This is a genomic window from Sphingomonas sp. Sph1(2015) (assembly GCF_001970915.1).
GTDB lineage: Bacteria > Pseudomonadota > Alphaproteobacteria > Sphingomonadales > Sphingomonadaceae > Sphingomonas > Sphingomonas parapaucimobilis.
Genome location: NZ_MQUI01000014.1, coordinates 1 through 57,671, shown reverse-complemented (window position 1 = coordinate 57,671; position 57,671 = coordinate 1). Strand labels below are relative to the sequence as shown.

The following is a 57,671-nucleotide window of genomic DNA, read 5'->3' as shown; positions in this document are numbered from 1 at the left end:
TCGTTACAAGGACCGCCTGACCGATATCGTCATTGGCGCCAGCCTGAATGAAGCGACCAGCGGCATCGGTGCCTTCACGCTGTTCGACAACAAGACGTTTCGGATCATCGATCGCGATCCTTCGGTGCCGATCTATTCGCCGAACCAGGGTATTCGGATCAGCACCCGCCGCTTCTATTTCGATGCGACGCGAGAGATCGTGCCCGGTGTCGAACTGGTCGCGCGGGGTATGCACGACCAGACCCTGCTGACGACGCGGGCGGCGAATGTCGGCTATAGTCGCACCGGCGTGCTCGCCGCCGATCTTCAGGGGTCGCAGCAGTCGGGCTCTGCCAACGCCATTGATGCCTTCCTGCGGGTCAAGACCCATATCGGTGACGCGGTAAAGGCGAGCTTTAACGCCGGCTACAATTATGGCGACGGGGGAACGGCGCAGCGGAGCGGGCTGGTCTATACCCGGATCCCCACCCTGCCGCTGGGGGCGAACACCAGCGTTGCCGTCGTTCCCTGGTCCCCGTTCGGTGCGGTGCAGATCCGTAACAGCGGCAAGCAGGAAGGTGTCTATGGCCAGGCACTCCTTGAATTCTGGAAGTTCAAGATCCTGGGCGGCGTCCGCAAGAACTGGTTCGAGACCACATCGCAGACCTTCTTCGCGGGGCCTTCACCCGTCAACGTCCAGCGGAAGAACGGCGTATCGCCCAGCGCTGGCCTCATCTTCGACGCCACGAACAATCTGTCGCTCTTCGCCAATTATTCGCGCGGCGAGCAGGCGACCTTCACGGTGGCGAAGAATGGCAGCATCCTGCCGAACATCATCACGACCAACAAGGAAGCAGGCGTCAAGCTCGACCTGTTCCACAAGCGTGCAACGATCAACGCATCCTATTTCGACATACAGCAGGACAATATCATTCTCCGCAACCCGGCGGACCCGACCGATCTTTCGTCCGGGCCGGGCCAGCGCGGGCGGGGAATCGACCTGAACATCGCCGGTCAGTTGCTGCCGGGCTGGTCGGTGCTGGCATCGCTGACGCGGACCAAATATGCCCTGCTGACGGTCAATGCGCTTCAGACGGTCGTGGCGCAGCAGCCGCGCGATACCTACAGCCTGTTCTCCTCCTATCGCTCGAAGATCACGGATGGCCTCAGCGGGGGGCTTTCGGCCGGCCTGTATGGACGCTCAAGCTCCTACGCCAATCTGCTGGGCCAATATGTCGTGCCGCCGTCGCGGCAGGTGGATGTCAACGGCTTCCTGAGCGTCCGGGGTTTCGACATCAATATCGGCATCCGCAACATCTTCGATCGGCGCAATTACGGGTCGGCATCCACCTTCACCTATATCCCCGTCGCCGAGCCGCGCAACGTGCGCCTCACCATTTCCAAGCGCCTGTTCTGATCGGGGTTCCCCACCAATGATGCCACCCCCTGCCCATGTCGAGGAGACCCGCCGCGAAGCGGGTCTCCAGCCCGCCCAGCCGGCCGGCGAGCGCTGGGCGCATGCCTGGCGACTGAGCACGCGGTACTTCGTGTCGCAGGACTGGAAATGGGCATGGTTCCTGGTCGCATGCTATTGCGTGATCGAGGTCGGCACGACGTCCGCCTTTCTGTTGTCCAACAAATGGCAGCGGGAATTCTATGATGCGATCGAGCAGCGGCAGGGCGCGCAATTCCTTTCGCTGGTCGTGATGTTCATGATGATCGCAGGGCTGGCGATCGGGACGCAGTTTCTGCACAATATCGTCGGCTGGACCCTGTCGATCCGGTGGCGGCACTGGCTGAACGACTGGTATCTCGGTCGCTGGTTCGCACGGGACCGTTTCTACGAGATCGAGCGGTTGCGCATGATCGACAACCCCGATCAGCGTATCGCGGAGGATGTACGGGCCTTCACCTCGATGGGCCTGGAATATGGCCAGTCGCCGCTCAGCATCGCCATCTCGCTGATCTTCAGCCTGGTGCGTGCGGTCGCCTTCGCCGCGATCCTGCTCGAAACCTCGTCGCCGCTCACGCTACCGCTGTTCGGCTATCGCATCCCGCTGCCGGGTGGGGACCTGATCTGGTTCTCGATCGTCTATGTCATCTTCGGCACCGTCTTCATCACCTGGATCGGCAGGCCGTATATCCGGCGCAAGATGCGCGAGCAGCATTACGAAGCCGATTATCGCGCCGGGCTTATCCATGTCCGTCGCAATGGCGAGCAGATCGCCTTTTCCCACGCCCAGCGCATCGAGCAGGACGGGCTGAAAAGCGCCTTTGGCAACATTCGGCGCAATTTCTACCAGTTGATGCTGGCCAATGCAGGGCTGAGCGCGGGGCAGGATATCTATCAACGGAGCATGCAGGTCGTACCGCTTTTCCTGACGGTGCCGAAATATTTTGCTGGTTCGATCACCTTCGGACAGGTCCAGGGCGCGCGTGATGCCTTCACGCAGTTCGCCTCGAGCCTGTCCTATATCGTCCAGGCCTATCCCACCATCGCGCGGCAGGTCGCCAACATCAATCGCCTCAAGACGCTGGATGACTCGCTCGATTACGAGCGTCCGCGCGGAATCGCCTTCACGCCGGGCGGGACGGCCGATGGCGTGGCGATCCGGGTCAAGGGTCTCGAATTGCGCCGCCCCAATGGCGCGCCCTTGATGGCCGTGGCCAACTGGACGGTGCGTGACGGTGAGCGGTGGGTGATCCAGGGGCCGTCCGGAACCGGCAAGACCACGCTGCTGCGTGCGATTGCGGGCCTGTGGCCGGACGGGGCGGGCGACGTGGCGATGACCCGCCGCGGCAGTGCGATGCTGGTGCCGCAACGGCTGTATCTGCCGCTCGGGACGTTGAAGGCCGCAATATGCTTCCCCGACCAGCCCGAAGAGCATGACGACGCGGCCATCCGCGCCTTATTGGGCCAGGTCGGACTGGAGGCTCATAGGACGGCCCTGCACGAACTGCGCATGTGGCAGGACGAGCTTTCGCCCGGTGAGCAGCAGCGTGTCGCGCTGGCCCGCATCCTGTTGCAGCGCCCGACCTTGCTGATCCTCGACGAGGCGACCAGCGCGCTCGACGCCGATAACGCGGCCTTCCTCTACCAGGCCATACTCGATGCGATGCCGGACACCACCATCGTCAGCGTCGTACACAACGAAAAGCTGGCCGCCTATCACACGCACCGCCTGCGCGTTCACCATGGTCACGCGACGGCAGCGGCCATCACGGAGGCTGAGGCATGAGTGCGCTCCTGACCCAGGACGAGGCGGACCTGCGCGATGCCGCGACGCTGGCCGTCGAACTTGCCGCGCGGCGTGGAGCGACCGCGCGAGCCTCGGCCCATCATGAGGGCATTGCCCGCATCGCGGTGCGACGCGGCGAGGTCGAAACGGCCGAGCGCAGCGGGACGCAGGGGCTGGGACTGACCGTCTTCCACAACGGACGGCGCGGCATGGCCTCGACCGCGAGCTTCGACCGTGCGGCGATCGAACGGGTGGTCGAGGAGGCGATGATGATTGCCAGCCATGTCTTGCCAGACCCTGATGCCGGTCTGCCACTGGCGGACAGCCTGGCCTATTCCAGCCCGTCTCCCCCGCTCTACGCCGACAGCCCGCGCGATCCGGACACGCTTCTGTCCTCGGCGACCTTGGCCGACCGGATCGCTGTCGAGGTGGCCGCCGACGATCTCCGGCTGCGGGTCGGCGAGTCGGTGGCGGTCGCGACCGAGGGGCTGTGGGCGCTGGCGACCAGCGACGGTTTCTGTCGCAGCATCCGGCGCTCCAATGACGGGCGCTGGTCGGTGATGCTGGCGCAGGACGAGGGCGGCAGCACGTCCGCCTTCTGCCAGTCGCAGGAGCGACGCGTCGATGCCCTGACCCCGCCCGAGCAACTGGTACGCACCGCTGCCGATCGCGCCCGCTCGGCATTGGGCGGACGGACCATCGCCAGCCAGCGTTGCCCGGTGCTGTTCGCGGCGCGCACGGCCATGTCGCTGGTTTCGGACCTGGCTGGCGCTCTGACCGGCATGGCGCAGTTTCGCGGCATGACCTTCCTGCGCGCGCCGCTCGGCCAAAGCGTCGCGGCCGCGCATCTGGAACTGACGGAAGATCCCTTCGAGCCGCTGGGATTGGCCAGCGGCCCCTTTGATAGCGAGGGTATCGCCGGATCGGCCCGCCACATCCTGCGCGGCGGCGTGGTCGAGGGACTGTTCCTGTCGAGCGTCTCGGGGCGCAAGCTGGGCATGGCGTCGACCGGCAATGCCGATGGCTTCTACAATCTGCGCCTGACCAGCACCGCGCCCGGCGGCGACTGGGCCACGATGCTGCGGATGCTGGGCACCGGCCTGGTCGTGACCGAATTCCAGGGCGGCAAGACCGACCCGGCCAGCGGCAACTGGACCCAGGCGGTGAAGGGGCTGTGGATCGAAGGCGGCGGGATCGTCCATGCCGTCACCGACGTGACGCTGGCGGGCCAGATGCCGGCGATGCTGAACGGCATTCGTGCGGTCGGCCACGATGTCGAGCGGCAGGGCGCGCTGCGCACCGGATCCATCCTGGTCGACGACATGCAGGTGGGAGGAAAGGCATGAACGGCGGCGCACTGGCACTGGACCGAGCGCGGACGGCGCTGTTCGGTCCGGCGGGCCTCGACGAGGAGACGATCGGCCGCGCCCTGGGCGAACTGGCAGGCGGCGGCGCGGATCTGGCCGATCTGTATTTCGAGACGACGGCCATGCGTAGCTGGCGGCTGGAGAGCGGCCGGGTCACCCAGGGCGGCTTCTCGATTCGGCAAGGCGTTGGGGCTCGCGCGGCGCATGGTGGGCAAGTGAGCTTCGCGCACTCCGCCGACATGCGCGAAGACGCGTTGCTGGACACGGTACGCGCGGTCCGCACGCTGGCGCGCCACGGCGATGCGGGGCGGTCTGGTCATGGCGTCGTCCTGAGCCGACATTCGGCCAGCCATCATCTTTACCCCGCGATCGAGACGGTCGCGGCCGAGGATGCGGCGGCTTGGATCGCCCTGTTGGTGATGATCGACAACCTCGCCCGGACGCATGACGCCCGTATCATCCAGGTCGACGCCAATGTCCGGGCGACCGACACGACGATCCTGGTCGCGGGGGCGGACGGGCTGCTGGCCGGGGACGTGCGACCGATGACAATCCTGTCGGTCGTCGTGATCGCCGAACAGGATGGTCGTCGCGCGCGTGGCCAGGCGGGGCTGGGGCGGCGGGCCGGGCTGGGCGGGTTCGACGCCGCGTCGGTCGAGCGGATGGTGGCCAGCGCGGCGAACATGGCCCTGAACAATCTCGATGCCATCGCGGCGCCGGTGGGCGAGATGCCGGTGGTGCTGGGGCCGGGCTATCCCGGCGTGCTGTTCCACGAGGCGGTCGGCCATGGGCTGGAGGGCGATCATCACCGCAAGCATCTCTCCGCTTTCGATGGAAAGGTCGGCGAGCGGATCGCCGCGCCCGGCGTGACCGTGGTCGACGATGGCGGTCTTCCCGGGCGGCTGGGGTCGCTTGGCATGGATGACGAGGGCACGCCGCCCGATCGCACCGTGCTGGTCGAGGACGGGGTGCTGACCGGGCTGATGCAGGACCGGCTGAATGCCGGACTGATGAACGCGCGCTCGACGGGCAATGGCCGTCGCCAGTCCTATGCGCATCTCCCGATGCCGCGCATGACCAACACCTTCCTCGCCAATGGCCGCGCCGATCCGGCCGACATCATCGCCTCGATCGACCGTGGTATCTACGCCACCGAGTTCGACGGCGGGCAGGTCGATATCGTCACCGGCCGCTTCAACTTCACCACGATCGAGGCGTGGCTGGTCGAGAAGGGGCGGCTGGTCGCCCCAGTGCGCGGTGCGACCCTGATCGGCGTCGGGCATGAGGCGCTGCGCCATATCTCGATGATCGGCAACGATCTGGACCACGACACCGGCATGGCGACCTGCGGCAAGCAGGGCCAGTCGCTTCATGTCAGCGTCGGCCAGCCCACGCTTCGCATCGACCGCATGATGGTCGGCGGGCAGGCCGCCTGATCCCCCCATTTCAGAAGGACAGTGACTATGCGGCATGCAACCGAGCAGGATTTCGACGAGATCGTCCTGCAGAATGACAAGCCCGTTCTGGTCGATTTCTGGGCACCCTGGTGCGGCCCATGCAAGGCGCTGGCCCCCACGCTGGACGAGCTCGCGGAGGAATATGCCGACGAGATCGAGATCGTGAAGGTCAATATCGACGAAAATCCCAAGCTTGCCGAGCGGTTCGAGGTGCGTGGCATTCCGTTGTTGCTGATCGTCAGGGACGGCGCGGAAGCGGCGCGCGCGTTCGGCACCATGTCGCGCAGCCGTCTCGACGCCTTTGTCGATGCGAATGTGAGTGCGGCATGATGGCGGATGCTATCGCTTTCCACGGCGATCCGGCGGTCAAGGCCCGGGCGACAGCGCGGCTGAGGCAGCATGTCGCGGCGGGCAGTTTCGTCTATTTCCCCGCATGGGAAGACGGAAAGGCCAATGCGATCGGTGCCGTGGTCGAGGCGGATGACACGCCCGCCTATGCCGCCAGGCTCGGCTATCCCACGGCCTTGGCCGAAACGTTGCCGATGCTCATCAACGGCTTTCGTCCGCTTTCCGAGGCCGCCCGCTTCGCCGAAGCCTGGCTGGCGCGCACGCCGGTCGGCGGCGATCTGTCTGCCGTCGTGTCGCGGATGATTCTGGACCTGCTGGCAAAGCCGCGCCTGTGCGACACCACCTGTCGCCATCCGGCGCTGGAGGAGAGCCGCCTGGCGATCATCGCCCTGCATCGTCGGGCGGTCGAGGGGGACGAGCCGGATCGTCAGCAATGGAAGGCGGTGCGCCTTGCTGCGGTGGCGGCGACCGATGCCCTTGGCGACGATGTACTGGACCGCGCGGCGGCCAGCACGGTGGAGTCGGCGGCCTGGCCCGGCACCATGCGGACGGTGCTGCGTGATACGCTGAACGCCCTCGGCGCGTTCGAACTGCGCGTGGCGCTGGCCGAGATCGGCTGGACACCGGAAGAGGAAAGTCGCGTCTTCCAGCTTCGCGAGCAGGCCGAGAAGAATGCGTACAAGGCGGAGTTCCAGGGGCTTGAGCGGGTCTATGCGATCCTCGACGCCGACCATCCCGAACTGAGCGCGCGCTTTCGCAAGCGATGCGAGCGGCTGGAACAGTCGAGCGAAATGTATGTCACGACCGGCTGGAGGCTGATCGAAATGATCGAGACCTCACCCATCCTCACGGCACAGGCGTAGGATGAAGGGGGCGCAGGGCGTGGACGAGCTGCACAGCAAAGTTCTGATCATCGGCTCCGGCCCGGCGGGCTATACGGCGGGCGTCTATGCCGCGCGCGCCGCGCTGGCGCCCAGGCTGATCGAGGGACCGCAGCCCGGCGGACAGCTGACCATCACCACCGAGGTCGAGAATTGGCCGGGCGACGAAAGCGTGCTCGGGCCAGAGCTGATGGCACGGATGCGCGATCAGGTCCGCAAGGCGGGCGTCGATGTCGTCGGCGACCTGATCGTCGAGGTCGACCTCACCCGAACCCCTTTCCTTGCGATCGGTGATGGTGGCACCCGCTACACGGCCGATACGATCGTCGTGGCCACGGGCGCGTCGGCTCGGTGGCTGGGGTTGGAGAGCGAGACCGAGTATCGCGGGCGCGGCGTCTCGGCTTGCGCGACCTGTGACGGCTTCTTCTATCGCGGCCGCGTCTGCGCGGTCGTCGGCGGCGGCAATACGGCGGTCGAGGAAGCGCTGTATCTCACCAACTTCGCCGAGAAGGTCTATCTGGTCCATCGCCGCGACAGCCTGCGTGCCGATCGTACCAACCAGGCGCGGCTGCACGCCAATCCCAAGGTCGAGATGATCTGGAATAGCGAGGTTGTCGAGGTGCTGGGCGACGCCAAGGGGGTGACCGGCATCGCGCTGCACGACACGCGCGACGGCACGGTGTCGGAACTGGCCGTACACGGCCTGTTCGTCGCGATCGGCCACGACCCGGCGACGTCGCTGTTCAAGGGGCAGCTCCATATGGATGACGAGGGCTATATCCTCGTCACCCCGGGCTCGACCGCGACCAGCGTGCCCGGCGTCTTCGCGGCGGGTGACGTGCAGGACAAGCTGTTCCGCCAGGCCGTCACGTCCGCGGGCATGGGCTGCATGGCCGCGCTGGAGGCCGAGCGGTATCTCGCCGGGCACAATATCCCGGCGATCGCGGCCGAGGGCGCGGATTACGGCACGCTGGTTTGAGGGAAAAGCCATGATGAACAACCCGTTGCTCGACACATTCGCCCTGCCGCATTTCGGTGATATCCGCCCCGACCATATCGGCCCCGCGCTGGACCGGGTGCTGGCCGATCACCGAGCGGCGGTTGTGCGGATCGTGGAGGAGCGCCCGGCGAACTTCGCGGAAGCGTGGATGCCGCTGGAGCGCGCGGACACCGCCATTGCGGCGGTCTGGTCGGTGGTGACCCATTTGCAGGCCGTCGCCGACACGCCCGACCTGCGCGGCGCCTATGCGGAAGGGCAGAAGCGGTTGGTCGAGAACCGGCTTCAGGTCATGCAGAACCGCGCTTTGTACGACGTCCTCGTTGCATTGACCGCCACGCCGGACTTCGCCGCGCGGGACGAAGTGGATCGTGCGGCGGTCGAGCATATGATCCGCGACTTCCGGCTGTCGGGCGTCGCGCTCGATCCCAAGGAAAGGACCCGTTTTGCCGCCCTGTCGGTGGAGCTGTCACAGCTGTCGACCGAGTTCGGCAATGCCGTGCTGGATGCGACCGATGCCTGGTTCGAGCATGTCGAGGATGAACGCCTGCTCGCCGGACTGTCGGATGCGGACAAGGCGATGTTTGCCGCGGCGGCCAAGACCAGGGACTTGTCCGGCTGGGTCGTCACGCTTCAGATGCCGCATGTCAACGCGGTCATGACCTTCGCGCGGGACCGGGGTCTGCGCGAACGGGTCTATGCCGCGTCGGCGACCCGCGCATCCGATCAGGGGCCTCATGCCGGGCAGTTCGACAATTCGGCACGGATCGCGGCGATTCTCGCGCGACGGCAAGAGGGCGCCCGGCTCCTCGGCTTTCCCGATCCGGTCGAATGGTCGCTTGCCACCAAGATGGCGCCCAATGCTGGGGAGGTGCTGGCCTTCCTGCGCGATCTGGCGGGTCGCGCCAAGCCGGCGGCCGAACTCGAATTTGCCGCGCTCGCCGGTTATGCCGCGAAGCATCTGGGGATCGACGAACTGCATCCCTGGGACGTGACCTATGTCGCGGAGCGGCTGCGCGAGGCGCAGTTTGCCGTCGACGAACAGGCAGTGCGTGCGCATTTTCCGGTCGAGAATGTGATTGCCGGTTGGAAGAACCTGCTCGATCGCCTGTTCGGTATCAGCCTTGTCGGGCGTCCCGACGTCCCGGTCTATCACCCGGACGCCTGCTATTACGACGTCGTGGATGACCAGGGTAAGGTTTTTGCGGGTGTCTATCTCGACCTGCACGCGCGCGCAGGCAAGCGCGGCGGTGCCTGGATGGCGCAGGCGCGGCCCCGGTTGAACGACGGCGATGTCCAGCGCGTGCCGGTCGCCTATCTGGTCTGTAACTTCGCGCCCAAGATGCCGGGCAGCCCGTCGCTGCTCAGTCACAAGGAAGTGGTGACATTCCTCCACGAGACCGGCCATTGCCTGCATCACCTGTTCACCGAGGTCGATCGCCCCAACATCGCAGGGACGAACGGGTTCGAGTGGGACGCGATCGAGCTGCCCAGCCAGCTGATGGAGGATTTTGCCTGGGACCGGGCCGTCCTGCGCGACATGTCGGGCCATTATGAAACCGGGGAACCGCTGTCGGATTTGCTGTTCGACCGGCTGGTCGCCGCGCGGCATTTCCTGTCGGGCATGTTCATCGTCCGGCAGGTCGAGTTCGCGCTGTTCGACCTTATCCTCCACATGGGAACGCTGGGCCTTGACCCCATCGAGGTGATCGAGGCCGTGCGTGACGAGGTGGCGGTGGTCCACCCGCCCGCCTGGCATCGTTTTCCGCACGCCTTCACCCATATTTTCGCCGGTGGCTATGCGTCGGGCTATTACAGCTATCTGTGGGCCGAGGTGCTGGCCGCCGACGGGTTCCAGCGTTTCATCGAAGCGGGGCTGGTCGACAGGGCCGTGGCCGCACGCTTCTGCTCCAAGGTCCTTTCGCGCGGGGCAAGCCGCCCGGCCGCCGACAGCTTCCGCGCCTTTCGCGGACGCGACGCCGATCCGCAGGTGATGCTGGCGCGCCATGGGCTGACGACCGATGCGCGCTGATCGCGACATGGGCGCCGTTCGACGCTGGCGGTCCGAGGCGATCCACCGCATCGAGGCGGATTTCAACCGCTCGGCCGATACACACCTGATCCGGGTGGAACTGTCGCGCCATCCGGGGATCACGCTGTACCTGAAGGACGAAAGCAGCCATCCGACGGGCAGCCTGAAGCACCGGCTGGCGCGCTCGCTGTTCCTGTACGCGCTGTGCAATGGCTGGATCGGGCCGGATACCTGCGTCATCGAGGCATCGTCGGGATCGACAGCAGTGAGCGAGGCCTATTTCGCCAAGATGCTGGGCCTTCGTTTCATCGCGGTGGTCCCCGCCTCGACCGCCGCGCCCAAGCTGGACGCGATCCGTTTCCACGGCGGAGAAATCCACATGGTCGACGATCCGCGCACCGTCTACGACGTCTCCAACGCTCTCGCGGCGGAGACGGGCGGCCATTATCTCGACCAGTTCACCTATGCCGAGCGGGCGACCGACTGGCGCGGCAACAACAATATCGCCGAGAGCATCTTTGCGCAGATGTCGGCGGAGGAGCATCCCGTTCCCCGCTGGATCGTCTGTGGGGCCGGGACAGGGGGGACATCGGCGACGATCGGGCGATTCATCGGTTATCAGCGCCATGCGACGCGGCTATGCGTCGCCGACCCGGTGCATTCGGTCTTTCACCGGCACTTTGCCGACCGCCAGGCCCTGTCGCTGCCCGAGGGCTGCGCCAGCTGTATCGAGGGGATCGGGCGACCGCGCGTCGAACCCAGCTTCATCCCCTCCGTGATCGACCGGATGATCGCGGTCGAGGATGCCGCCAGCATCGGTGCGATGCGCGCGCTTTCCCGCCGATTGGGGCGCAGGGTGGGCGGTTCGACCGGCACCAACCTGGTCGCCGTGACCCAATTGGTGGAGGAAATGGCGGCGCGCGGAGACGTCGGCTCGATCGTCACCATATTGTGCGATGGCGGCGAGCGTTACGGCTGCACCTATTATGACGACCCATGGCTCGACGCTCGCGGCTTGAACTGGCGGGCGCAGGAAACCGCATTCAGCGCCATATTCGGCGTGTGATAGGACGATACGGGGTGTTTATGGCGACCCTTGGCGCGTGCGCGCTCACGGGCGACGGTCCTTGCCATCGGGCAGTGACAGGCGCAGGATCGTTCCCGTTGACGGTCCGTTTTCGACGCTCAGCTGCGCACCCATCTGCTTGGCCAGACTGCGCACCAGTTTCAGGCCGAGACTGTTCGAGCCCTGAAGGTCGAACCCCGGCGGCAGGCCGGCGCCATCGTCGATCACGCAAAGCGCGATGACGTCATCCTGTCGGGTGAGGGTGACGATCAATTGCCCGACCTCGCGGTCGGCAAAGCCGTGTTCCATCGCATTGGCGACGCCCTCCGCCATGATCAGCGCCAACGGGATCGCCGCATCGGGCGAAAGTCGGAGTCCTGGGACGGCCTCGATCCGGTGGATGATGCCGGGTTTCGTGTCGGCGGCGAACAGGTCCGCCATCAGGTCGCGCAGGAAGATGTCCAGCGGCACCTGCTCGCCCGTCGTCGCATAGAGCTGCCGCTGGATACGCCCGATCAGTTGCAGCTTCGTGGATGCATCGGACAGGACCATGCGCGCGATCGGATCGACGACCTGTCGCTGCTGCAGCGACAGCATCGCGCCGACCATCTGGATGTTGTTGGAGACGCGGTGCTGCAATTCGCTGAAGAGCAACTCGGTGCGTTCGGCCAGTTGTCGCTGTTCCGCCGCCAGCCGAGACGATCGCCGATTGGCGCGCTGCATGGCGTCGACAAGGCCGATGTCGACCGCCACGACCCCGGCATAGAAGCCCAGGGCGACGAGCGTGCGCGGCGCAAGATCGAAGCTGTTGGCCGGCGGTATGAAGAAATACCAGGCGAGCAGGCCGCAGACGATGGCTGACAGCGTTCCCGGGCCACGCCCGAACAGGAAGGACGAGATGATGACGGCCGGGAAGAATGTCAGATAGGGAAACCCCGGCGGAAAGGCCGCGTCCAGTTTCCAGCGTATCCACCACGCAATGGCCGAAAGTAGCAACGCCACGGCATAGGCCAGCGCCCTGCGCTCGCCAAGCAGCGGCAGTTGCTCGAATATCCGGCGCTTCGCGTCCATATGCCCTATCACGTCCTCCTGTGTGAGGTTCTCCTGCGCGATCACGCCATCCGTTGCAAACCCAGGTTAATACGGCATCGGGGTCGTCGCTTTGAACCGCGACCCCGTATCAGCCGTGACGGGCGGGATCTGTCCAATATCAGGCGGCGTATCTGGACGAGTGGCCAAAATCCGTCTGGTATTGCGGCGAGACGGTGGAGGCATGTTGCGCGGCCACATCCACGTTGAAGCGCATGACCGAGGCCATCAGCGTCCCGCACTCCTGCGCGAGCAGGCTGGCGGCGGCCGTCGATTCCTCGACCATCGCGGCATTCTGTTGCGTGACCGAATCGATCTCTCCGATGGCGATGTTGACCTGGCCCAAGCTGTGGGCCTGCTGTTCGGAGGAGCGGGCGATGACGTCGACCACGGTGCTGACGTCCGACACCTTGCCGATGATCCGTTGCAGGGCATTGCCGGTCTCGTCGACCAGCACCACGCCCGACCGGACATGTTCGATCGCCGACAGGATGCGCGCCTTGACGTCGGATGCCGCATCGGCCGAGCGCTGCGCCAGCGCGCGGACTTCGGAGGCGACGACGGCAAAGCCCTTGCCCGCATCGCCAGCCCGCGCCGCCTCGACGCCCGCGTTCAGGGCGAGCAGATTGGTCTGGAAGGCGATGCCGTCGATGACGGTGATGATGTCCACGATCTCGCGGCTGGCCTGGTCGATGCCGTTCATCGCGGTGATCGACTTGGCGACGATCTGCCCGCCCTTTTCGGCTTCGTCGCGAGCCTCGGTCACGGCGCGGTTCGCCTGGCTGGCGCTGGCGGCGCCTTCGCGGACGCCTTGCGTGATTTCGCCGACCGCAGCGGCGGTTTCGCGCAGGCTGGCGGCCTGCTGCTCGCTGCGTGCCGACAGATTGTCCGTGGCCTGGCGGATTTCCTCGATATTCGAGCGGATGGAACCGGCGCTGCCGCGAACGTCGCTGGTCAGGCCGGAAAGGTTCTGGACCGCACGGTTGAAGTCGGTTGCCAGCTGATGGAAGGCGGGGGGCAGATCGGTCAGGCGAACGGTCAGATCGGCCGCCGAAAGGCTTTGCAGGCCGGAACCGATCGCCTCCAGGGCCAGATCGCGCTCGCGGTCGTCGCTCACCTTGGCCTTGGCCGCGTCGCGGAAGACGACGACGGCGCGGGCCATGTCGCCCAGTTCGTCGCCGCGCGCGCTGCCCGGCACGTCGATATCGTTGCGACCGCGCGCCAGCTCGGCCATCAGGCGGGTGAGGGCGGTGATCGGCCGCGCGATGCTACGGCTCAGCACCATCTGAAGGGTGATGACGACGCCGATCAGCATCACGCCGCCCAGCACCAGGGCAATGATGGCGGTGCTGATGGCATTTTCTTGCGAGGCAGCGTTGCTGGCGATCGCCGCTGTTTCCTGGTCGCGAATGGCGCGAAGCGGCAGCACGATGTCACTGGTCAGAACGGCCTTTCCGGCGTCACGAACGGCCTGTTGCGCCTCGTCGCGCCGCCCGTCCTTGACCCAATCGGTCAGACGGTCGCTCCATGTCCGCCGCCACTTGGCCTTTTCGGCATTCGACTTGGCGAGCAACGCAAGCTCGGCCGGGTCGTTCAGCATCGCGTTCAGTTCGCGGCTGGTGGTGTCGTATTCCTTGCGGGCTTCTTCATACGACTTCAGATAGCTTTTGTCTCCGGTGACCAGGAACCCGCGCAGCTGGCTGTTCTCACGCAGGATCGATGTCTCCAGGGTCAGCGCCTTGGCATAGACTTCCTGGGCATGGTTGTTGCCCGCCGTTGCGTTCTTGATTTCCCAGATGTTCACAAAGAACACGATCGTCATCACCGCGGCCGACAGGCTGACGATCAGGAACGATACACCCAGTTTCTTGGGGATGTTCATGTTCGTAAGCATTATGCGTTTCTCTCAACAGGTCGGACGAAGGACGATACGCGTGGATTCATTGCGTTATCGTTATCGGGGGCGGGAAGGACCGGTCGGTCATGCGTCGCATCGAAGGTCGCTGCCACGACGGGGAGAGCATCAAACGCGATCATGGATTCGGCTTTGAAACGTGCCGCGAAATACACTGGCGCAGTCGTCGTCGCGCAATGTCCTATCCCCCCGATCCTGCGTGAAACCTTGGTTTCGTCGGACAACGGGTAGAACCGCAAGGTTAAGGATGGGTGAAGCGTGTAACCATTATCGTGACATATATTCGTCAGGTCGTCAGCCAGTGGATCCACGCACCATAAGGATGGCAATGGGCGAGCACGCGGTCGCGCCCATCAGGCCAGGAGCGCAGGCGAAGCTCGACCTGCTGGCGCGCCTGGTCCCATTCGAAACCGACAGCGGCGAAAGGCCTCGTCATGGTCGCGGACGCACCGGCTTCGTGCAGCGTCGCCTCGATCCGGGCGCGGTCCTCGGCGCTGAGATATTGCAGCACCATCGAATGCAGGACGACCCGGTGGCGACCGTCCGGCGCGGGAAGGGCAAGCTGTGTCGCCAGCCAGGATGCCGCATCGCCGGTATCGAGCCGGGGCGGATGGTGTCGCGCGATCGCCAGCGCCCGGTCCAGGCGCTCGGCTCGTTCGGGCTGGTCGGCGAAGATGAACGACGCCAGCCGTTCGCAGGCCGCCGGATCATTGACGTCGAGCGGGTGGAGATCGACGCCCTGCGCTCCGCGGACGGTTACGGCGGCATCGGGAGGCGGGGGGCCACGCCACTCCGGCGCGATCCGCACCATCGAGTCCGTCGCCCCCGCCCGGACGCCACCCAGATCATAGGCATAGCGGGACAGGTTTAGATTCAGCCCGGCGCTTGCCCCGATTTCGAACAGGTCGAAATCATGGCCATGGTCCTGCGCCAGGACCATCAGGGCGGCGTACAAGGCCGCCGCGCGGCCGATCTCGTTGGTCTGCGGCACCCGCAGCAACCAGTCGACCAGGAATTCGTCATGGGCCGCCAGCGCCAGGGCGACCGCCTCGTCGTAGCGATCATGGTCCCCGGCATAGAGCGCGGCCAATTGCGGCTCGACACCGCGCCTCGCCAGGGCGTGCAGGGCAGCGTTGATCCGCATCGCGATCGCGGAGGAGGCGGCGGTGCTGCCCCAGGAGCGGATCAGTGCGGCGCTGAGCGGTGCCTTGTCGAGCTGCCGATCCACTGCGGCGAGCAGGTCGGCGACAAAGGGCGTACCGATCGCCCGCATCACCAGCGACTGTCGGTACAGTTCGCTGGGCTGGGCGGTCGGTTTTTCCGAACCCGGATACATGGTCTTGGAACGCTCCGGCTGCATCGGTCGCCTATGACGCCGCGAAAGATAAGAAGGCAATACGCGCCGGGACGACGGGAAAGTCGACCCCGGCGCGTATCACCCGGTCAGGCCGGATCAGAAGTTGAAGTTCGCACCGGCGCTGAAGTTGCGACCGACCAGACCGGCATAGTGCCAGCTGCTCAGATAGTTGGGATTGCTGGTATAGGCCGCCGCCGCCAGCGGAGCGCGGGCGTTGGTAAGGTTCTGGATATTGAAGAAGAACCGGAAGTCGTCATTGACCCGCACGCCGATGTTCAGATCGGTATAGATGAACGGGCGGATGAAGCACTGGTTGTTCACGTCGCTGCCCGCGATGATGGGCACCAGCGTGTTCTTGCACGACAGGTCGATCACGCCGTTGGTCGGCTGGATACGATCGGCCGCCACCTGCTTGATCCGTCCGACATAATAGGTCGTGCTGGTCAGTGAGAAATTACCCACTTCGATCGTGTTCTGCCAGTTGCCACGGATACGCGGCGTGCCGCCACCCGACGACAGCTCGTACGGCCCCAGCGTACCCGCATATTTCTGCACCACGCCCGCCGGGGTGACGAGGTCGAGACGCAGGACGCGGGTGACGTCGACGCGGCTGATCAGCTTCACGCCATTGTCGAACTGGAAGTTCGCATTGGCCTGCATGTCGATACCCGAGCTGACCATGTAGTTGGCGTTGACGTAGGGAACGTCGAACACCAGCAGACGGGGCAGGGCGTTCGGGTTGACGGGATCGGGCGCGTCGATGACGTTGCACTTGTAGCCCGGACCCACCTTGGCCAGCGCCGCGCAACCGTCGGTTGCATTGGTCTGCTTGTAATAGGCGTTGATCGCCTCGGCACGCAGCGGCCCGCTGACGATCAGGTTCGACTTGCGGATGTTGTAGTAATCGACCGTGACATTCAGCCAGCGCGTCGGGTTGACGATCGTACCGACGGTGAAGCTGCGCGACACCTCGGGCAGGATGTCCGGGTTGCCCTGCGCCCCGCTGCCGATATTGTACGAGGTCGTATAGGCGGGATTGCCCTGGTGCGCCGCAATGAAGCTGGCGGGCGGGTTGAACGAAGAGAAGCCGGAATAGCTGCTCGCCGGGTTGTATTCGGCGAAGGTCGGCGCACGGAAACCCTGCGAATAGGTGGCGCGCAGCGAGAATTCGCGGACCGGGGTGAACTTGGCACCCACCTTTGGCGAGAAGTGGCTATAACCCTGCGAATAGTGATCGTAACGGCCCGAGACGTTCAGGTCGAACGAGCGTGCGAAGGGGGCGTCGATCTCGAAGAACCCGGCGGTCACGGTCTGACGACCCTGCGCCGACGAGGTGTTCAGGCCGTAATAGGACAGGTCCGCATTCTGGTTGCGGTTCATCAACGTCTCGCGACGGACCTGGAACCCGCCACCGACATTCAGGTCGCCGCCCGGCAGTTCCATCAGCGACTTCAGCAGCGAACCGCCGATCGTCGCTACCGTCGAATAGGACGGGGTGGTCCGCTCCGGCGAGATCTGGTCGCGCACGGCCTGCGTGTTCTGTTGCGGATTGACGAAGTTGTACGCCCCGGTGTTGACCGCATTCAGAAGGCCCTGGATGTTGATGAAGCCGCGCTGCGTGACCGCGAAATTGTCACGGGCATAGACGCCGTTCAGGCGGAACTTGAAACCATCGCCCAGATCGCCTGAAATGCCATAGGTCGCCCGGAATACGTCGACATAGCGGTGGCTGTTGGCGGGGATGTCGCCGAACAGGTAATAGATGCGTGCTGCGCTGTCCGCCGGGTTGGCGCCCGCCACGGCATAGGGGTTGTTAGGGTTCAGGCGACGGTCGGCGGCGGTGGCGCAGTTCACGCCTGCGGCGCAGACATACATCGGCAGGACGATGCCCGGGCTGCTGGATGCGAGCGCCGCCGAGCCACCGAAGGGCTGGGTCTGGCGGATGCCCGACGGCGCGCCGCGGATATCGACTTCGGAATGCGAATAGCTGCCGCTGGCAAAGGCTTCCCAACCCTCGGCGATCCGGACGTTCAGGCGCGCCGTGGTCGAGTAACGCTCCTGGCGCGGCTGGATGATCGAATATTCGGCGGGCAGGTTATGCGCGCAACCGGTGCCCTGTGCCGCGCCCGAGGTCACGGTGAAGGTGCCGAAGGGGCAGGCATTCGGATTGAGCAGGCGATACTGGTTGGTCGGCGGCGAGCCGACCTGGCCCGACAGCGGATTGTTCAGGTCGCTCTGCGACACGCGGGTGACGACCGCCTGCGGGTTCTGCTGGAGCAGCGAATCGTCGTTGCGATTGCGGTCCTGCAGGCCGCTGGGGCGCAGGTCGAGCGTGTTGAACGGGTAGCCGCGCGAGTTGTTGGTGATGAACCCGTCATAGGTGTATTCACCGTTGACGTAGAAGTTGAACCCCTGCTCGCGATAATCACCGAACCCGGCGGTCAGCGTGGCGCGATAATGCGCGCCATCGGCCTTTTCGGTCGTGCCCCCCTGGACCGAGCCCGAAATGCCCTGGACATTCTTTTTGCTGATCAGGTTGACCACGCCGCCGATCGCGTCGGCGCCATAGGTCGACGACGCGCCGTCCTTCAACACTTCGATGCGCTCGATGGTGCTGAATGGGATCGAGTTCAGGTCGACATAGGCGTTGTGGCCGTCGTCGTTCAGCGGGAAGTTCGCCGAGCGCAGGCCGTCGATCAGCACGACGGTCGACGAAACGCCCAGGCCGCGCAGCGACACCGCCGCGCCACCGGCCGAGAAGCCGTTCTTGAAACCGGTCGAGATCGAACCCGCGCTGTCGGCCGAGACCGAACGGATGGCGTCCTGTGCGGTGGTGATGTTGGCACGCAGCATCACGTTCGAGTTCACCACGGTCACGGGCGAGATCGAGCTGGCGTTGGAATCGCGGAACAGCGTGCCGGTGACGACGACGGTCGCGCCTTCCGCCGTGGCGGGCGCAGGCGCGGCCCGCTTGATCTGAACGTCCTGTTCGGTCGTGGCGGGTGCGGCGGCTGCGGTCGCGTTCTGGTCGGCGGCATCGGCGCTTTGGGCCGGTGCTGCCTCCTGCGCAAAGGCCGGGCTTGCGATTGCGGTCAGCAATGCCGCCGTCGAAATCCCAAGGTGCAGTCTGCCAAATGCGGAAGTCTTCGAAGTCACTTAACAATTCCCCCTCTGACGCAGCAGCGACTGACGTCGCCGGTATTCCACTCGCCATGATCTGGCGCTGCGATGGCGGGGCGCCTATCACCCGCGAAGTTACCGGGTCGTTAAAGGTAAGCGCGGCTGCGACGGTTTAGGCCGCGGTGACTTGTCCAGCAGGGTGAGGCTTTTGATCGTCGTTTCGGCGGACGTCCGGGTCAGGGGGCAACTGCCTGTCCCTGCGCCATCAACTGACGCGGTCAGATTAATTTATATCGGTAAATCAAGTTTTAAAGGTTCGGGTGCGACCAAAATGGGCACTCAATATTGAAGAGAGACGATGCTCAAGACCCTGTTCCGGGAAAGGCGACGCACCAGCGCCGTACATGCGTTGAACATTCTGGAATCGTCGCGCGAGCCCGGCTTCGACCGTTTCGTCGAGCGGGCTGCGATATCCTTCAATGCCCCGATCGCGCTCCTGTCCCTGATCCATGGCGATCAGCAATGGTTCAAGGCGGCCCGTGGCCTGGATATCGTGTGCAACCCGCGCCACCGCAGCTTCTGTACCTTCGCGCTCGACAATCCCGGCGTGCTGGAGATCTGCGACCCGTGCAGCGATCCGCGCGTGGCCGAACTGCCAGCCATCAACGCCGCGCCGTTCGTTCGCTATTATATCGGTGTGCCCTTGCGCGTCGCCGGGGATATCGATGTCGGTGCGCTGTGCGTCTTCGACACGCAGCGCCGAGGCCCCGCTTCGTCGGATCAGAAAGCCTATCTCATCGCGCTGGCCCGGCAGGCGGCGGTCGCCCTGGAAAGCCGGGCGGACCTGCTCCAGACGGAGGGCGCCGCGTGATCGATGTGGTCCTGTGCCTGACGCAGCAGCATGACCTGCGCTTCGTCGCGCTGGCGCTGCTGATCTGCGTTACGGGGTCGCTCGCGACCGTCCAGCTGTTCAGCCGCGTCCGGGCCTCACGGGGCTATCGCCGCTCTGGCTGGGTCGTGCTGGGCGCGGTCGGTGCGGGCACGATGGTCTGGGCGACTCATTTTGTCGCGATGATGGCGTTTCGGACGACCGCGCCCGTCATTTTGGATCCGATCCTGACGCTCCTGTCCCTGTTGGCGGTGATCGTGATCGCCGTTCCGGGACTGGCCTTGGCCGCCGGGCGGCGGCGCTGGTCGGGGGCGGTCGGCGGGGCCGTGATCGGCACTGGCATCTCGGTCATGCATTATATCGGCATGGCGGCGTACCGGGTCGACGGCATCGTCACCCGGAACTGGCCCTATGTCGTGGCCTCGATCCTGTTGTCGAGCGGTCTGTCCGCCATGGCCTTCCACGTCCTGGCCGGGCGGGGGCGTTGGCGGAACAAGACGGCGGTGGCATGGCTCAGCCTTGCCGTCGCGGCACTCCACTTCACCGGCATGACGGCGATGAAGATCACCGTCCTGAAACTCGGCCAGGGCCTGTCGGGCATGACCATGGCGACGCTGGCGACCACGACGACGGTCGCCACGCTCATCATCGTCGGATGCGCGGCGATCAGCGCCCTGATCGACGGGCATACCCAGTCGGAAACCTATCGCCGCCTGCGTCACATGGCCCTGCACGACAGCCTGACCGACCTGCCCAACCGGATCAGCTTCATCGAGGATCTCGAGGCCCGTTTCGGCATCCGGGGCGGTTATCAGCGCATGGCGGTGGTCATGATGGACCTGTCGCGCTTCAAGGTGGTCAACGATACCTATGGCCACCAGGCGGGCGACCAGCTGCTGGCGGCGCTGGCAGCGCGCTTCTCGTCCATCCTGCGGCCCGGCGAGCGCATCGCGCGGCTGGGCGGTGACGAGTTCTCGGCCGTCGTCTCGTATGACGATCCGGCCGAGCTTGAGGATTTTCTGGGCCGGCTGACCGCGGCGTCCGAAGCGCCGTTCCTGTTCGACCGGTTTACCGCGTCGATCGGCGCCAATATCGGGGTCGCGCTGGCCATACGGGACGGAACCGATGCCGATGCGCTGCTCGCCAAGGCCGATCTGGCCATGTACCGGGCGAAGTCGGCGCACTCCAAGGAACCGTGCTTCTACGACGCGCATATGGACGATGCCGTGCGCGAGCGGCGCGAGTTGATCGCCGATCTCCGCCATGCGCTGGATGCCGACGCGTTCGAGCTTCATTATCAGGTACAGTCGGCCATCCCGTCGGGCGAGATCTGCGGCTATGAGGCGCTGATCCGCTGGAACCACCCCGTCCGGGGCATGATACCGCCGAACCGGTTCATCCCGCTTGCCGAAAAGAGCGGCGACATCGTGCCGCTGAGCAACTGGGTGCTTCGGCGGGCCTGTTGCGAGGCGGCGGGCTGGGCCGATCCGCAGCCCGTCTCGGTCAACCTGTCGCCGATGCATCTGGCTGAAAAGCAGCTGGTCGAGACGGTGCGCTCGGCCCTTGCGGACAGCGGCCTGCCGCCCGAGCGACTGACGCTGGAGCTGACCGAGAGCGCGATCATTCACGACAAGCATTTCGCGCTCGAGCAGTTGAAGGCCCTGAAGGCGATGGGCATCGCCATCGCGCTGGACGATTTCGGAGTGGGCTATTCCTCGCTGGAGGTGCTGCGCTCCTTTCCCTTCGACCGGATCAAGCTCGATGCGTCCTTCGTCTCCGAGATCGAGCATGACGAGCAGGCGGTGTCGATCCTGCGGTCCGTCGCGGCGCTGGGGGCGACGCTCAACATGCCGGTATTGGCCGAGGGGGTGGAGGAGCCTGCCCAACTGGCCATCGTGACCCGGGAGGGCTGTGCCGCGGTCCAGGGCTATCTGATCGGCAGGCCCTCGCGCACGCTGGCCGATCCCGAGCATGTTCGACGGGTCGCGAGCCTCCGACCCCGGATCGTGGGGGTCGAAGCGGTGGCGTGACCGTCCGGCGCCAGCGAGACAGGGGCAGGCCGTGCCCATGAAGCGGACGGAATATGAACATATGTAGTAAGGTGCGAGGCGATATTGCGGCTCTCTCGCATTCGAACAGCCGCAATGAAAGAATGATGACGTCCATTTCATCCAACAAAAGAAACATAATTGCCGTCTTCTCAGTACTTCCTAATCCGTTGTTGCTTATAGGGTAGGTGGATGTGCTTTCTCGGTCACATTCTACCAGATAGATCAACATGAAATTTCCGTAAATTTACAGCGTTTCGGTGTGTCGATTTTATGACGCCACGCTCTCGGCCCTCGTGAAGGGGCAGGGGCGAAAGTTTTGGCTTGAGGATCGGATGGCCCCGGTCCCCAGCAGAATGAGGACGCGTCATGATCAAGAATTCCATGCCTGCCCGTCGCCGGTTGCATATCGGGACCGCCCTTCAGAACCTGACGCTGCTCGGTTTGGGGCTTGGCATGGCGAGTTTCGCGACGGCGGCGTCGGCCCAGGCCGTACAGGGTAAGGCGACGGACAACAGCTCGGCTGCCGCCACCCCGGCGCCGACAGGCGATATCGTCGTCACCGGGTCGCGCATCCAGCGTCCCGACCTCCAGAGCAGCAGCCCCGTCGCGACGATCAGCGCGGGTGAGCTGAAGGCGACCAATACCGTCACCGCCGAGGCCTATCTGTCGTCCTCGCCGCAGTTCGTACCCGCCGCCAGCGGCACGACGAACAACGGCAATGGTGGCACCGCCACGGTCGATCTGCGCGGCCTGGGTTCGCAGCGGACACTGGTGCTGGTGAACGGCCGTCGCATGGTGCCGTCGGATATCGGCGGCGCGGTGGACATCAACGCGATCCCGACCGTCCTCATCAAGCGCGTCGATGTGCTGACGGGCGGCGCTTCGGCGGTGTACGGCGCCGATGCCATTTCGGGCGTGGTGAACTTCGTGCTCAACGACAAGCTGGAGGGCGTGCGTGCCGATGCCAGTTCGCAGGTCACCGGGCATGGCGACGCCGCCCAATATAACGCAGGCCTGGCGGCGGGCGTGAAGTTCGGCAACGACGATGCCGGGCACATTGTCATTGCGGGTCAGTACACCAAGCGGAACGGCGTCTATCAGTCGGCGCGCGCCTATTCGGCGCAAAGCCTCGACGGCAATCTGAAGCCGACCGGGTCGAGCAACGCCACGCCGACGGTCATCGACATCAAGTCCGGCCGCTACCAGATCAACGACGGCAGCCAGCCGGGCGGCACGGACAATTTCGTGCCCTATTACAGCCCCTATAATTTCAACCCGGCCAATTATCTGCAAGTGCCGCTGGAGCGGTACAATGTGACGGCGCTGGGCAGCTACAAATTCTCCGATGCCGCGGAATTCTATGCACGCGGCAGCTATACGCGCAGCGACGTCACCGCGATCCTGGCGCCGACGGCGACGGGCGGCTTCAACTTCGCAATCTCGCCCAGCAATCCGTTCCTCAACGCGACCAACTCCGCGCTGATCTTTGGCGATCCCACCAATCTGAACGCCGACGGCACCGCCAATGTCGGCATCCGTCGCCGCGTGACGGAGACGGGCGGCCGTATTCAGGAATTCACCAACGACACCTATTTCGGGATCGCGGGTCTGCGCGGCGATTTCGCCGACAGCTTCCATTACGATGTCTTTGCGCAATATGGCCTGGCCAAGCGGCATGAGGCGCTGCTGAACGACCTAGACTATAACCGGACCGCGCAAGCCATCAACGCGACGGTGGGGGCGAACGGCACTCCCGTCTGCGTCGATCCCCGCAATGGCTGCGTCCCCGTCAACCTGTTCACGTCACAACCGATCTCGGCGGCGGCGCTGTCGTTCATCACCGCCAACGGATCGCAGGACAATCGTTATACCCAGTTCGTCACCGGCGGCAGCCTGTCGGGTGACCTGAACTTTCTGCAAAGCCCGCTGGCCGACAAGCCGGCGGCGGTCGCGCTGGGCGCGGAGTATCGCCGCGAGACGGGCAGCCAGTCGGTCGATGCCAATTACGGCTCGGGCAACCTGATCTATTACGGGCAGGGCACGGCCGTCCCCAACGCGTCGTTCAACGTCAAGGAAGTCTACGGCGAGTTGCAGATGCCGCTGGTCACCGACCGGCCCTTCGTCCGCGCGCTGAACTTCGAAGGCGGCGTGCGTTACTCGGCCTATACCAACAACACGGTGGCGGGCCGCAACACGCTGGACGCCGTCACCTACAAGCTGGGCGGCGACTGGAGTCCGGTCGAGGGCGTGCGCTTCCGGGCGATCTTCAACCGGGCGACGCGTGACCCCAACATTGCCGAGCTGAACAGACCGATCACCCAGGCGGGGACCGACGTGCTGTCGACGGATCCGTGCGCGCGCGGCGCTCCGCAGGGCAATGCGGCCTTGGCGGCCAAGTGCATCGCGCAAGGTGCCCCCGCCAACCTCGTCAATTCGGGCATCATCCAGGACGTGACCTCTGGCCAGACCAATATCAACGCGGGCGGTAATCCAGCGCTGCGGCCGGAAACCGCCAATACGCTGACGGTGGGGGCGGTGTTCTCTCCACGATTCGCCCTGGGCCTGAACGTCACGGTCGACTATTATCGGATGAAGGTGAACAACTATATCGCCTCGGACGGTTCGCAGGACATCGTGAACCAGTGCTTCAACAACAATATCTCGGCCTATTGCTCGCTGATCGTCCGCAACAACATCTCCGGCCAGTTGACGGGTTCACCCAATGCGAACGGCCAGTTCCCGGGCGTCACCGAGCAGTTGATCAACGTCGCCACGCTGCAGACCAGCGGCATCGACGTGTCGGCCGATTATCGCTTCAAGCTGCCCGGCGAGACCAGCCTGACACTGGCGATGGCGGGCACCTATGTCGACCGCTACACCTTCAACCTGGGGGCGCAGGCGAGCCCGATCAACTGTGCGGGCAAGTTCGGTAACAGCTGTGCGGCGGTGTCGATCAACCCGATCCCGCGCTGGAAACATCAGGCATCGGCCACCCTCGATCTGGGCGATGTCTCGATCCAGGGCCGCTGGCGCTATATCGGACCGGTGAGCGCGGATCCGGGCACGCCGATCCTGGTCAGCCGTATTCCGTCCTATTCCTTCTTCGACACCAATGTCAGCTTCGACGTGAACAAGCAGTACACGTTCCGCCTAGGCGTCAGCAATCTGTTCAACGTCAATCCGCCCGTCGTGGGTGGCGTGGCCGGTAGCGCCGGGTCTAATTCGGGCAATACCTTCCCCAACGTCTATGATGCGCTGGGCCGGACCTTCTTTGCGGGTATCAGCCTGAAGCTCTGATCTCCTCATGGCGGAACGAAAGGGGTGGATTTCGGCAGGGCGAAATCCACCCCTTTCCATATCAGAATTTGGCGCGCAGGCCGATCCGGTAGGAGCGGCCCAGCGTGTCGTACAGCGCCGGATTGACGTCGAGGCCGGTATTGGTCTGCGGCGAAGGCTCGGGATCGCGGTCCAGCAGATTGTCGACCTTGAAGAACATGCTGACCGCCGACGTGACGTTCAGCGAGCCGCCGATATCGACATAGAAGGCACCCTTCATGAAGTTGCGGTCGATCGTCGGGTTGTTGCCGGTCGAGACCGGGCAGCTGGTCGAGCAGACGACATACTGGTTGCCGAATACGCCGTCGCTGAACCAGCGTTCCTGAACCAGCAGGCTGAATTTATCGGTGTCGTAATTCTGGATCGCCAGCCACTTCCAGCTTGGGGTCGCCCCCGAATTGGCACCTGCGCTGTCGATCGGGATCGTGCCGGGCAGGCCGGGATCGGTCACGAATTTGATGACGTGGGTCGCCAGCGCGCGCAGCGTCAGATTGCCGTTCAGCCCCATCGGGTTGCGCCACTGATAGCTGCCCTCGATATCGAAGCCGCTGGTCTTGATCGAAGCGAGATTGAAGGCCTGGACATTGACGAAGTTCGGCCCGGCCGTGTTCTGAAGGTTGAAGGCGCCGCACGTCTCGGTATTGCCCTGGAAGCAAAGATTGACGATCTGCGCCGCCGACAGGCTGGAGACGACGTCGTTCACCTTGATCGTGTAATAGTCGAAGGACAGGCTGAGCCCCGGTGCCCAGCTCGGCCGCGACAGGACCACGCCCGCCTCGGTGCTGCGTGCCATTTCGGGGCGGAGGTTGGGATTGCCCAGTGAGTTCTGGATGATCAGGACCTGGGTGTTGCGGAACGGATCGGTGAAGTTGGGCACCGTCGTCGTGGTGGGCGCGGCGAACAGCTCGGACAGGTTCGGCGCACGTACGTCGCGTGAGGTTACGGCACGCAGGCGGAAGCCGTCGAGCGGCGTGTCCCAGGTGCCGCCAAGCTTCCACGCATAGACCGCGCCCGAGGTCGAATAATGGGTGGCGCGGCCCGCCGCGCTGAGGTTGGCGCGGCCCAGGCTTTCGGAATTGATGAGCGGCAGGTTCAGTTCGAGGAAGCTCTCATAGACGTCGTACTTGCCCGAGCCGTTCTTGTAGTTGCCCGCATACCAGTTGCTGCCGGTCGCCGAATTCAGAAACGGGTCGGCGGGATAGGCGGCCGAGTTGGGGCTGATCGCCGATACGCCCGCGCCATAAGGATCGGCGTTCACGCGGTATGCCTCGCGGCGATACTCGACGCCGGTCGCGATCGACAGCGGCCCGGCCCACAGGTCGATCAGATTGCCCGAGATGCTGCCCGCCGCCGCGTCCTGGGTCTGGCGGGTATGCTGGAACGGGCCGTTGGCGGGGGTTATATAGGCCAAGGCTGCGGCCGATGGCGTGGCACCGCCGAAGATATTGATCGGCTGGCACCCGCTGGCCCGGGCGGCGGCATTGGCGCAGACGATCTGGCCGTTCAGCGTCGTCGCGTTGATCGCCTCGTTATAGCGGCCGGTCAGGCTGATATTGTCGACATCGATGTCGGTGACGTTGATGCCATGTTCGTAATAGACGTCATAGGTCCAGCTGCCGCCGAACACATCGGCCTTGCCCTTCAGGCCGCCGACGAAACGATATTGGCGGCGATCGGTGCTGACCTTGATGTTCGGCAGGATCGCGTTGCTCAGGCCATAGCTGAACTGGGTGATCCCGTTGGCGGCGCATTGCTGCTGGATGGATTGTGGCAGATAGGGGTTGGAACACTGGATGGTCAGGCCGGTTTTGGCCGCCCCCGGGTTGGGCTGGTTGCTGGTCTTCACCTGCGCGATATTGGCGGTGACATACAGCTCCATGTCGGGCGCGATGTCATAGCCGATACGGGTATAGCCGTTGACCCGCTCCAGCGCCGATTGCAGCGAGGTGCCCGAGCCGACATGGCCGGACTGGTCGCCGCCGACGCAGAAACCCACATAGCATCCGATGACGTTGCCCGCCGCATTCTTGGCGGGAACGCCGTTCGACCCGTATTGGAAGGGGAAGGGATTGCCGTTGGCGTCGAACGCGATGCCCTGGAGCGGTCCGGCGCTGATCAGGCCGTATTTGGTATATTGATAGGCCTGGCCATGGTCGCGGTACAGGAATTGCGGCGTGCTGCCGTTGCGGATGCCTGTATCGACCAGCGTCGAGGCGCGATACCAGTCGCGGCTACCCGCCAGATCCTCGCCGAAATTGCCTGGTCCGACACCCTGGTCCTTGGCATATTCGCCGCTGACGATGATGTGCAGCCGGTCGCCCGCCAGTGCCTTGCCGAAGGCGGCCTGTGCCAGCACCTGGCCATTGTCGCCATAGGTGGTGACGCCGGTCTGGAGATTGCCCTTGAAGCCGGTGAAGCGGGTGTCGGTGATGAAATTGATGACGCCGCCGACCGCGTCCGAACCCCAGGAGGCCGAGGCGCCGCCGGTCACGACATCGACCCGCTTGATCAGCAATTGCGGAAACTGGCTGATATCGGGAACGCCGGTGACGTTCGCGCCCACGACCCGCTGGCCGTCGAGCAGCGTCAGGGTGCGGATGGTGCCGAGGCCACGCAGCGAGAAGGAGCTGAGGCCTTGTTGTCCGCTCGACGTGCTGAAGGTGCCCGTCGTCGCGCCCGTCGATCCCTGCAAGGACGGCAGCTGGGCGACGGTGTTGAAGATGTTGGGCTGGGCGTTGGCCTGAATCTGCTCTTCGCCGATGACCGTGGTTGGCGTGGGGGCGTTATAGCCGTTGGCGGTGATACGCGTGCCGGTGACGACGATATCACGCTCGCTGGCCGCAGCTTCCTGCGGGGCGGCCGCCGGATCGGGGACCGGGGTCTGTTGAACCGGCGCGGCCAGCGCGGGGCTGGCCATCAGTGCCAGAGCCACGGCTGCGGCACTGGTAGCGTTACCGGATTTCCACGAGGCGCGGCTGCGCCGATTGCCGATGCTCATCACTCCATCCCCTCACTCTACCTGCGGAGCATGAGCCGGCGATCGCTGGCCCCTCCGTCTCCCACCCGCTTTACCGCAGGGACGAAGGGGCGGCATCTACGACCATAGTCGGTATCCTGGGTGGCTCAGGGTTGTGCGGCGTAAAGTCCGTGATGGGTCAGGATGAACAGGGTTCGCCCATCGACCCCGCCGAAGGCCAGTTGCAGGGGGCGCTCGGGCACATCGATCCGGCCGAGTTCCGTCCCGCCCGCGTCATAGACGAAAACCTGCCCGTTCGCGACATAGACCCGCCCGTCCGCGCCCGTGACAACGCTCTCGCCGCCGCGATGGGCAAAGAGTTTCAGCTCGGTGACGGCGCCGTCCGCGCCGACCAGCCCGGTATAGGTACGATCCTCCGATCCGTTGGCGATGGCGATACGGGTGCCTGGCTGCGCGGCGATCAGGCCATAGGTGTCGAGCGTGTCCGAAAAGCGCCAGCCGCGATGGTCGGTCGGCCCCTGCTGCCACACGCGAAAGGCGGGCAGGGCGATGCTGCCATCGGGGGACACATAGGACGCGGCCTTGGGCTGGCCGATGCCGCGTGCGAACATCTCGGCCAGGGTGGTGAACTGCCCGGTCGCGGGGTCGTATTGATCGCGGAACTCGCCATTGACCCATAGGCTGCCGGGCAGGACGACCCGCGCGTTCGGCGGTGTCGTGCCGGTCTGCGAAAGGGGCGTCACGGCGGCGGGGGCCTTGGGATCGATGCTATAGACCGTCGCAGCAGGCCCGGCCGAGGACAGCACCAGCAGCTTGCCCGACCCGTCGACCGCCAGGTTCACGGGGTCGAGCGGCGCGTCGGACACGACCGACAGGCCCTCCGCCTCGCTCCAGCCATGGATACGCTGGAAATAGCGGTCGACGAAATAGAGCTTGCCGGTGGCATCGACTGCGCCGCCCCCCAACGAGTAGAAGCCATCGGCCAGCCGCCGGACCGGCGTCAGGCTGGGCGAGGGGGCGGGCAGGGCGGCGGGGGTGACGTCCAGCGTCGCGAACTCTCGCTCGCGAACCTCCGCGCCTCGGGTCATGTCGCGAACGGCGTTCTCATACGGATATTTGCTGGCGCGCAGATAGGTGCCGCAGCCATCCGCCTGACAGGTGGCAAAGCCGCTCTCCGCATTCACATGGACGTTGCGGAAACGGATGTCGTTTTGGCCGTACAGCGCGATTGCCGCGCGCGCAGGCTGGAGCGAACGGGTGACGCGGTAGGCGTGGAGATTGGCGAACAGGACGTCTCGCACATTGCGGACCTCGAAGGCGACGGCATCGCGGCTCTCGCCCGCCTCCTCCTCGGTCTGGGGGGCGAGGAACTCCCAATGCGCGACGCTGTCGAGCACGATCTCGGCGCGGCGGTGATGCTCGGCGGAGATTTGATAGACATGGCCGGGCGTCTCGGTGTTCGACACCAGCATGCCCGCCGAAGCATAGGTATCGGGCGTCCACAACCCGTTGAACGTACCGCCGCCGCCGTCCGTCACCCACAGGCTGGGATAATGGCCGTCCCAGCGTTGCTTCGGATCGGGATCGCCGGTGTGATCGGCGTTATAGGGATCGAAGCGGCTGCCATCGGCGCGGAAGGTGCCGTGTCCGCCCTGAAACTTGACGTCATCGACCAGCGAGCCTTCACCCGCGCGCCAGAGCAAAGCGGTCGCGCGCGGGTTGCGCCCGCCCGCCGCCAGACCGAGGCCGGAGACGATGGCGTCGCCCCCGTTGGCGCTCTCGATCAGTCCCTTCGCGCTGCCGACGCCGCGAAAGGCCGGGCTGTCGTCGGTCAGGACGATCTGGGTCAGGCTGGGGTGCAGGCCGATCAGCACGCTGTCGGGGCGCAGGCGCAAGCTGTCGCTGACCCGGTAGAAACCGGCGGGGAAATAGAGGACACGGTGCGTGTCGATGGCTTTTTGCAACACGGCGGTGTCGTCGGTCGCGTTATCGCCCTTCACGCCGAGGTCCCGAACATTGGTCCATTGCTCGACCGGCGGCAGGGCGCGGATGGCGGGATCCTTGCGAGATACCGATGGGGACAGCGGCACCGCATCCGCCCTGGTCGCAAAACGTCCCGTCTGCCCCAGTGATGGCACCGCCAGGCCATAGGAAAAGTCCCGCATCCGGTAGCGCCGCGCAGGCCCGGTGATCGTCCGTCCGCTGTCGCGGAACCAGGCGAAGACCGGGGTGTCGCTGGCGGTCGCGTCCTGAAAGCCGATCTGGGTATAGGCATTGTCCTCGTTGCTGATGACGATGCCTGCACGTGCGACCCGCTCGAACCGGACCTTTTTGCCCCAGAACCAGTCGCCATAGCCCCGGTCGATCTCGATCCCGACCGGCACATTGCGGATCACCGTGTTGACCAGCGTCAGCCCGGCCTCATGCTCGCGGATGGCCGCGTCGCGCTGTCCGTCGAAGCTGGAGTCGAGCAGCGTATAGGACCAGGCGGGGGAGGGCTTTTCGGTCAATATGCCATAGCGCCCGCCATGGAAGTGCAGGTCCTGCCCCAGATTGCCGACCTGATAGATGCCCGCCAGCGCGTCGCCCAGGCGGAAGTCGATATGGGCCAGATAGCTGTGCTGGGCGGTGTGGAAGCGGACCGCGGTGGCGGCGGGATTGCCTGCGCCTATCTCGAAATCGACATTGGCCATCGCCGAGTAGAAAGTGCCCGAATTGGCATCGGCGATACTCTTGTCGAAGGGGACGCTGGTCGGCGGCGGCACGGGAACCGGAGGGGCTTCCCTGCCCGCCTCGGGGGGCAGCGTGCCGGTGAAGAAGACCATGGTGCCGATGCCCTGCTGGAACCCCGGCGTGGCGGGGGCGAGGACGAAGACGGGGCGCGTCCTGCCCACGCCGAACAGGCGGACGCCCGGCCGCATATACAGGGTGCGGGTCAGTCGATATCGGCCCGACGGCAGGAAGACGATCCCACCGCCGCCCTGGCTGGCTACCCGGTCGATCGCCTGCTGGATCGCCGCGCCATCGTCGCTCCGCCCGTCGCCGCGCGCCTGCACCGTCACCGCGCGCGGATCGGCAGGCGCGCGGGTGAAGACCGAGGCGGGGCGGTCAGCCCAGACGGGCGACGCGGCGGTCCCGGCGAGCAGCGCCAGAACGGCAAGGGAAAGCGGGCGCGTCATGACGGTCATCCTCATCAGGCGGAACGGATCGGGGGCAGGGCCATTGGGATAGGCAAGGCGGCGCGTCGGTACGACTGCGACAAAGGTCGTAATGGCCTTTGTCGCCCCAGGCGCGATAGCGAAGGCCGAACGGGCACGAGCGATAAGGGATGCGGGTGAAGGCGACAGACGGCAGTGACGCAGGCGGACGCGCTTATGGCATCGTGGTGATGGGCGTCAGCGGCACCGGGAAGACTACGCTGTCGGAGCGTCTGGGGGCGCAACTGGGTTGCCCGATGCTGGAGGGCGATGCGTTTCACTCGGCCGAGAATGTCGCCAAGATGCGTAACGGCCATCCGTTGACCGATGCGGATCGCTGGCCGTGGCTCGACCGGCTGGGTCGCGCCATCGGCGAGGCGGCACGGGAGGGCGGGACCGTGATCGCCGCCTGTTCCGCGCTCCGCCGGGTATATCGCGAGCGATTGCGGACGGCGGCGGGCGTGCCGCTGTTCTTCGTGTTCCTCGACACCGATGCGCAGGAAATCGCAAAGCGGATGAGCGGGCGCAAGGATCACTATATGCCGACCAGCCTGCTCGATAGCCAGCTGGCGACGCTGGAACGACCAACGGCGGACGAATGCGCGCTGACGCTGGATGCGCGGCAGCCGCCCGAAACGCTGGTGGCGCAGACGCTCGCCTGGGTGGAGGGCCGCTGACCCGCTCACGGCATCAGCCGCTTGCGCCCCTGCGACAAATGCCAGCGCATTGCCAGCGCCGCACCATCGGGGTCGCGGCCACGGATCGCCTCGACGATGGCGTCATGCTCGTCCATCATCGCGCCGATCACCTCGGGCGGGCGCGAGCGCGAGATGTCGACCCCGGCGCGCAGGATGTGCATCACCTCGTCCTTCAAATGGTCGAAGACCGGGATGAACGCCGAATTGCCGGTCGCCTCGACGATCGCACGGTGGAGCACCCAATCCTCGTCATGCGCGGGCGCATCGGACAGGAGCGCGGCGCGCAACGCGGCGAGCGCCTGCTCGATGACGTCCATCTGCTCGCTCGACCGGCGCAGCGCAGCCAGACGCGCGGTTTCCGCCTCCAGGACGAAGCGAACCTCATAGGTGCCCAACGTCTTGGCCAGCTCGTCCATCGGCATATGGGTGCCGAGCCGTTCGGACGGGCGGCGCTTTACGAAAGAACCCGCCCCCCGCCGCGCCTCGGTGATCCCGTCCGACGCAAGCCGGGCCAGCGCCTCGCGCACAATGGTCCGTGACATGCCGAACGTCTCGGCCAACCGGGCCTCGGAAGGCAGGCGGTCACCGATCGCCAGCCCCTCGTCGTTGATGATGCGGACGATCGCCGTATAGGCCCGGTCCGCCAGCCGCCCTTCGTTCATCACTGCCCCCGCTTCAGACGAAATGGCTCAGGACCATCACCAGGGCCAGGCCGACGACCGAGATCACCGTCTCCAGCATCGACCAGGTCCTGAAGGTGTCGGCGGTGCTGGTGCCGACATAGCTTTTGACCAGCCAGAAGCCCGGGTCATTGACGTGGCTGAAAAATACCGAGCCTGCGCCGATGGCAAGAACAACCAATTCGGGGGATACGCCTGACCCGGCGACCACCCCCGGCATGATGCCGACGGCCGTGATCGTCGCGACCGTCGCCGACCCCGCGGCGAGCCTGATGCCGACCGCGACCAGCCAGCCGAGAAGCAGCGGCGAAATGGCGTACATGGTGACGAGCCGGGCGAGCAGGTCCGACAGCCCCGCGCTCACCAACACCTGCTTCAGCGCGCCGCCCGCCCCGATCGCCAGCAGGATCGCGCCTGCCGCGCCCATCGTCTCATGCCACACCGCGTCCTGGATCTTCGCCTCGCGCAGGCGCCGCCCGAACAGCAGGGGCAGGGCGAACAGGTTGGTGACGAGCAGCGCGATGACCGGATTGCTCGCCGCGACCAGCCACGTTGCGCCTTTCAAGCCTGCGGAAAGCTGGCCCAGTTCCCCCGTCGCGATCAGCAGGACCGGCAGCAGCACGATGAACAGCGCCGCGCCGCGCCGCGTCCCGGCACCGCGATGTCCAGCCGGTGGTCGCCGATGACCGGCGGCGCAAGGCGGACGCCCGGCGTGACGATCCGTGCCAGCACCGGCCCCGCGATGATCGCGGTCGGGATGGCGATGAGGATGCCGTAGAGCATCGTCCGGCCCAGATTGGCCCCCAGCGCCTCGACGGCCAGCAGCGGGCCGGGATGCGGCGGCACCAGCGCATGGACGACGCCCAGCCCCGCGAGGGCGGGCATGATGAGGCGCAGCTTCGTGGCATCGCGCGCTTCGCCGTCCGGCGTGTTCATCGCCTCCGCCGCCGCCACGACGATCGGCAGCAGCAGGACAAGGCCCGTCTCGAAGAATAGTGGCAGGCCGATCAGGATCGCGATGCCCAGCGTCGCCCAGGGGGCCGCCCGCGCGCCGGTCAGCCGCAGCGCGCTCTGCGCCAGTGCCGCCGCCGCGCCGGACAGGTGCAGCATCGCTCCCAGCGACAGGCCGAGTGCTACGACCAGGCCGGTTCCGCCGACGATATCGCCCACGCCCTTCTGCACCGCCTTGGCGATGTCGGCGAGCGGCAGCCCTGCGAGCAGTCCTACCGTGAAGGCACCGCAGAGCAGGCCGATGAAGGGATGCAGCCGCCCCTTCACGATCATCAGGACGGCGAGCAGGATTCCCGCCAGCGCCGAGGCGATCAGGCGGATATCCTCGCCGGTCACGGGCGGGCTCCGCGCGTCATCTGGTTCAAGCTCTGCGGATCGCGCATCGACACCCCTCCATGATCCATGGCGGCGTTTTCGCCTGCCGGACTTCTCCCGCAATCTGTAGGACAGGTTTTTGGGCGTGGGCAATAGGAAAGGGCTTGATCGGAGGCAATCGGGGGGCGCATGATGAAAACCTGTCCAACCGAATTCACATGGAGCGGGTTAAAGAGGACGTGGGATCATGTCGGCGCATACGACCGACAGCCTTTGGCCCAACCGGGCCGCATAGTGGAGGATGACGATGGAAGGGATACGTCCGACCGCCTGCCAATCGCTGAGCGCAAGCGCCGAAGCGCTGCCGCTGGCACGGCTGACACCGACACAGATGAAGGTGCTGCGCGGCGTCCATTCGGGGATGCTGAACAAGCAGATCGCGTTCGACCTGGGCATCACCGAGGCCACGGTGAAGGCGCACATGACCGCGCTGATGCGCAAGCTGAACGTCCGCAATCGGACGCAGGTCGCGATCGCGGCGCAGGCGCTCAGTCTCCACGCCTGATCCATGTTGGCGACGCCGGTCGTCGCGCCGCTACGCTGGGGCCAGCGATAAAAAGGAGAGGGCAATGAAGACGAACTGGCTGCTGAGCGCAGCGGGGGTGATGGCCGCTGCACCCGTGATGGCGGCCCCCGCCGCAGCCCCGCCCTCGACCTCCCTCTATCGCACCGCCCCGGCCGATCCGCGCGCGATCACCATTCGTGGCGTGGGCGATGGCCGGGCCGATGACAGTGCCGCGATTCAGCAAGGGATCGACCAGGCGGCGAAGGGCGGCCATGGCGGCATCGTCTTCCTGCCCTCGGGGCGATACCGGATCAGCCGGACGATCATCGTGCGGTCGGGCGTTCGCCTGTTCGGGGTCGGTCCGACCCGGCCCGAGATCGTGCTGGCCGACGCCACGCCGGGCTTCGGATCGGGCATCGCCGCGATGATGACCTTTGCGGGCGATGACCAGTATCGCTCGGGCAAGCCGCCCGTGCCGGTGCCGACGACCGTGCCCTTCGATCCGACGCTGTACGACGCCACCTCCTCCACCTTCTATTCCGCGCTCGCCAATGTCGATTTCCGTATCGGAGAGGGCAATGCGGGGGCGGTCGGGGTGCGGTTCCGCGTCGCCCAGCATGGCTATATCCGGCATGTGGATTTCCACATCGGGTCGGGCTTTGCCGGTGTCTATCAGGCGGGAAACGCCGCCCAGAACCTGCGCTTTTTCGGTGGCCGATATGGTATCGTTACCGAGAAGACGTCGCCCGCCTGGCAGTTCACGTTGATCGACAGCGACTTCACTGGCCAGCGAGAGGCGGCGATCCGCGAGCATGAGGTCGACCTGACCTTGGTCAACGTCGCGATTCGCGACACGCCGGTCGGGATCGAGATCGACCGGGGCTATTCGGACTCGCTCTGGGGCAAGCAGGTGCGGTTCGAGAATGTCCGCGACGCGGGTGTCCTCATCTCATCGGAAAAGAGCGTGTTCACCCAGATCGGCTTTGACGATGCGATCGGCATCGCCACGCCCGTCTTCGCGCGGTTCCGCGATAGCGGGCGGGTGGTCGCGGGCCAGGGGCCACGCTACCGCGTCGCCGATTTCGGCTATGGTCTGAAGGTCCAGGCGCTGGGACGGATGGGCGACTTCGCGACGGATGTGAAGATGACCCCGCTCGCCCGCATACCGGCTCGACCCAAGCCCGCCATTCCTGCGCTGCCGCCGGTCGCCGCCTGGGCGAATGTCCGCGATCTGGGGGTGAAGGGCGACGATGCCACCGACGACACCGCCGCGCTGCAACGCGCAATCGACACGCACCGCGTCCTCTATCTGCCGATAGGGCGTTACCGGGTGAGCGACACGCTGCGGCTGCGCCCCGACACGGTGCTGATCGCGCTGCATCCCAGTCTGACCCACATCTATCTGGCCGACGACGTGCCCGGCTATCGTGGGGTCGGCTCGGCCAAGGCGTTGATCGAAAGCGCGAAGGGCGGGGCGGGGATCGTCTCGGGCGTCGGACTTTGGACCGGCGGGGTCAATCCGCGCGCCACCGCCTTGCTGTGGAAGGCGGGCGAGGCTTCGCTGGTCGATGACGTCAAGATCCAGGGCGGCGGCGGCACGCTGCTGACGCCGGGCAGCCCGATCGGCTTTGGCGACCCGCGCGCGCGGTTCGACGGGCAGCATCCCAGCATCTGGGTGACGGACGGCGGCGGCGGTACGTTCAACGCGCTCTGGTCGCCCAACACGCTGGCCTCGGCCGGGTTCTATGTCTCGAATACGACCACGCCGGGCCATGTCTATCAGCTATCGGCCGAGCATCATTACCGCGCCGAGATCGTGCTCGATCATGTCGCCAACTGGGAATTCCTCGCCCCGCAGACCGAGCAGGAGGTGCGCGACGGCGTCAATGCCGTCTCGACCGAGTTCCGTCACAGCCGCAACATCCTGTTCGCCAATTATCACGGCTATCGCGTCACCCGCACGGTCAAGCCGATGGATGCGGCGGTCAAGCTGTACGACTCCGGCGACATCCGCTTTCGCAATGTCCATGTGAATGCCGAGAGCGGCTTTGCGAGTTGTGACGCCAAGGGCTGCGGCACCTTTGTCCGGGCTAGCAAATACCCGTTCGAGAATGCGATCAGGGACATGACCCGCCGGACGGAAGTGCGCGAGCGGGAATTAGCCCGCCTCGACGTGCCGCCTGCACCGACCAGCGCGGCGACGGCTACGGGAGTTCCGGTGTCGCCGGGCGTCAGCAAGCTGGCGGACGGCTTTTATTCGATCGCCGGGGGTGCGGTGGATAGGGCGGGCACGCTCTATTTCATCGACCGCTTTTTCCAGCGCATCTATAGCTGGTCGGAGGCGAAAGGGCTGAACATCGTCGCCGATGCGCCCCTCGACGCGGTCAATCTTGCGGTCGATCGCTCGGGCCGCCTGCTCGTCCTGTCGTCGGCTGGGCGGAATGGAACCGTGTACAGCATCGACCCCACCGCTCCGGCGGCCGTGACCGTGATCGCGCCGACCCCGGCCCAGGCGCATTCGGGGGCGCGGACGCTGCTTCCCGTCAATGTCTGGGAGAATGGCGAGTTCGCCGACCGGATCGATCCCATAAGCTATCGCTATCCGACCATGGCCGAGATGTTCGCCGCCAAGCTGCGTGAAACCAAGGCGCAGGAATATGTGTCGCCCGACGGATCGGTGGTGCTGCCCGCTTTTCGCGTCTGGAACCAGGGGCCGGACGATCATCAGGGCTGGCGCTGGTCGGATACGCTCGACGCCTATGGCCTGACGGATGCGCCGGTTGGCGGCGAAGTGGTGCTGACCAACGGCTCGGAGAACCGGACCTACGCCGGACGGGTCGGCGAGGGCGGCCGCGTCACCGATCTGCGGGTGCTGGCGGAGCGTGGGGGCGAGAGCGCGGTGCGCGATGCGACAGGCAGGCTGTATGTCGCGAACGGACAGGTCTTTGTCTACAATCCCGACGGTTCGCTGTTACGCCGGATCGACATGCCCGAACGGCCGCTGCAACTGGTGCTGGGCAAAGGGGAGCCGGGGCGGCTGTTCATCCTGACCCATCACGGCCTCTACGCCGCTGCGCTATAGGGAGGCGGAGCCGATCCGTTTGTTGAGGAGCCGGACGTCTTGCGGCACGTTATCGTGGCATGACAAAGCCTCAATCCGATCCCGTCGGCCCCGGTCAGGAAAGCGTCTGGACCTATCCGCGCCCTGCCATCGCCGAGCCAAGCCCGCGCCATGTCCGGATCGCGCATCGGGGTATCGTGATCGCCGACACCCGCGCGGCCGTCCGGACGCTGGAGACCAGCCATCCGCCCAGCTGGTATCTGCCGCCTGCCGATATCAATCAGGGCGTGCTCAGGCGGTCGGATCGCCGGTCTTTTTGCGAATGGAAGGGCGAGGCGATCTACTGGCATGTCACTCTCGGAGAGACGGTGCTCCGTGATGTCGCGTGGAGCTACCCTAACCCTATGCCGGGCTTTGCGATCCTGCGCGATCACCTCGCCTTTTACGCGGGGCCGTTCGACCATTGCACGGTCGATGGGGAGCAGGTCAGGCCACAGCCGGGCGGTTTCTATGGCGGCTGGATTACGGCCGATCTGGCAGGCCCCTTCAAGGGCGTGCCGGGCAGCATGGGCTGGTAGCTCTTACAGCGCCCTGAGGGCCGCCGAAGGCCTCGCCCGCAGCACCGGCAAGGTTCCGGCGACACCAATCCCCACCGTCACGGCCGCACCGGTCGTCAGCGTGGCCAGGATGATGCCCCAGTCGGGCAGCCATTCGAATTCGAAGATGCGCGTGACGACGAACCACCCGCCGCCTGCGCCCAGTATCAGCGCAACCGTCCCCACAATGGCCGCCAGCAGCGCATATTCGATTGCCTGCATCGCCAGCACCTGTGCGCGTGTCGCGCCCAGCACCTTCAGCATGACCGCATCATAGGTCCGCGCCGCCCGCGCCGCCGCAATCGCGCCGAGCAGCACCGCGATCCCCGCCAGCACCGCGATCCCGGCTGCGACGGTGATGGCGGTGGCCATCTGCCCGACGACGTCCTGGATCTGCTTCAAGACGCCGCCGACTTCGACGACCGAGGTAGACGGAAAACGGGGCAGCAGGGCACGCGTCACGGCAGAGCCTTGCGCGGCAGGCATGTCGATGGTCGCGGCCAGATTGTGCGGCACGTCCTGCAATGCACCGGGTGAAAAGACCATCACGAAGTTGAAACCCAGCGTGTCCCAGGCAATCCGCCGGAACGAGGCGATCCGTGCCGTGCGCTCCAGACCCAGGACCGAGATCGTCAGCAGGTCGCCGATCCGCAGGTCCAGCGCTTTGGCCAGCCGTTCGTCGATCGACACCAGGCTCTGACGTTGCTCCGCTCCGTCCCACCACCGCCCGGCGGTCAGCGAACTGCCGGGGGGCAGCGTCGCGGCGAAGGTCAGCCCGCGCTCCCCCCGCAGCGCCCATGCGCCATCGGGGATCGACTGGAGATCGGCGACGCGGGTCGCGCCATAGGCGGTGATCGTGCCACGCATCAGCGGGACGGTGGAAATGCGAGCCGTAGGGGCGACCGACATGATCGTCCTGCGAAATTCGGCTTCCCGCTCGGGCGGTACGTCGAGGGCGAACAACGCAGGCGCTCGGGCCGGGACGGATCGGCGGATATTGCCGTCGATGCTGGTGCGGATGCTGGCGAGCAGCACGAACAGGGTCAGGCCCAGCCCGAGTGCGACGACGAGCGATACCGTCCGCGAACCGGGGCGATAGAGCGCGGTGAGCGCCAGTCGCGGCAGCGGACGGCGCGGACGGGGAAGCCGCCGGGCGATGGTGCGGACCGCCAGGCCGATTGCGACCAGTACCGTCAGGGTCCCGGCGGTCGCACCGAGAAAGGCGGCGGCAAAGGCCGGGCGGCCGGTGGTCGACAGGGCCAGCGCCACGACGGGAAGGCCCGCCGCCGCACCCCAGAAGATTCCGCGCCATTCTCCACCGGAGCGCGGGTCCAGAACGCCGCGCAGCAGGGCGGCAGCCGGAACCCGCCCCGCCGCGACCAGCGGCCGCGCGCAAAAGGCCAGTGCGATCAACAGGCCATAGGCCGCTGCCAGCGCCAGCGGTCCCGGCGCGAGGGTCAGCCCGGGGGCTATCGGCAACACGGCTCCAACCGCGATCCCGACCAGCGGCACCGCCACGATCCCCGCGACCAGGCCGAGCAGAATGCCGACCCCGGCGACCGCCAGCACCTGCAGCAGATAGACCTTCGCCACCAAACCGGATGTCGCGCCAAGAACCTTCAGCATCGCAATTGTCGTGCGCCGCGCATCCAGATAGGAGCTGACGCCATTGCCGACCCCGATCCCTGAGATCACCAGCGCGGCCAGCCCGACCAAAGTCAGGAACTCCGCCATGCGCGCGACGAAGCGGCTGGCACCGGGCGAGGCGCGGTCGCGGGTCCGGGTTTCCCAACCGGCCGTCGCAAAACGCTGCTCGAACGCCTTGGCGATCCGCGACGGATCATTGACCGTGGCGAGCCGATATTTGCTTTCGTACAGGCTGCCAGGCTGGATCAGCCCGGTCCGGTTCAGCCCGCCGCGTGACACGATGGCCACCGGCCCCAAGGTGAACCCTTCGCCCAGACGGTCCGGCTCGTCCGCGATGATCCCGCCGACCCGGAAATTTGCCGTTCCGAAGCGCAAGCGATCACCCTTGGCGACCGCCAGCCGCTCGGCGAGACCGCGCCCGATCCAAACGGTTTGGTCGTTCGGCGCTCGGACGACCTGCCCGTCGGTCAGGGTCATTCGTCCATAGAGCGGATAGGCCGCGTCGACGGCCTTCAACTGGACGGGCGCGGTCGCTCCGGTCACCGTGACCGCCATCGACTGCATGCGCTGGGTTTCCGAGACGCGCCCGACCGCCTGCATCGCCGCCAGCTCGGGCGGCTCGGCCCGACGCTGCGACACCGACAATTCCAGATCACCGCCCAGCAGCACCCGTCCCCGCGCCGCCAGTTCGCCGCCGATCGCCTCGCCCAGGCTGCCGATCGCCGCAAGCGCGCCGACGCCCAGGAACAGGCAGAGCAGCAACAGCCGCAACCCCCGGAAGCGAACAGATAGCTCCCGCCGGGCGAGCCTCCACGCCAAAGGCCAATCGCTCATGCGACGATCCGGCCATCGGCAAGTTCGATCACCCGGTCGCAGCGTCGTGCGAGTGAAGGGTCATGGGTAATGACGACCAGGGTCGCGCCGGTTGCGGCGCGGCGATCGAACAGCAGGTCCATCACGCGTGCGCCTGTGGCGCCGTCGAGATTGCCGGTCGGTTCGTCGGCAAAGACGATCCGGGGGCGTGGGCCGAGCGCGCGAGCAATGGCAACCCGCTGCTGCTCACCGCCCGACAGCTGGGCGGGATAATGGTCCAGTCGATGCGCCAGTCCGACCGCTGCCAGTTCGGCTTCGGCACGCGCAAAGGCATCGGTTTCCCCGGCCAGTTCCATCGGCACTGCGACATTCTCGCGCGCGGTCATCGTGGGCAGGAGGTGGAAGGCCTGGAGGACGATCCCGATCCGGCCGCGCCGCGCGATGGCCAGCCCGTCTTCGTCCAACGCTCCGAAATCGGCGCCCGCCACCTCGACACGCCCCGAGGTCGCGCGCTCCAGCCCGGATAGCACGGCCATCAGCGAGGATTTGCCCGACCCCGACGCGCCGAGCAGCGCCAGGCTCTCGCCATCCGCCACCTCCAGGTCGATACCCTTCAGGATTTCGACCGGCGCGGCCCCGCCCAGCGTCAGCCTTACATCCGTGGCCCGGATGACCATATTGCCTGCGACCATAGTTGCGGGGGTTCCACGCCAGAGATGATGAAAATGCCATATGTGGCCGGGGCCGCGCTTCTCCAAGTCGCCGTACTGCTGTCAGCCTGCGACAACCAGGGCGACGAACCACTGCCTGCGGCCAATGCCGCTGCGCCCGCGCCCACTCCGGCGGCGTCGCCCAACGTGCCGGTGTCGGGACCGAAGCGGGTCGTGCTGGCTTTTGGGGACAGCCTCTATGCGGGTTACGGACTCCAGCGCGGGCAGAGCCTGCCCGACGCGATCCAGGCGCGGCTGCGCGGGCAGGGCATCGATGCGACGGTGGTGAATGCCGGTGTGTCGGGCGATACCAGCGCCGATGGGCGGCGGCGGCTCGTCTATATGCTGGATCGGATGAAGGCCAAGCCCGACCTGGTCATGCTGGGCCTTGGCGGCAATGACGTGTTGCGACAGGTCGATCCGGCCGAGACGCGCGCGAATATGGCGGCGATGCTGGACGAACTGGACCGTCGCGGCATTCCGGTGATCCTGACCGGCATGATGGCGCCGCCCAATCTAGGGCCTGAGTTCGGCAACAGGTTCAATACGATATGGCCCGATCTTGCGCGCCAGCATAAAGCTGCGCTCGACCCGTTCATCCTTCAGGGCGTATTGGGGCAGCGTCAGTTGATGCTGGGCGACGGGGTCCATCCCAATGCGACCGGCGTCTCGCGCATCGCCGATCGCGTGGCACCGCTGGTGGCGAAGCAGCTCGTCGATTGACGGCGCGGCGTTCGCAAAGGCTCACACCCCTTCGGCGTGACGAGTGATCGCCTCGCAGATTTGGTGTGTGGCCAGGATCGCATCGGCGTCAGTTGCGCGGCGCTCCTTGGCGGCGGCGAGAAAGTCGGCGCACATCGCCTCGAACCCGCGTTGCTTGCCGACCGTCGTCCAGTCGCCCCGACGCCGATGCCACGCGCCGCCTTCCATGCGCCGCTCCTCGGCCATGTTGAGGACCGAATGGCGAAGGCCGTTGCCGATGACGTCCAGCCGCTCTTCGTCGAGTCCGCTATTGCGGTGCATGGTCCCGATCGCGGTAAAGCCGTCGCCCGCCAGCATCAGCGTCGCCGAGAGCATTTGGCCCTGCTCGACATGGGTCTCGATCGTGCGGCGCAGGACCGGGCGGGGCGCGAGGAACAGCAGCGTGTCGACGACATGGATGCAGTCGTCGAAGACCACCCGGCGCGGCGCGTCCGGCTGTCGGTGACGATGCTTTTCCATGATAATCAGATCGGCCTGCAAGGCTTTCAGCGCGACATGGGCGGGCGCAAAACGACGGTTGAAGCCGATGGTCATCAACGTCTCCTGCCGCTGCGCCAACGCGACCAACTGCTCTACCTCCCCGAAGGTGTTGGCCAACGGCTTGTCGACCAGGGTCGGGATGCGGCGTTCGAGCAGCGTCCGGACCAGCGCCGGATGCGCATCGGTTGCGGCGTGAACGAAGGCGGCATCGAAAGTTTCGGTACGAAGGGCATCGTCCAGGCTGGAATGCAGCCCGGCGACGCGAAAGCGCCGTCCGGCCTGATCGAGCACCTGCGCGTTGCGGGTCGCGAGGTGCAACTGGACGTCGGGCATGGCCGACAGGACCGGCAGATAGGCCTTGTGCGCAATGTCGCCCAATCCTGTGACCAATATTCGCATGTCGTCTCCAAGTGCTTCAAACCACGCCTATCGCATGTCGGCACGCTTGTCCTGTCTTGGCGGAGCGGTAGAGGCGCGGATGGCGAGGTGGGCGGGGGTGACGACCCGGCCGGTTGGCGTGCCGTCGAGCCTGACCAGCGACAGGTCGCCCGGTATGTTCCATACCCGGTCATGCGCGGGTGACCGGCGAAGCGCCGCGGCGGGCAGGGACAAGGCGACGGTGGATACACCCATGGTCAAGGGCCATGCGAGGTTGTCCGCAGCCTGGAGAACGTTCAGTCTGCCAAAGCCGGTGGCCGTCAAGGCCGTCAGCCATTGATTTTGCACGATTGTGAACGCTCTCTGGACAGGCCGCCAGCAATGCAACACAGGTCGGCAAAACAGCATGATCGGGAGAGGGTAATGGTAACGAAGGGCAAGATGGCGGGCGGCTTGGCGATGATGGCGCTGATCGCAGCGGGCACCGGGGCGTCGGCGCAGACGCCGCAGCCTATGCCAGCGAAGGCGGCGCGAACCAGCATCGCCGATGCACGCGCGCGTGCCGACCGGATCGTTGCGAAGATGACCCGCGAGGAAAAGATCCTGCTGGTCCATGGCCTGTTCCCGACCATGGCGGCGGGCAAGTCGAAGGAGGAACTGATCCCCTCGGCCGGACATATCGACGGTATTCCTCGGTTGGGCATCCCGCTGGTGCGCGAGAGCGACGCCTCGCTCGGTGTAGCCAATCAGGTCGAACAGCGGGTCGGCGACGTCGCCACCGCGCTGCCCTCCGGCCTGGCGACGGCCGCCAGCTTCGACCCGGCCATCGCCCGCGCCGGTGGCGCGATGATCGGCGCGGAGGCGCGCGACAAGCGGTTCAACGTGCTGCTGGCGGGCGGCGTCAACCTGACCCGCGATCCGTGGAACGGCCGCAATTTCGAATATCTGGGCGAGGATCCGCTGCTGGCTGGCACGCTGGGCGGCGCGCATATCGCGGGCGTGCAGTCGAACCGCATCGTCTCGACGATCAAGCATTATGTGCTCAATGCACAGGAAACCGGCCGCAACATCCTGGACGCCCGGATCGGCGAGGCGGCGCTGCGGATGAGCGACCTGCTCGCCTTCCAGATCGCGATCGAGCAGGGGCGGCCCGGCTCGGTCATGTGCGCCTATAACAAGATCAACGGCGACTGGGCGTGCGAGAACCGCCACTTGCTGACCGACGTGCTGAAGCGCGACTGGGGCTATCATGGCTGGGTCATGAGCGACTGGGGCGCGGTGCATTCGACCGTGAAGGCCGCCAATGCCGGATTGGACCAGGAGTCCGGGCAGGAACTGGACAAGGCCATTTATTTCGCCGAGCCGCTCGCCGAGGCGGTGGCCAAGGGCGAGGTGCCCGAGGCACGGCTGAACGACATGGTCGCGCGCTATCTGACGGGACTGATCGAAACGGGCGCCTATGACGCGGCCGTGCCCGCCCAGGCGGTGACGCCCGACTATGCCGCCCATGCCGAGGTGGCCCAGCGCGCGGCGGAGGCGGGGATTGTCCTCCTGAAGAACGACGGCAATCTCCTGCCGATCGCGCGCACCGCCAAGCGGATCGTGGTGATCGGCGGCAATGCCGATGTCGGCGTACTGTCGGGCGGCGGATCGTCGCAGGTCCGCTCGGTCGGCGGCGCGCCGGTCGAGATCCCGCTGGCCTATGGCGGATCGTCCTCGTTCGCGCGGATCACCTATCATGCCTCTTCGCCGCTCAACGCGCTGCGCAAGGCGCTGCCGGGCGTGGAGATCGAATGGCAGGACGGACGCAACCTGAACGCGACGGTCGCGGCGGCGAAAAATGCAGACATGGCCATCTTCTTCGCGACCCAGTGGACGACCGAGGCGGACGACGTGCCCGACCTGCGCCTGCCGAACCAGCAGGACGCGCTGATCGCCGCGATCGCCGCCGTGCAGCCGCATACCGTGGCGGTGATGGAGACGGGCGGCCCGGTACTCATGCCCTGGATCACGAAGGTCCCCGCCGTGGTCCAGGCATGGTATCCCGGACAGCGCGGCGGCGAGGCGCTGGCCGCCATCCTGACGGGGCAGGTCGATCCCTCGGGCCGCTTGCCGATCACCTTCCCCGCCGACGCTTCGCAACCGCCGCGCCCGCGCCCGGTCGGGCTCGACAGGCTGAGCGAGGTCGAAGCGGCGGCCGCCGCCAATCCGGCGGCGACGCCGGCACCGACCCTCCGGAGCTTCCCGGTCGATTATGTCGAGGGCGCCGATGTCGGCTATCGCTGGTATGAGAAAAAGGGGTTGAAGCCGCTTTTCCCCTTCGGCCATGGCCTCAGCTATACCAGTTTCGCCTATCGCAATCCGGTCGTCACCGGCGGCAAGACGGTCCGTGTCACGGTCGATATCGTCAATACCGGCCAGCGCGCCGGGTCGGACGTGCCGCAAATCTATGTGACGCGCGACGGCAGCGGTGATACGATGCGATTGGCGGCGTTCCAGCGCGTGACGCTGAAGCCCGGTGAGACGCGCCGCATCACCCTGATCGCCGAACCGCGTCTGCTGGCGGATTACGACACCGCGCTTCCCGGCTGGCGGATCCGGGGCGGTACCTATCGCGTCGCGGTGGCGCATGACGCGACCGACCGGGCGATGGTCAGCGCCACCCGGATCGATGCGCAGACGATGAAGCCTTGAGGAAGCCGTAAGGCCCGTTGCCCTTGGCGTGCGATCGGGGGCAAGGGTGGGCGATGGCCCCCGATCGCACCCATCCACGCCAGCGTCCGCCCCTGGGGCTCTATGCGCTGGCCAATATCGGCGGGGTGGCGGCGTATCTGCCACTGCTGACCCTGTTGGTGCCGATGAAGGTGGAGGCGGTCAGCCCGGATGGCCGGATCGCCTTGCTCTCGCTGGTCGCGGTGCTGGGCGCGGCGACGGCGAGCCTCGCCAATATCCTGTTCGGCTGGCTGAGCGATCGGTCGCAGCGGGCGGGGCGTGGTCGGCGGCGCTTGATGGCGATCGGGCTGGCGGGGGTGGCGGCCAGCTATGCCGCGATCGGAATGGCTGCTACGCCCGTGATGCTGGTCGCGGCGATCCTGTTTTTCCAGTTCGCGGTCAACGCGCTCCTCGCCCCGCTGATGGCGATCATGGCGGAGGAAATACCCGATGCGAAGCGCGGGCTGACGGGGGGCCTGATCGCGCTCGGCAATCCGGTGGCCTCGGCCTTGTCCACCTGGCTGGTGGGCGAGACGCTGCTGGGGGAGCAGGGGCGGCTGGCGGCCTTGGTGATGGCGGTCATGCTCTGCGTCCTGCCGTTGCTGCTGGTCGGGGCAGGGGGCTCCATGTCGGACGCGGGCATCGCGGCCACGCCGTCGAGACCGTCCAGGCAGGATTTCATCATTGCGGGTGTCGCGCGGCTGTGCGTCCAGGTCGCGGCGGTCGTGACCCAGGTCTATCTGCTCTATTATTTCGAGACCATCGTACCGCCCGCCGAATATGCCGATCTGCCGCGCTGGGTCGGGCGGGTCTTTACCTGTGCCTTTGTCCTGCCCTTGCCGATCGCCCTGCTGCTGGGGCGATTGGCGGATCGGATGGAGCGCCGCCGGGACATCCTGTTGCTGGCGGCGCTGGTCGCGGCGCTGGGCCTGCTGGCCATGGCCGGGGCACCTAGCCGTCTTGCCGCAGCGGCGGCGTTCATACTCTATACTGCCGGATCGTCCGTCTTCGTCGCCTTGCACGTCGGGTTCAGCTTCCAGCTTCTGCCCGATCCCCGGCATCGGGGCCGCGATCTGGGCCTGTTCAACCTGACCAACAGCCTGTCGACCATCATCGGTGCAGGCCTGACCTGGACCTTCGCCACGCCGCAGGACTTCGACGTCGTGCTGGTGATGCTTGCCATGGTCACGATGGCTGGCGGCCTGGCCATTTTGGGCGTCCAGGCGTGGCGATAGGGTAATTGTCAGAGCAATATTCGCTCAGGTCCGGCGGAGCGGCCCATTGGCGACCGGCTCGCCGAAATCGGGTGAGCCATCGGCGCGGTATCGGAAATACTGCATCCGCGTATCGCGATTGGGATCGAACAGCGGATCGCCCTTGATTTCGCGATAGTCGCGGGCGTGGTAAACCAGCACATCACGCCCGCGCTCGTCGACCGTGAAGCTGTTGTGCCCCGGTCCGTAAACCTTGTGCGCGGTGGAGGTCTTGAAGACCGGCACCGGCGACTTGGACCAGTTGGCCGCGTTCATCAGCTCGGCATCGGCGTTGCAGGTCAGCATCCCCATGCAGTAGCGGGCATCGGTCGCGCTGGCCGAATAGGTCATGAACAGCTTGCCGTTGCGGGCGAGCAGGGCGGGAGCCTCATTGACCTTGAAACCCTGGATCTCCCAGTCCAGCGTCGGCACCGACAGCCGCACCGGCTTGGCGGCCAGGGTCAGCGCGGTCTTGAGCGGCGCGAGATAGAGATTGGAATTGGTGGCAATGCCCGGCTCGCTCTGTGCCCATGCCAGATAACGCTGGCCCTTGTGGACGAAGCTGGTCGAATCGAGAGTGAAGCTGTCCCATTCGGTCTGCAACTGGCCCAGCACCGACCAGTTGCCGGTCATCGGATCGGGGCCGTCGCACACCACCGCGAAGGTGCGGATGCGGAACACGTCTTCACCGCCGCCGCTCGGTCCTGCCGCGAAATACATGGTCCAGCGGCCGTCGATCAGATGCATCTCGGGCGCCCAGATGAAGCCCGACATCGGCCCGCTCGGCAGATGCCGCCATAAGACCCTTTCAGTCGCGGTGGCCAGCCCCGCCAGCGTCTTCGAGCGGCGCAGGACCAGCCGGTCATATTCGGGTACCGATCCGGTCATATAATACCAGCCGTCGGTGTGGCGGAAGACCTGCGCATCGGCGCGCTGACGGACAACCGGGTTGACGATGGTCGGCGTACCCGCCGCCCGTGCGACAGAGGGCAGGGCCATGGCGGCGGTCGCACCAGCCATGAAGGAACGTCGGGTCAGCATGGTCCATCCTCCGCCTGTCGGCCGCGCCGTCCCGGACGGGATCGTAGCGGTCCTTGTTATTCGAATCGCCACGGGGCACATCGAAGCCACAGCCCTAGCCCAAAACTCCGACATTACAAATCTGCGGATTTGGAGACTCCGAGCATCCATTGGCGCGGGGCGACGTTGACGCGCCATGTCTTCATCCGATCCGGGTCGTTACCCCTTTCGCCCTATCATCGACCGCCCCGCCTATGACTGGCCCGAGGGGCGCAGGGTCGCCATCTATCTGGGCGTCAATCATGAGGTGTTCGACTTTGGCGGCGGCCTGGGGGCCGAGCTTGCCCCGTCGCAGAACCAGCCGGACGTAATGAACTATGCCTGGCGCGACTATGGCAATCGGGTCGGCGCTTGGCGGCTGTTCGAGTTGTTCGACCGGCTGGAACTGAAGACGACCGCACTGCTGAACGCGGATGTGCTCGATCGCTGTCCGGGACTGGCCGAGGCCTGTCGCGACCGGGGTGACGAGATCGCTGCGCATGGCGGCACCAATGCGAAGGCGCAGGGGAAGCTGGGGCAGGATGAGGAACGCCGCCTGATTGCCGACGTGAGCGACAAGCTGGCCGCGCTCGGCACGCGCCCGATCGGCTGGCTAGGCCCCTGGATTTCGGAGAGCGAGGCGACGCCCGATCTGCTCAAGGCGGCGGGGTATCGCTATGTCCTGGACTGGGCGCATGACGACCAGCCGACCCGTTTGGCGACCGAGCACGGCGAACTTCTGTCCATTCCCTATTCGCAGGAGATCAACGACCTGCCCGCCGTGATCCAGCGCAAGCAGGAGGCGGACGCTTTTGCCGCGATGATCCGCGATGCCGTCGAGCAATTGCTGTCCGAAGCCGATCGCCGCCCCTCTGTCCTGGGGATCGCGCTACACCCCTATATCATGGGGCAGGCACACCGCGTGCCGCCTCTCGCCCGCGTGCTGACGGCGCTGCGCGAGGCCGATGATCCCCGGATATGGTGGACGACCGCCGGAGCGATCGCCGACCATGTCGAGGCGAACGGGCTCGCCGCCTAGCGCCCCGACGCCAGGAAGCGATCCGCCGTGCGCAGCGACAGCGCCATGATCGTCAGCGCGGGATTGGCGGCCAGCGCACTCGGGAAGACCGAGTTGTCGCAAATCCACAGATTGGCGATGTCGAAGCTGCGCCCGTCCGCATCGACCACCGCTTCGTCGCCATTGTCGCCCATCCGGCACGTGCCGATGGTGTGCGCCGAGCGATCGACCGCAAAAATGTCCTGCGCGCCCGCCGCTTCCCAGATGGCGGTCATGACGCGCCGGGAATGCTGATCAATGGCGCGCTCGTTGGCGTGATAGCTGAAATCGATCCGCGCCTTGCGATGGCCGAAGGCGTCGGTTTCGTCCGACAGGGTCAGGCGGTTGTCGGGATGCGGCAGGCAATCGCCATTGATGCCGATCCCCGCCATGCGGTTATAGTTTCGCAGGATCGACTGGAGCCGCGTCCCCCACATGCCCGCCCCGCGCGCCAGTCCGGTGGCGAGGTTGACCGGCAGCACGCCCAGGCTCTGCATCAGATAGCCGCCGACGCAATCGGCATCGGCGGGGCGCATCATGTCCTCACTGATCAGCGAGGAGGGATAGCCCCGGTTCATCCGCATCTCGTCATCGAAGCGCCCCCAGACCTGGGTCGCGACATGCGCCATGAAGTTGCGACCGACCTGGCCGCTGGAATTCGCAAGGCCGAGGTTCAGCAACAGGCGCGGGCTCTCCACCCCGCCCGCGCACAGGAATACGGCGCGGCAGCGCTGGCGATGCTCCTCGCCGCCCTGATGATAGACGACCCCGTCGATCCGACCCTCCTGGTCGAACTCGAAGGACAGGACGCGTGCCCGGGACCGGATTTCGGCGCCATGTGCGACGGCTTTGGGCAGATAGCTGGTGTCCATGCTGGTCTTGGCGGCATTGCGGCAGCCCTGATGGCATGTGCCGCAACTGACGCAGGCCTGCCGCTGCCCCCAATATGGCTGTTCCCGATCGCGCGAGACGAGGGCGGCGGGAGCATCGGTTGCGGTGATCCCCAATGCCTCGCACCCTCGCGCCATCACCTCAGCAGAGGCGTTGCGCGGAACCGGCGGATAGGCATAGCGGCGGGCGTCATCCCAGGGGTAACGGGCGGGACCGGAAACACCGGTAAATTGCTCGACCTGCTCGACACAGGCGATCAGTTCGGCATGGGGGACGGGCCAGTCCGCACCTTGGCCGGTCATCGTCTTCAGTTGCAGGTCGCGGGGATCGGGGCGCGGGCAAAAGGCCCCCCAGTGGAGCGTCGAGCCGCCGACACCCATGCCGGAATTGTTCGACCCGAAGGCGGTCGGATCGTTGCCGCCGCTCAGTCGCTCTTCCATCCAGTAGATATCGGCGGCGAGCTCGTCCGCGACATGTTCGTTCGGGGTGAAGGACCGACCTGCCTCGAGCGCGACGACCGACAGCCCGGCTTCGGCCAGTCGCGCGGTCAGCGGGGCGCCGCCCGCGCCGGTGCCGATCACAACGGCATCGACCATCTCGGTCGTGGCATAGGGGGCGCGGCTCATGCGATCTTCTCCTCTACCATCTGCCAGGCTTCGACATCGTTCGCGCCGGTCCGCCGATAGCCCTGGTTGCGCGGGCCATCACCGCCGACCGCAAAGCCGTCATAACCGATTGCCGCCATCGTCGAGGGCAGCGCCGCCCATTGGCGCACGACCTCGGCCCGAACGTCCTGGAACCACAGGGCCATTTGCTTCGGCGACAGCGGTCCCGTATCCACGGCGGCGTCTTGGCCTCCCGCAGCGATCCGGTCGCGCCATTCGGACCGGGCCTGATGGTCCAGTGCGGTAAATCCGCCAGTGAGCGTGTCGAGCGTCAGCAAGCCCTGCCGCCAGGCCTCCGGATCGGGCGGCAAGTCGGCAAAGCGCCAGCCGTCTCCCGGCCCCTGCACGATGACCGCCTCGATCCGCCGCGCGAGATCATGGGTGGAGACGTCTTCCGGCAGGATATGCGCGATCAGGGTCTCGACGGTCGCCCGCTCGGCCTCCGACCATGGAAGTCCGGTGTCGGAAACGGGGCGGGTCCGTTCCAGCATGGCAGCGCGAGTGCGACGGCTGACCCGGTCGGAACTCAGGATATCGACGAACCCGACCGGAAGGATTGATGAGGATAGCGATGCGGCGTGGTCTGCGAGCAACCTTGCAAGCGCCTCGGGCTGTTCAAAAGGGATCATATGGGCGGCACCATCCACCACGCGGATATCGGCGTGACGATAATGCGGGGCGTTTAGCTGGCGCTGCGCATCCACGTTCAGATCGCCGTCTTCCGAGCCAGCGATGATCAGTGCAGGTATGGAAATCCGGCCGACCTGACCGCTCCAGTCCTCCAGGCTTCCGCGCTCCAGCCAGCCGAGCCAAGCCTCTCGGCTCGAAGCTTGTACGTCCGCAACTGCCCGATCATGCCGTTCAGGTGGCAACGCCAGCGCGGTATTGGCCTTCACGAAGGTCTCGGCATCCTCTTGCCCGATCGATCCGCTATCGACCCAGCCGATCATCTGCGTGCGCCGTTCCTCTTCCATTGGTTCGGGTGAGGGCGGGGAGGCTGCGACCAGCACCACGCCGACGACCCCGGCCAGCCCGATCTCCCCCGCCGCCGCGCGGGCCGCGACGATCGTGGCGATCTTGCCGCCCATGCTGTGCCCGACCAGAATAGAGGCGGTCAGGCGGTGGTGGCGGATCGTGTCGGCCAGATCGTCGGCCATCGCGGCGACATCGGCATAGCCTTCATCGATCCGCTCGCCAAAGCCCGGCAAGTCGAGCGCGATGCAGGGCGCATCGCCGATATGCTGGCATACCGGCTCCCATTCCCGACGGCTGGAGCCCAAGGCGTGGAGAAAGACGAAGGTCGGTTGGATCATGCGGCCGGGTTCCTTGAAAGCCCATGCTGGACGCCGCACGACACGGTCCGTTCCTGACAAATGTCGCCCAACAGAAATTAATTTGGATCACAGGCGATAATTCTCGTCGCCCGCGCGATGCCGCAAAATTCATGGAACCCTGCGCCAACGTAAGCGCTTGGCCACGGTCCATATCCATGATCGGAGTAAAGTCGTGGCCGATACCGACCAGGCGCAGCCGCAGTACAAAATCGAATATCGCGAAATCCAGCCGTTCGGCACACTGAAGGACTTGCCGCTTGGTCTGTCCGAAAATGCCCGCAAGCAAAGCGTATCGATTCTGAACCAGGTTCTGGCCGACACGATGATGCTGCGCGATCTCTACAAGAAGCATCATTGGCAGATGTCGGGGGCGACCTTCTACCAGCTCCATCTGCTGCTCGACACGCATTACGAGAAACAGGCCGAGCTGGTCGACATGGTGGCCGAGCGTATCCAGGCGCTGGGAGGTATCAGCATCGCGACGCCGCATGACGTCGCCGAGATGACCCGTATCCCGCGTCCGCCACGGGGCCGCGAGGATGTGCCGACGATGCTCGCCCGCCTGCTGGAGGCGCATCGGATCGTGCTGGAACAGGCGCATGAGGGCGCAAAGACCGCCGACGAGTCCGGCGATGACGGCACCAACGACCTGCTGGTCAGCGACATCATCCGCTCCAACGAGCCGCAGGTCTGGTTCATCGGTGAGCATCTAGCCGCGACCGCGCTCCAGCGCGCCGACTGACCCCCAGCGAGATCGGAAAGGCAAGAGGCGATGGCGGATCGTGATCTGGCGAAGGGCATCGCCTCTAGCGACGTGCAGGAGGGGCGGATCGTCGCCGGCATGCTGGACGGACAGGATGTCCTGCTTGTCCGGCATAAGGGGCGGGTCTGCGCGCTGGCGGGCCAGTGTACGCATCTGAAAGCGCCCCTGGCCGACGGGATCGTCGCGGACGGCACGCTTCGCTGCCCCTGGCATCATGCCCGTTTCGATATCGAGACGGGCGAGGCGGTGGGGGCGCCCGCCTTCGCACCGCTGGAGCGGTTCGAAGTGGTCGAGGATGACGGCCAATTGCGGGTAATCGGTTCCGCCGATCCGGTCCCTGCACCCAAAGCGGCGGACACCACCGACCTTGGCCGTATCGTCATCATCGGCGCTGGCGCCGCGGGGCACGCCTGTGCCGAAATGCTGGCGCGCCACGGAGCAGGCGCGACGGTGACGGTGATTGGCGAGGAGGGTGATGCGCCTTATGATCGCACCTTCTGCTCGAAACAGTATCTGGCGGGCAAGGCAAAGCGCGACGAAACGAGCCTCCCATTGCCGGAGGGCGTGGACCTGCGTTCGGGCATGGCGGTGTCGCGGATCGACCGCGCGGCCAAAGCGGTCGTCCTGACCGATGGCGATACCATATCCTATGACCGGCTGGTGATGGCAACGGGCGCGGCGGTTGTGTCTCCCGATTTTTACGGTGCGGATCGCGGGGATGTGTTCGCCTTGCGAACACTGGCCGATGCCGATCGGCTGATCGCTGCGGCAGGGCAGGCGAAGCGCGCCATCGTGATCGGGTCGAGCTATATCGGCCTGGAGGTTGCCGCCTCGCTGATTGCACGGGGGCTGGAAGTCGCGGTCATATCCGAGGACGATCTGCCGCTGGAGAAGACGGCCGGGCCTGAAGTCGGCGCAATGATCCGCAACCTGCACGAGTCCAAGGGCGTCGCGTTCCATCTGAACCGCCGCATCGCGCGCTGGGACGGCCATGTCGCCATGCTCGACGACGGTTCCGAAGTGACCGGTGATATCGTCGTCGCCGGAATCGGGGTGCGACCACGGGTGGAACTGGCGGAAGCGGCCGGGCTCGATCTGGCCGCCAAGGCCGATGGCGGCGGCGTGAAGGTGGATGCGCAACTGCAGACGTCCGATCCCGCCATTTACGCAATCGGTGATATCGCAAACGCGCCGGATCCCCGGCTCGGCCATTCCATTCGGGTCGAGCATTGGGTCGTGGCGCAGCGCATGGGCCAGTGGCTCGCCCGGCATTTCATGGGGCAGGCGAGTGATTGCTATCAGGAGGTGCCGTTCTTCTGGTCGGGTCATTACGACCTCAGCCTGCGCTATGTCGGACATGTCGCGTCACTTGAAGACCTGACGATCGATGGCGATGTTCCGACGAAGGACTTTGTCGTGTCGTTTGCTGAAGACGGTCGCGAGCAGGCGGTACTGACAGCAGGGCGCGACGAACTTGCGTTGCAAAAGGAATATGAGTGGGAGCAGCGAGGTCGTTCCTGAGGCTGGAGACAAGATGCCGCCGGGATGAATAATCGGTCATCCACGCCGTCCAGTCTTGATTTGGCGGCGGACTGGACGATCTTTCGGGGCGTATGACTGGAGTGCCCCGATGAACGTCGAAGAACACACGCTGCTCACTCGGTTTCTCGATGAATTGTCTGTTGCGCGCACGCGTATGAAGGACCCCGAGGCCGATGCCATGATCGCCCGTACGCTGTCATCCAATCCGGATGCGGCCTATCTGTTGGTCCAGCATGCCATCGTCGCCGACCAGTCGCTTCACGCCGCCCAGCAGCGGATCACCGAGCTGGAACGTGAGCAGCAGGCGCGCCCGGCACCGGCAAGCAACAGCTTCCTGCCGCAGGGCGGTGCTGGCGGTCCCTGGGGTTCGCGGACCGAAGACAACTATTCACCACCCCCAGCCGAGGCCCGGCCCGGCGTCTTCTCCGGTGGTGGCGGGCTGGGCAGCTTCCTACGCAGCGCGGGCACCACGGCGGCTGGCGTGGTCGGCGGCGAGATGCTGTTTTCCGGCCTGTCCGACATGTTGGGCCATCGCGGCGGCGGTGTTGGCGGCTTGTTCGGCGGCGGAGGTCAGGGCTTTATGGGCCAACCCGAGAATATTACCATCAACACGTTCAACGATGACGATGGAGGCCGTTTTGACGAAGGCAATTCCGCCTTCGACAATTTCGACGATTATTGAGCGATGATCGGCCGGGCGGCGTCCCCTTCTTCGGGGGCCGCCCGGTTTGCGAAGGCAGAAGCGCCGGAAGCCTGCACTCCGATGGCGGCCAGACCGGCCGCCAGTTCCTCGCTGCGGAACGGCTTGGTCAGCCGCGCCATCTCAATGTCCATCCCCTCCGCCTCGGCATAGCCTGATACGATGATGCAACGAATCCCGGGCAGCTTGCCCTGCAGGTCGCGGGCCAGCTGCGCGCCACTCAGACCCGGCATGAGGTGATCGGTGACGAGCAGGTCGGGGCGCAGCCCGGCTTGCACCAGTTCCAGTGCCTGTTCGCCGGACGATGCCTCGACCACACCGTAGCCCAGATCGGCCAGCATGTCGGCGGTGCTCATCCGTACCAGGTCCTCGTCGTCCACCAGCAGGACGGTTCCGGTGCCATCGGCCTTTGCCGGGGCAGGGACCACAGGCGCGGTCGTCGCCGTTTTGACGTCGCTGAGCGGCAGCCACAGTGTGATCGCCGTCCCCCGCCCCAGCGCACTCGAAATCGTCAGGCCGCCGCCAAGCTGGGCTGCCAGGCCATGCACCATGGACAGCCCCAGGCCCGTACCCTTGCCGACGCCCTTGGTCGAAAAGAAGGGTTCGATCGCGCGCTGGCGGGTCGCCTCATCCATGCCCATGCCCGTATCGCCCACGCTCAGGCAGATATAATCACCCGCCGGAACGTCGACGATCTGCTGACTGTCGACCCCGTAGCGGTGGACCTTGACCGACAGCGTGCCGCCGTTCGGCATGGCATCACGCGCATTGACCGCCAGATTGAGCAGCGCCATCTCAAGCTGGTTGGCGTCGGCTCTGGCGGGGGGCAGGTCGGCGGCGACCTCAACCTCCAGCGTGATGGTCGGGCCTACCGTCGATTCGATCAGGTCGGCCATGCTGTCGACCAGCTGGCTCAGATCAACGGCGGTCGGCTGAAGCGGCTGGCGGCGGGCGAAGGCGAGAAGCCGCTGGACAAGGGTCTTGGCGCGTTCGGCCGATTGGAGCGCACCGTCGATCAACCGCTTTTCACGCGCCGTGCCGGAGCCCCTGCGCATCAGCATGTCCAGTGAGCCGATGATCGGGGTCAGCAGGTTGTTGAAGTCGTGCGCGACGCCGCCGGTCAGGCTGCCCATCGCCTCCACCTTCTGGCTTTGCCGCAGAGCCTCCTGCGCCGCTTCCAGTTCGGCTGCGGCCATCAGGCGCTCGGAAATGTCGGTGGCCTGATGAAAGGCTGCAATCACCCGACCCGCGCTGTCACGAAGCGGCGTATAGGTGATTTCCCAGTTCGGTCTGACGAAATCCGGATTGCCAAAGGCTTCGGCGACGGTGAAATGCTCGCCGGTCAGCGCGCGGGTCATCAGCGATCGGATGGCATCACGCTGATCAGGCACGAATTGGTCTGGCAAGACGTCACCGATCTTGGTTTCGAAACCGAAGATCCGTCGGAATTCCTGATTATGCGCCTTGTTGAAGGCGATCAGCCTATAGTCCGTGTCGAAAGCGCAGATGGGCGAGGCGATTGCCTCGACGATCTCGTGATAGCGGCGGATTTCAGCGGTGCGCTCGACGACCTGCTGCTCCAGCGTGTCCTTCAGTTCGCGCAGCGCCATCTCGGCGCGGGCACGTTCGACCGCGACCTTGACCCGTTCGCCGACATTCTGGACCAGCGCTTCCTCCTCGGGTGTCCAGATGCGCGGCGTGGCGCTCTGGACCGCGAGCAGGCCGACCCATTCGGTTTCCTCGAAGAGCACGACATCGACGAACGCGCCGACCTCGCGGGCCTGAAGCCCCGAACGCGCGCCTTCGCTCAGACGGTGGTCGGCGCCGACATTGGTGACGACCACCGGCGCGCCGCCACGATAGGCGGCCAGCAGGTCCGGTCCGAAACTGACCAGCGAATGGCGGCCGACGATCGACGATACGCCGCACGCATAATCGCGCTCCACGGTCATCCAGCCTTGCGACGTGATCTCGGCATAGAAGACGCGACTGGCCGACAGTTCCTCACCCAGCTGCTCCGCCACCAGTGCCATGATCTCGGTCGGAGTCTCCAGCGCACGAATATGATCGGACAGGGTCAGCAGGAACGCGGCGCGGCGTTCCGCCCGCACCCGCTGCGTCGTGTCGGCCAGCAGGCAAAGGACGCCGACCGGCTTGCCCTGTGCATCGGCGATGGGCGAAATGTCGAAATTGGCCCAGGCCTGCATTTGCTGCCCATCACGGCAGAGGGTCACTGGCCGGTCCGGAAAATGCAGTGTCTTGCCGCCGAGACCGGCGGTCATGATGACGTCGCTGAAAGCGGTATGGTCGGGCCAGCCGTCATGGACCGTCTTGCCCAGCAATTTCGGATGGCTGTCCCCGACAAACGCGGCATAAGCGTCGTTGTACAGCATCACTCCGTCCTCTCCCCAGAGCAGGAGGTACGGAACGGTCGAACGCAGCACCAAGGCAAGCGTCATCGTCAGCGCGATCGGCCAGCGCTCGACCGGGCCGAGCGCCGTGGCGTACCAGTCCATGCAAGCGATCCGATAGGCACAATCGCCACCGCCGGTGAGAACGTATGGCCCGCCCCGTCGGCAAGCGGTTTGTGTCAGCTATTCTGATCAGTCTGCGAAAACGTATCCGGCCTTTTGACGCAAGGTCATTGGCCAAGATGGAGATCCGCGCGTCCTGGTCCTCATA

At 65.8% G+C, this 57,671-nt stretch carries 39 protein-coding genes and 1 pseudogene (1 of these 40 running past the window's edge); 23 read left to right on the top strand and 17 right to left on the bottom strand.

The window, feature by feature from the left end:
* The 9 genes in view from BSZ14_RS08020 to BSZ14_RS07980 are tightly spaced (at most 27 nt apart) and all read left to right on the top strand, a layout consistent with a single transcriptional unit that may run on beyond the window.
* Positions 1 to 1,396: the 3' portion of a TonB-dependent siderophore receptor gene (locus BSZ14_RS08020; protein ID WP_083748166.1), read on the top strand. Its footprint begins 941 nt before the window's first position; 1,396 of the gene's 2,337 nt are visible here — the last part of the coding sequence; the start codon falls outside the window, past its left edge; it ends in the stop codon at positions 1,394 to 1,396.
* A gap of 16 nt (positions 1,397 to 1,412) precedes the next feature.
* Complete coding sequence (locus BSZ14_RS08015) at positions 1,413 to 3,218, top strand: ABC transporter ATP-binding protein/permease (protein ID WP_083748165.1); 1,806 nt, start codon at positions 1,413 to 1,415, stop codon at positions 3,216 to 3,218.
* Positions 3,215 to 4,564 (top strand): TldD/PmbA family protein, encoded by a 1,350-nt coding sequence (locus tag BSZ14_RS08010; protein ID WP_076710518.1) that lies wholly within the window; start codon positions 3,215 to 3,217, stop codon positions 4,562 to 4,564. The genes BSZ14_RS08015 and BSZ14_RS08010 overlap by 4 nt, the downstream gene beginning before the upstream one ends.
* The gene (locus BSZ14_RS08005; RefSeq protein ID WP_076710517.1) at positions 4,561 to 6,021 is read left to right on the top strand and encodes a metallopeptidase TldD-related protein; all 1,461 of its coding nucleotides are present in this window, start codon (positions 4,561 to 4,563) and stop codon (positions 6,019 to 6,021) included. The genes BSZ14_RS08010 and BSZ14_RS08005 overlap by 4 nt, the downstream gene beginning before the upstream one ends.
* Positions 6,022 to 6,048: 27 nt before the next feature.
* Positions 6,049 to 6,372, top strand: a complete 324-nt coding sequence (gene trxA / locus BSZ14_RS08000) for a thioredoxin (RefSeq protein ID WP_076710516.1) — start codon at positions 6,049 to 6,051, stop codon at positions 6,370 to 6,372.
* Complete coding sequence (locus BSZ14_RS07995; protein WP_139330373.1) at positions 6,369 to 7,253, top strand: hypothetical protein; 885 nt, start codon at positions 6,369 to 6,371, stop codon at positions 7,251 to 7,253. The genes trxA and BSZ14_RS07995 overlap by 4 nt, the downstream gene beginning before the upstream one ends.
* Before the next feature lies 1 nt (position 7,254).
* Positions 7,255 to 8,250 carry a thioredoxin-disulfide reductase gene (gene trxB, locus BSZ14_RS07990; RefSeq protein WP_076710514.1) on the top strand — a complete coding sequence of 332 codons (996 nt, stop codon included), beginning with the start codon at positions 7,255 to 7,257 and terminating at the stop codon, positions 8,248 to 8,250.
* 10 nt (positions 8,251 to 8,260) lie between these two features.
* Positions 8,261 to 10,300, top strand: a complete 2,040-nt coding sequence (locus BSZ14_RS07985; RefSeq protein ID WP_076710513.1) for a M3 family metallopeptidase — start codon at positions 8,261 to 8,263, stop codon at positions 10,298 to 10,300.
* A complete protein-coding gene (locus tag BSZ14_RS07980; protein ID WP_198930474.1) occupies positions 10,290 to 11,366 on the top strand; it encodes a PLP-dependent cysteine synthase family protein in 1,077 nt (358 codons plus the stop codon). Before BSZ14_RS07985 ends, BSZ14_RS07980 begins: the two co-directional genes overlap by 11 nt.
* A 45-nt stretch (positions 11,367 to 11,411) precedes the next feature.
* Here BSZ14_RS07980 and BSZ14_RS07975 read toward each other — a convergent pair whose 3' ends face one another.
* From BSZ14_RS07975 to BSZ14_RS07960, 4 genes are all read right to left on the bottom strand, one after another.
* Positions 11,412 to 12,437, bottom strand: coding sequence for a sensor histidine kinase (locus tag BSZ14_RS07975; protein ID WP_076710540.1), 1,026 nt, complete (start codon positions 12,435 to 12,437; stop codon positions 11,412 to 11,414).
* Between the two features lie 139 nt (positions 12,438 to 12,576).
* Positions 12,577 to 14,349, bottom strand: a complete 1,773-nt coding sequence (locus tag BSZ14_RS07970; protein WP_241823691.1) for a HAMP domain-containing methyl-accepting chemotaxis protein — start codon at positions 14,347 to 14,349, stop codon at positions 12,577 to 12,579.
* 307 nt (positions 14,350 to 14,656) lie between these two features.
* On the bottom strand, positions 14,657 to 15,730 hold the full coding sequence (locus BSZ14_RS07965) for a DUF2332 domain-containing protein (protein ID WP_083748164.1): 1,074 nt from the start codon (positions 15,728 to 15,730) through the stop codon (positions 14,657 to 14,659).
* Positions 15,731 to 15,823: 93 nt separating this feature from the next.
* Positions 15,824 to 18,823: a TonB-dependent receptor domain-containing protein gene (locus BSZ14_RS07960; RefSeq protein WP_445190537.1), complete on the bottom strand. Its 3,000-nt coding sequence runs from the start codon at positions 18,821 to 18,823 to the stop codon at positions 15,824 to 15,826.
* A gap of 382 nt (positions 18,824 to 19,205) precedes the next feature.
* Here BSZ14_RS07960 and BSZ14_RS07955 point away from each other — a divergent pair, with 382 nt between their 5' ends.
* From BSZ14_RS07955 to BSZ14_RS07945, 3 genes are all read left to right on the top strand, one after another.
* Complete coding sequence (locus BSZ14_RS07955; protein WP_076710511.1) at positions 19,206 to 19,718, top strand: GAF domain-containing protein; 513 nt, start codon at positions 19,206 to 19,208, stop codon at positions 19,716 to 19,718.
* Positions 19,715 to 21,766, top strand: a complete 2,052-nt coding sequence (locus BSZ14_RS07950) for a putative bifunctional diguanylate cyclase/phosphodiesterase (protein WP_076710510.1) — start codon at positions 19,715 to 19,717, stop codon at positions 21,764 to 21,766. Before BSZ14_RS07955 ends, BSZ14_RS07950 begins: the two co-directional genes overlap by 4 nt.
* Positions 21,767 to 22,153: 387 nt before the next feature.
* A complete protein-coding gene (locus tag BSZ14_RS07945) occupies positions 22,154 to 25,084 on the top strand; it encodes a TonB-dependent receptor plug domain-containing protein (RefSeq protein ID WP_083748163.1) in 2,931 nt (976 codons plus the stop codon).
* 61 nt (positions 25,085 to 25,145) lie between these two features.
* Here BSZ14_RS07945 and BSZ14_RS07940 read toward each other — a convergent pair whose 3' ends face one another.
* Positions 25,146 to 28,121, bottom strand: a complete 2,976-nt coding sequence (locus BSZ14_RS07940) for a TonB-dependent receptor plug domain-containing protein (protein WP_076710509.1) — start codon at positions 28,119 to 28,121, stop codon at positions 25,146 to 25,148.
* Positions 28,122 to 28,246: 125 nt separating this feature from the next.
* Complete coding sequence (locus tag BSZ14_RS07935; protein WP_076710536.1) at positions 28,247 to 31,288, bottom strand: glycosyl hydrolase family 28-related protein; 3,042 nt, start codon at positions 31,286 to 31,288, stop codon at positions 28,247 to 28,249.
* A gap of 146 nt (positions 31,289 to 31,434) precedes the next feature.
* On the opposite strand from BSZ14_RS07935, the gene BSZ14_RS07930 reads away from it, so the two are divergent.
* The gene (locus tag BSZ14_RS07930) at positions 31,435 to 31,974 is read left to right on the top strand and encodes a gluconokinase (RefSeq protein WP_338012079.1); all 540 of its coding nucleotides are present in this window, start codon (positions 31,435 to 31,437) and stop codon (positions 31,972 to 31,974) included.
* Between the two features lie 5 nt (positions 31,975 to 31,979).
* Here BSZ14_RS07930 and BSZ14_RS07925 read toward each other — a convergent pair whose 3' ends face one another.
* Genes BSZ14_RS07925 through BSZ14_RS20245 form a run of 3 tightly spaced genes read right to left on the bottom strand, consistent with a single transcriptional unit; the run spans position 31,980 to position 34,022 of the window.
* The gene (locus tag BSZ14_RS07925; protein ID WP_076710508.1) at positions 31,980 to 32,657 is read right to left on the bottom strand and encodes a FadR/GntR family transcriptional regulator; all 678 of its coding nucleotides are present in this window, start codon (positions 32,655 to 32,657) and stop codon (positions 31,980 to 31,982) included.
* Positions 32,658 to 32,670: 13 nt separating this feature from the next.
* On the bottom strand, positions 32,671 to 33,297 hold the full coding sequence (locus tag BSZ14_RS20250) for a GntP family permease (RefSeq protein WP_338012078.1): 627 nt from the start codon (positions 33,295 to 33,297) through the stop codon (positions 32,671 to 32,673).
* On the bottom strand, positions 33,276 to 34,022 hold the full coding sequence (locus BSZ14_RS20245) for a GntT/GntP/DsdX family permease (RefSeq protein WP_338012077.1): 747 nt from the start codon (positions 34,020 to 34,022) through the stop codon (positions 33,276 to 33,278). The genes BSZ14_RS20250 and BSZ14_RS20245 overlap by 22 nt, the downstream gene beginning before the upstream one ends.
* Before the next feature lie 286 nt (positions 34,023 to 34,308).
* On the opposite strand from BSZ14_RS20245, the gene BSZ14_RS07915 reads away from it, so the two are divergent.
* The 3 genes from BSZ14_RS07915 to BSZ14_RS07905 all read left to right on the top strand — a co-directional run bounded on the left by BSZ14_RS07915 (position 34,309) and on the right by BSZ14_RS07905 (position 38,205).
* Positions 34,309 to 34,566, top strand: a complete 258-nt coding sequence (locus tag BSZ14_RS07915; protein WP_042489371.1) for a helix-turn-helix domain-containing protein — start codon at positions 34,309 to 34,311, stop codon at positions 34,564 to 34,566.
* A gap of 64 nt (positions 34,567 to 34,630) precedes the next feature.
* Positions 34,631 to 37,648 carry a glycosyl hydrolase family 28-related protein gene (locus BSZ14_RS07910; RefSeq protein ID WP_076710507.1) on the top strand — a complete coding sequence of 1,006 codons (3,018 nt, stop codon included), beginning with the start codon at positions 34,631 to 34,633 and terminating at the stop codon, positions 37,646 to 37,648.
* 59 nt (positions 37,649 to 37,707) lie between these two features.
* Positions 37,708 to 38,205, top strand: a complete 498-nt coding sequence (locus tag BSZ14_RS07905; RefSeq protein WP_042489100.1) for a DUF427 domain-containing protein — start codon at positions 37,708 to 37,710, stop codon at positions 38,203 to 38,205.
* Positions 38,206 to 38,208: 3 nt separating this feature from the next.
* On the opposite strand, the gene BSZ14_RS07900 is transcribed toward BSZ14_RS07905, so the two are convergent.
* Positions 38,209 to 40,704, bottom strand: a complete 2,496-nt coding sequence (locus BSZ14_RS07900; RefSeq protein ID WP_042489103.1) for an ABC transporter permease — start codon at positions 40,702 to 40,704, stop codon at positions 38,209 to 38,211.
* Complete coding sequence (locus BSZ14_RS07895; protein WP_241823689.1) at positions 40,701 to 41,360, bottom strand: ABC transporter ATP-binding protein; 660 nt, start codon at positions 41,358 to 41,360, stop codon at positions 40,701 to 40,703. Before BSZ14_RS07895 ends, BSZ14_RS07900 begins: the two co-directional genes overlap by 4 nt.
* Positions 41,361 to 41,408: 48 nt before the next feature.
* Here BSZ14_RS07895 and BSZ14_RS07890 point away from each other — a divergent pair, with 48 nt between their 5' ends.
* A complete protein-coding gene (locus BSZ14_RS07890) occupies positions 41,409 to 42,116 on the top strand; it encodes an arylesterase (protein ID WP_241823688.1) in 708 nt (235 codons plus the stop codon).
* A 21-nt stretch (positions 42,117 to 42,137) separates the two neighbouring features.
* On the opposite strand, the gene BSZ14_RS07885 is transcribed toward BSZ14_RS07890, so the two are convergent.
* Together BSZ14_RS07885 and BSZ14_RS19290 are read right to left on the bottom strand one after the other, a co-directional pair.
* A complete protein-coding gene (locus tag BSZ14_RS07885; protein ID WP_076710505.1) occupies positions 42,138 to 43,034 on the bottom strand; it encodes a Gfo/Idh/MocA family protein in 897 nt (298 codons plus the stop codon).
* 27 nt (positions 43,035 to 43,061) lie between these two features.
* A complete protein-coding gene (locus tag BSZ14_RS19290) occupies positions 43,062 to 43,268 on the bottom strand; it encodes a hypothetical protein (RefSeq protein WP_139330371.1) in 207 nt (68 codons plus the stop codon).
* A gap of 186 nt (positions 43,269 to 43,454) precedes the next feature.
* On the opposite strand from BSZ14_RS19290, the gene BSZ14_RS07875 reads away from it, so the two are divergent.
* Together BSZ14_RS07875 and BSZ14_RS07870 are read left to right on the top strand one after the other, a co-directional pair.
* Positions 43,455 to 45,707: a beta-glucosidase gene (locus tag BSZ14_RS07875; protein WP_076710534.1), complete on the top strand. Its 2,253-nt coding sequence runs from the start codon at positions 43,455 to 43,457 to the stop codon at positions 45,705 to 45,707.
* A gap of 53 nt (positions 45,708 to 45,760) precedes the next feature.
* Positions 45,761 to 46,960 carry an MFS transporter gene (locus BSZ14_RS07870; protein ID WP_076710503.1) on the top strand — a complete coding sequence of 400 codons (1,200 nt, stop codon included), beginning with the start codon at positions 45,761 to 45,763 and terminating at the stop codon, positions 46,958 to 46,960.
* 36 nt (positions 46,961 to 46,996) lie between these two features.
* Here BSZ14_RS07870 and BSZ14_RS07865 read toward each other — a convergent pair.
* A pseudogene (locus BSZ14_RS07865) lies at positions 46,997 to 48,019 on the bottom strand (glycoside hydrolase family 43 protein); the annotation flags it as partial.
* Between the two features lie 175 nt (positions 48,020 to 48,194).
* Here BSZ14_RS07865 and BSZ14_RS07860 point away from each other — a divergent pair.
* The gene (locus tag BSZ14_RS07860; RefSeq protein WP_042489123.1) at positions 48,195 to 49,076 is read left to right on the top strand and encodes a polysaccharide deacetylase family protein; all 882 of its coding nucleotides are present in this window, start codon (positions 48,195 to 48,197) and stop codon (positions 49,074 to 49,076) included.
* Here BSZ14_RS07860 and BSZ14_RS07855 read toward each other — a convergent pair.
* Together BSZ14_RS07855 and BSZ14_RS07850 are read right to left on the bottom strand one after the other, a co-directional pair.
* The gene (locus tag BSZ14_RS07855; protein WP_076710501.1) at positions 49,073 to 50,611 is read right to left on the bottom strand and encodes a GMC family oxidoreductase; all 1,539 of its coding nucleotides are present in this window, start codon (positions 50,609 to 50,611) and stop codon (positions 49,073 to 49,075) included. The genes BSZ14_RS07860 and BSZ14_RS07855 overlap by 4 nt on opposite strands.
* Complete coding sequence (locus BSZ14_RS07850) at positions 50,608 to 51,963, bottom strand: alpha/beta fold hydrolase (protein WP_076710500.1); 1,356 nt, start codon at positions 51,961 to 51,963, stop codon at positions 50,608 to 50,610. Before BSZ14_RS07850 ends, BSZ14_RS07855 begins: the two co-directional genes overlap by 4 nt.
* A gap of 193 nt (positions 51,964 to 52,156) precedes the next feature.
* Between BSZ14_RS07850 and BSZ14_RS07845 the strand changes: the two genes are divergently transcribed.
* From BSZ14_RS07845 to BSZ14_RS07835, 3 genes are all read left to right on the top strand, one after another.
* Positions 52,157 to 52,726 carry a Dps family protein gene (locus BSZ14_RS07845; protein WP_198930473.1) on the top strand — a complete coding sequence of 190 codons (570 nt, stop codon included), beginning with the start codon at positions 52,157 to 52,159 and terminating at the stop codon, positions 52,724 to 52,726.
* 30 nt (positions 52,727 to 52,756) lie between these two features.
* Complete coding sequence (locus BSZ14_RS07840) at positions 52,757 to 54,268, top strand: FAD-dependent oxidoreductase (RefSeq protein WP_076710499.1); 1,512 nt, start codon at positions 52,757 to 52,759, stop codon at positions 54,266 to 54,268.
* Positions 54,269 to 54,377: 109 nt separating this feature from the next.
* Positions 54,378 to 54,971 carry a DUF2076 domain-containing protein gene (locus tag BSZ14_RS07835; protein WP_076710498.1) on the top strand — a complete coding sequence of 198 codons (594 nt, stop codon included), beginning with the start codon at positions 54,378 to 54,380 and terminating at the stop codon, positions 54,969 to 54,971.
* Here BSZ14_RS07835 and BSZ14_RS07830 read toward each other — a convergent pair.
* Entirely contained in the window at positions 54,965 to 57,505 is a 2,541-nt protein-coding gene (locus BSZ14_RS07830) for a GAF domain-containing hybrid sensor histidine kinase/response regulator (RefSeq protein ID WP_076710497.1), read from the bottom strand. The two genes, BSZ14_RS07835 and BSZ14_RS07830, sit on opposite strands and share 7 nt — an antisense overlap.
* Between the last annotated feature and the right edge of the window lie 166 nt (positions 57,506 to 57,671).

Bases quoted from the DNA above. Each gene is read 5' to 3' on its own strand.
- BSZ14_RS07910 (WP_076710507.1), top strand. From the start codon at position 34,631: ATGAAGACGAACTGGCTGCTGAGCGCAGCGGGGGTGATGGCCGCTGCA.
- BSZ14_RS07890 (WP_241823688.1), top strand. From the start codon at position 41,409: ATGCCATATGTGGCCGGGGCCGCGCTTCTCCAAGTCGCCGTACTGCTG.
- BSZ14_RS07835 (WP_076710498.1), top strand. From the start codon at position 54,378: ATGAACGTCGAAGAACACACGCTGCTCACTCGGTTTCTCGATGAATTG.
- trxB (WP_076710514.1), top strand. From the start codon at position 7,255: ATGAAGGGGGCGCAGGGCGTGGACGAGCTGCACAGCAAAGTTCTGATC.
- BSZ14_RS07975 (WP_076710540.1), bottom strand. From the start codon at position 12,437: ATGGACGCGAAGCGCCGGATATTCGAGCAACTGCCGCTGCTTGGCGAG.
- BSZ14_RS07925 (WP_076710508.1), bottom strand. From the start codon at position 32,657: ATGAACGAAGGGCGGCTGGCGGACCGGGCCTATACGGCGATCGTCCGC.
- BSZ14_RS07870 (WP_076710503.1), top strand. From the start codon at position 45,761: ATGGCCCCCGATCGCACCCATCCACGCCAGCGTCCGCCCCTGGGGCTC.
- BSZ14_RS07840 (WP_076710499.1), top strand. From the start codon at position 52,757: ATGGCGGATCGTGATCTGGCGAAGGGCATCGCCTCTAGCGACGTGCAG.
- trxA (WP_076710516.1), top strand. From the start codon at position 6,049: ATGCGGCATGCAACCGAGCAGGATTTCGACGAGATCGTCCTGCAGAAT.
- BSZ14_RS07885 (WP_076710505.1), bottom strand. From the start codon at position 43,034: ATGCGAATATTGGTCACAGGATTGGGCGACATTGCGCACAAGGCCTAT.
- BSZ14_RS07900 (WP_042489103.1), bottom strand. From the start codon at position 40,704: ATGAGCGATTGGCCTTTGGCGTGGAGGCTCGCCCGGCGGGAGCTATCT.
- BSZ14_RS07980 (WP_198930474.1), top strand. From the start codon at position 10,290: ATGCGCGCTGATCGCGACATGGGCGCCGTTCGACGCTGGCGGTCCGAG.
- BSZ14_RS07860 (WP_042489123.1), top strand. From the start codon at position 48,195: ATGTCTTCATCCGATCCGGGTCGTTACCCCTTTCGCCCTATCATCGAC.
- BSZ14_RS07940 (WP_076710509.1), bottom strand. From the start codon at position 28,121: ATGAGCATCGGCAATCGGCGCAGCCGCGCCTCGTGGAAATCCGGTAAC.
- BSZ14_RS07895 (WP_241823689.1), bottom strand. From the start codon at position 41,360: ATGGTCATCCGGGCCACGGATGTAAGGCTGACGCTGGGCGGGGCCGCG.
- BSZ14_RS07830 (WP_076710497.1), bottom strand. From the start codon at position 57,505: ATGGACTGGTACGCCACGGCGCTCGGCCCGGTCGAGCGCTGGCCGATC.
- BSZ14_RS07935 (WP_076710536.1), bottom strand. From the start codon at position 31,288: ATGACCGTCATGACGCGCCCGCTTTCCCTTGCCGTTCTGGCGCTGCTC.
- BSZ14_RS07905 (WP_042489100.1), top strand. From the start codon at position 37,708: ATGACAAAGCCTCAATCCGATCCCGTCGGCCCCGGTCAGGAAAGCGTC.
- BSZ14_RS07875 (WP_076710534.1), top strand. From the start codon at position 43,455: ATGGCGGGCGGCTTGGCGATGATGGCGCTGATCGCAGCGGGCACCGGG.
- BSZ14_RS07970 (WP_241823691.1), bottom strand. From the start codon at position 14,349: ATGCTTACGAACATGAACATCCCCAAGAAACTGGGTGTATCGTTCCTG.
- BSZ14_RS08015 (WP_083748165.1), top strand. From the start codon at position 1,413: ATGATGCCACCCCCTGCCCATGTCGAGGAGACCCGCCGCGAAGCGGGT.
- BSZ14_RS07945 (WP_083748163.1), top strand. From the start codon at position 22,154: ATGATCAAGAATTCCATGCCTGCCCGTCGCCGGTTGCATATCGGGACC.
- BSZ14_RS07995 (WP_139330373.1), top strand. From the start codon at position 6,369: ATGATGGCGGATGCTATCGCTTTCCACGGCGATCCGGCGGTCAAGGCC.
- BSZ14_RS07985 (WP_076710513.1), top strand. From the start codon at position 8,261: ATGATGAACAACCCGTTGCTCGACACATTCGCCCTGCCGCATTTCGGT.
- BSZ14_RS07850 (WP_076710500.1), bottom strand. From the start codon at position 51,963: ATGATCCAACCGACCTTCGTCTTTCTCCACGCCTTGGGCTCCAGCCGT.
- BSZ14_RS07915 (WP_042489371.1), top strand. From the start codon at position 34,309: ATGGAAGGGATACGTCCGACCGCCTGCCAATCGCTGAGCGCAAGCGCC.
- BSZ14_RS07855 (WP_076710501.1), bottom strand. From the start codon at position 50,611: ATGAGCCGCGCCCCCTATGCCACGACCGAGATGGTCGATGCCGTTGTG.
- BSZ14_RS07965 (WP_083748164.1), bottom strand. From the start codon at position 15,730: ATGCAGCCGGAGCGTTCCAAGACCATGTATCCGGGTTCGGAAAAACCG.
- BSZ14_RS07955 (WP_076710511.1), top strand. From the start codon at position 19,206: ATGCTCAAGACCCTGTTCCGGGAAAGGCGACGCACCAGCGCCGTACAT.
- BSZ14_RS08005 (WP_076710517.1), top strand. From the start codon at position 4,561: ATGAACGGCGGCGCACTGGCACTGGACCGAGCGCGGACGGCGCTGTTC.
- BSZ14_RS08010 (WP_076710518.1), top strand. From the start codon at position 3,215: ATGAGTGCGCTCCTGACCCAGGACGAGGCGGACCTGCGCGATGCCGCG.
- BSZ14_RS19290 (WP_139330371.1), bottom strand. From the start codon at position 43,268: ATGGGTGTATCCACCGTCGCCTTGTCCCTGCCCGCCGCGGCGCTTCGC.